Origin of the sequence: Micromonospora sp. CPCC 205539 (assembly GCF_036906815.1) — a bacterium.
Taxonomy (GTDB): Bacteria; Actinomycetota; Actinomycetes; order Mycobacteriales; family Micromonosporaceae; genus Micromonospora.
In genome coordinates this window covers 458,423-514,331 of the sequence record NZ_JBAKHW010000001.1, presented here as the reverse complement: position 1 = coordinate 514,331, position 55,909 = coordinate 458,423, and the positions used below count along the sequence as shown (strand labels likewise).

Genomic DNA, 55,909 nt, shown 5'->3' with positions numbered 1-55,909 from the left:
GACGACCAAGCAGCGCGAGCCGTACCGGGGAAACACCACCCGCACGACGGACCCCAACGGCGGCGTCCTCGACGTGGCCTACGACGCGCTGGGCCGGAACTGGCGGATGTGGAACATTGGTTGGCCGTACGCCGACCACGAGGCCAGCCCGTCGGTCGAGTACACGTACACGTTCGCGCCGAACCGGGACGCCTACCCGTACACCACTACCAGGACCCTGCACGCCGGCGGCGGGTACCGCGTTACCTACAACGTCCTCGACTCCCTCCTGCGCGAGCGGCAGACCCAGATCGCCGGCGTGGGCGGCGGAACCGTGGTGACCGACACGATCTACGACAAGCTGGGCCGCGCCGCCACCACCTACGGGGCACACGCCGAGCCCGGCAGCCCGTCCGGGACTCTCTGGTGGGAGCCGGAATGGTCGGTGCCGGCGGTGAGCAAGACCGTCTTCGACGGTGCCAGCCGGCCGACCGCGCAGATCTTCTTCGGTACGGACGGCGTCACCAACCTCGTCGAGAAGTGGCGGACGACCACCAGCTACGAGGGTGACCTGACCAAGGTCACGCCTCCGGCGGGTGGCACCCCGACGACGACGGTCACCGACATCAAGGGCCGCAACGTCGAACTGCGTCAGCACACCACCGCCAACGGGGTCAACGGGGCCTACCAGTCCACCTGGTACACCTACAACCCGAAGGACAAGCTGGCGGCGGTCACCGACCACCTCGGCGACAAGTGGTCGTACGTCTTCGACGTCAAGGGCCGGGTCACCCGCATCACGGACCCGGACAAGGGCACCTCGCAGAGCCAGTACAACGAATACGACGAGCTCGAGAAGACCACGGACGCGCGCGGCGAGGTGATCTGGTACAGCTACGACTCGCTGGGCCGCAAGACCAATCTCCGTGATGACTCGGCGACCGGCGCACTGCGGGCGGAGTGGAAGTACGACAAGCTCTACACCGGCTCCACCACCGGAGCGAAGGGCCAACTGACGGAGGCCTACCGCTACGACTACCCGAACGCGGTCACCAACACCTACAAGTGGCGGGTCAGCGGTTTCAACACCCGGTACCAGCCCACCGGTGTGAACTACGTGATCCCGGACGGGGAGGGCACCGGCCTGGCGGGCACCTGGTCCTACGGATACGGCTACTCGCCGTACGACGGCAGTCCCACGTCGGTCACCTACCCGGCGGGTGGCGGCTTCACCACCGAGAAGGTCACCACCGACTACGACTCGGTCACCGGTCTGCCGACATCGCTGAACACCAACGCCATCAACGTGGCGAGCTACGTGATCGGCCAGCAGTACACCGCGTACGGCGAGCCGACCATCACCACCCGCAAGACGGCCGGCGGGGTGTACGTGGAGGACGCCACGTACTACGACCTCACCACCCGTCGGGTGACCCGCACGTCGGTCAAGCCGGAGACGGCGACGGGGACGGTGTCGGACCGGAACTACAGCTACGACGACACCGGCAACATCACCTCCATCGCCGACGTGCCCCAGGTCGGCTCCGCCGACACCCAGTGCTTCCGGTACGACGCGCTGCGCCGCCTGACCAGCGCGTGGACGCCGAAGGCGGGCGTGACCTGCGGCACCAGCCCCTCGGTCGCCAACCTGGGTGGGCCGGCGGCGTACTGGCTGGACTGGACCATCGACGAGATCGGCAACCGCCGGCAGGAGGTGAACCACACCAGCGGCGGCGACACCACCCGCACCTACGGCGTTCCGACGGCCGGAGCCGGCGCGGTGCGTCCGCACGCCGTCGACCAGGTGACCGGCACGGTCACCCAGAAGTACGGCTACGACGCTGCCGGGAACATGGCGTGCCGCCCGGCGACGGCGGGTGCCAACGACTGCACGACCGGCACCGGATCGCAGAACCTCACCTGGGACGCCGAGGGGCGGCTCGCGACGGTCACCGCGGGCGCCAGCCTGCTGGAGTCGGTCATCTACGACGCCGACGGGGCTCGCCTGCTCCGCCGGGACGCGACCGGCACCACGTTGTACCTGCCCGGGCAGGACATCCGACGCGACAACAACTCGGTCGTCAGCGGGACGCGGTACTACACCTTCGCCGGCAAGACCGTCGCGTCCCGGAACCCGAACGGACTCACCTGGCTCTACACCGACCACCAGGGGACCCAGCACACCGCCGTCAACAACGCCTCACAGGCGACGGTCCTCCGCCGCCAGCTGCCCTACGGCGGCGCCCGGGGCAACGTGCCGGCGTGGCCCACCACCCGCGGGTTCGTCGGCGGGGACACCGATCCCGTGGGTCTGACCCACCTCGGTGCCCGGGAGTACGACCCGGCTCTCGGGCGGTTCATCTCGGTCGACCCTATTCAGGATCTCACCGACCCGCAGCAGTGGAACAGCTACACGTACGCGAACAGCAACCCCACCACGTTGTCGGACCCCAGCGGGCAGAAGTGGGAGGAGGAGACCACAGCTGCCTACAACGAGAGGCTGCTCAAGCACTACACCGAGCAGAGGGACAAGCCCAAGGTCCCGACCGTCAAGAACACAAAGCTTCGAGGCCTCTTGGATCAGGCCTACAACCGGGAGGTCTCGCAGAGCTGGAAGGGGGACGGCAAGACCGCGACGGCGGTACGGATCGAGATCTCCTCAGGTCAGGTCGTGGGGTCCAAGGGTTGGCACTACAAGAAAGCCGCGGCAGCCTTCAAGGGACTCACGGACCTTCTTGAGGACGACCGCAATGCGCGGCGTAAGGGTCAGCCACCTCTGCTGACCGATCGCGAGCGGCAGATTGCGCTGGACGAAGCCAGGGAGTTGTTCTCGTCGCTCCAGACCAAGGACACGAGTGGCAGGTTCATGGCCAACGTGACGTCCACGGCGCAGGGTCGGGAGATGCTCAACGAGGCGAAGCAGAACATCGAAGAGGGGTCTAAGGCGTACTCCGTGAGAGAGATCACGGGGACGAAGTTCGACGTCCGGAAGCGCGACGGAAAGGTCATCAGGATCGCCCCTACGAGTGGCCCGAAACTGGCCGGCGTCGCGGGCATGCTGAGCGTCGCGGGTGATCTGGTCATGATGTACGAGTTCAGCAAGGCGTTCGCGTCGGACGACCCCGCCGCGATGAACGATTTCCTCTGCGGCCTGGGCTCCCCGGCGTGCAGTCCCTATCTGGGCACCACGGACAATGGTGACTCGTATTTCCGCGGCGAGGACGGTGGTGTTTTCGTGGTGCCGGGGGCCTGACCTGCACCACTGAACACCGCCTCCGGCCGTCACCGGTAGAGTCCGCTTCTACCGGTGACGGCCGGAGGTTTTCCCCCTGTCGGATACAGCCTTGCCTGGAGATGGTGGATGTCGACTCAGCCCTGGGCTTTCGGCCCGGTGGGAGACCTCGCGTGGCAACACTTCCCGGAGGCCCGGGAGCAGATCATGGAACTGGTCTGCGACGAGCTGCAACGCGCGATCGACGCTGACCGAATGCCGCATCCCGTGGACCAATTCGATTACGCGACGCACGCCGTTGGTCCACTGATTCGGGACCTCGGCCGGGTCGACCTCGACCGTGACCTGGTCCGGCGCTTCTGCCTGTTCTGCCGTGACCTCCTGGCCTACCCCGGCCCGGACGGGTCCAAGGCCTCCTACGCGCTCGGCATGTACGTGCTCGACGGATTGGACGGCCCACCCGTCGTCCGGGTCATCCGGCAGGTCGACCCGGGTCTGATCGACCTGGTGCAGGCCCGCTTCCCCGGCACGTGGGCCGAGGAGTAGGGGAGTGAGCCAGCCCCGGGCGTGAGGCCAGTTCGCTGGTAGGTGCAGCACGCAGCGGCTTCGGTAGCGGGCTTCGACGGTTATCGCCGGCGGGGTCACGCAATGGCGGGCGGTAGGGCTGGCGGTCGCCGACAATGCTCAGCGTGGCACCCGCCTTCGTCCTACACCACCACCGCAAACCACGCCCGCACTTCGACCTTCGGCTCGAGGAGGGCGGTGTGCTGCGTTCCTGGGCGGTGCCGCGCGGTCTGCCGGACAGGCCCAGCGACAATCGGCTCGCGATCGCCGTGCCCGACCATCACCTCGACCATCTCACCTACGAGGATGCCGACAAGTCGATCGCCGACATCGGCACGTGGGAGGAGCACGACCGCACCGACAGCCGGATGCTGTTCACGTTGCATGGCCGCACCGGTCGTCGGCGATACGCGCTCATTCGTACCGGAGAGGGGTGGCTGCTCCACTTGACGAAGGAGCAGCCTCCGGCCGAGCGCGGATAATCGTCGCCCGATGTCCGTCCGTCCCAATACCTAGAGCACCTCCAGGCCGATGGCCTGATCTGCGGCAGTCTGGTCAGGTGGAGCTGCTGCGTAACAACTCGTCGACGAACTGCGCCTGGTCAATTACCCTGTCGTGATGGTCGGTTGCGTGGGCCTCTTCGAGGAGCCGGGCGAGCCGGCGATTCTCCGGCTGGTCGGCGCGCAGGCGATCGACGCGAGCGTGGCCGTCTCGATCAACCCCGTACCAAGACGCGACCCTCGGCTACCCCACGTTCGGCAAGCCCATGCTCCTCAGCGATCGAACACTGATGATGGAGAAGACCGTGAACAACGACGTCACCCAGTACATCAACAAGACGCAGCCATGGCAGATCGACGTATGTGAAAAGCTTCGTGCGATGGTCGAGCAGGCCGTTCCAGGTGTCGAGGAACGACTTCAGTACGGCAAGCCGCACTACCTCAAGAACGGCCACTACGCGGCCGTCATCGCCGTAGCCAAGTCCAAGGTCTCGTTCATGGTCTTCAACGCGACGGACATCCCTGAGGTCAAGGGATTCCTCCGCGCGATGGGCAACGGCGAACGCAAGACCGTCGACATCACCGAAGGGCAAGACGTCGACTACGGCGTACTCGCCAGCATCCTGGGGAAGACCACGGCTGCCTTGTAGTGCTGACCCCGTCAGGGCGATCCGTCGATCACCTGCTCGCCGGCCCGGTACACGACGAGCGGGCGGCGCAGTACCGTGATGTCGCTCGTCGGGTCGCCGGCCACGAGCAGCAGGTCGGCGTCGAATCCGGGGCGGATACGGCCCTTGCGGCGCCCCAGTCCACACACCTCGGCGCCGACCGAGGTGGCCGCGGCGAGCGCGGCGGTGGCGGGAATGCCGCACGCGACGTACTCGACGAGCGTCTCCGGCAGGATCCCGTGCGGCTTCGCGGGGCCGAGGCCCGCGTCCGACCCGGCCACCAGGCGGACCCCGGCCCGGTGCAGGGTGGCGACGCCCTCGCGCAGCGTGGCCTCGCTGAGCCCGGCCCGCGCCGCCATCGCCACGACCTCCGGCGGCGTGACCACGGCCGGGTCGGTGCCGAGCGTCGCGCAGACCGCCACCGTGGACGTGGCCAGGCGCTCCGCGATCGCGTCGGGCACCTGGGCGCCGGTCGCGGTCACGCACGTGCAGTGCTCGATGCCGTCGACACCGACACGCAGCGCCTGCTCGACCGCGCTGAGCGCGTGCGCGTGCGCGGTCACCGGCAGGCCCAGTTCGTGCGCCCGGCTCACTGCGGCGGTCAACTCCTGGTCGGTGAACTGCGGCCGGGTGGTGTCGGTGCCGGGGGTGAACACGCCGCCGCTGGCCATGATCTTCACCAGGTCGGCTCCGGCCGCCGCCCGCCGGCCCACCGCCTCGCGGATCCCGTCGACGCCGCTCGCCTCGCCGCCCATCGACCAGCAGTGCCCGCCGACGCTGGTGATCGGCGCGCCGGACCCCACGACCGTTGGTAGGTCGTCGCGCACCTCCCGGTCCCGCCATCGGAGCACGGCGTCGCGCCGGTCGCCCAGATCCCGGACGGTCGTGACACCTGCCGCCAGGTGCGCGCGCAGTGACGCCTCGACGACCGCGTCGAGGTCCGTCTCGGGACGCTCGGCCAGCCGGCCGAGCGCGTCGGACCCGGCATCGGCGCACAGGTGCACGTGCGCGTCGACCAAGCCGGGCAGCAGGGTGCCGTCCGGCTCCTCGCGCACCGGCCAGCCGTCCGGCGCCTCGGCCCGACCCCGGTGCACGTCGGCGATGCGCCCGTCGTCCACCAGGATCAGCACCCCGCCATCCACGAGCCGCTCGCCGTCGAACATCCGCGCCGCCCGAACAGCATGCTTCGTCATCGACCCCCCCGTTGCATTCAACCGCTTCGGCCAGACCCTCAGCTGACGGCGCTCCGCGAACACGGGGCTCTGGTCAGCGTGAAGTACGACGCGGAGGCCACCAACAGTCCGACGCCCCAGAGTGTGTAGCCCCCCATTTCCAGCAGCAACGGCAGGAACGGACCACCGAAGTCACCACGGACCCACGCGGTCATACCGGCGATGCCGAAGTACGCGGTCAGGCTCGCGCCGATGAACAGCCCGACGCCGAGTACCAGCCACCGGGGCACCGGTCGCCCGCGCATCGGGCCCAGCCACGCCGGCCAGAGCCGGCCCCACCGGTGCGCCAGAGCCAGCGGCAGCATCGTGCCGGCCAGGCTCATCAGCGCGAGGAAGACCACCATCGCGGTCCAGGAGAATCCGTCCGCCCTGCTCGCCGCCGACGGCCACTCACCCGCGACCGTGTCGTCCAACCACACGCTCATCCGTGCCAGGAACCCACCGACGGCGAGGTAGGCGCCGGCATAGGCCCAGCCGGGAGACCCCTCCTCCCGACGCTCCGGCGACCTGCCGTGGACCCGCCCACAGGACTCGCAGGGGTGCGCGGCCCGGCGTCGTTCGCTCGCGGCGATGACCAGGCAGAGGACGCCACCGACGGCACCACCGCCGGTGGCCAGCAGACTGACCACGCTGTCGGTGCCACCGCCCTCGAACAGAATCGACACGATGATCACCGGAAAGAGAAACGAGTACACGCACAGGCCGACGCCCGCGGCGGCGTTGAGACCGGCGAGCACGTAGTGGCCAGCGTCGCTGAGCCCTCGGCGTGTGCTCAGGACGACGGCCGCGCAGCTGAACATGGCGGCCGCGGCAATGACCACGGGAATCCAGCCGCCGGGAAAATAGGATTCTCTGCCCATCAGGAAATCCGGCACGCCGTCGATGGCCCACCACAGATGGACCAGCCCGTAGGCGGTCTGCCACGCCACTGCGAAGAGCCCGAACCCGATCGCCGGTTCGCCGGCGACACCTGTGGGCCGGCCAAGGAGATCGACGTTCATGACGGCATCACCATGGCCGAAGTCTCCCGGCCCCGCCTTTGACAATGCTGAGAGAACCTGAGAGACCGCTCAGTCACCGGACCCATCGGCCCGATTCGCCTGCCCTGCCCCGCCCCGCCGCCGACCAGACGACGCCCGTGGTCCCGATCAGCGAGCCCGGCGCCGACGGGCCGTTCGTGTTAGGCAGCCGTAGTGGTGGCGCGAGCGGGCCCGTTCCGGGATATCCTTGACGCATATGGCTACCTATCGCAGCGCCTCAGTGCTCCTCTCGTCCGACGGCACCAGGACCCCCGGCACCGCCGCGCTCTTCGCCGAGCCCGCTCGCAGGGGCGGGACCCAGCCGTGGGCGGGTGACTTCCGCCCCGCCAACAGCGCCGGCAATGGCCCGAAGAACGCGGTCGGGAAGACCTTTACGTTGGAGCTGCCCGACGGCAGCACCGGCAAGGTCGTGGTCCAGAGCCTCAAGAGCGGGAAGGGAGGCGTCGTTCTGGCGCTGATGGGCGAGGACGCACCCCCCTTCTGACCAGGAAGGGCTTCCCTCGGTCGGCGGCCCCTGTCAAGCGGGGCCTGCCGGTCGGCGGCCACCCCCCGAGCAGGGCCACCGGTCAGCGGCGGCCGGCGGCCAGGGCGATGAGGTACTGTCCGCCGCCTGCGTCGACGCTTGCGGTCACCGGCAGTCCGGGCACCAGCCGGGAGAACCGGTCGACCAGCCAGTCCGCCGCCTCCTGCGCGTCCCTCTTGCTCGCACAGCGAGCGACCAGCTCGCGGCCACCCTTGCGTTCGAGTCGCTCGGCGACGGTGATCAGCGGCGCGGGCTCCACGACGTGCAGACGGTCCGGCCAGGCGATGACCACCTTGACCGCGCCCTTGCGGGTGTTGCAGGCGCGGTGCGCGAGTCGCTCGGCGACCTTGGCCTTCTTGTCGGTGGTGCGGCTGTCGACGCTGGGCCCACGTGGGTCGTTCACCGACCTGTCGGCGTCGACCGGCTCGTCGCACACCCAGCATCGCCAACCGTCACGGCTCGCGACGTCATCGAGGAGACTCATCCGAGCAAAATAGCCTGTCAGCCCCCGGGCAACGACAGCCCCGGCCGCGGCGAGCGCCGCCAGCCCGACAAAGGGTGCGAGGGTCGACCTACTTGATCCACGGGGTACGGGTGGTCGAGGATCGACGTCATGGAGGACGCGGAATTCTCGCAGGAGTGGGTCCCGTTGCTGGCCCACCTGGACCGGCACGTGTCTTCCGGGCGTCTCTCGCCGGACACGGCGGCGTTGTCCGATCTGATGAGCATCTATCAGGTGCCGGGCGTCAGCATCGCCGTCGGAGACGTGAGCGGGCGGATGTGGACGGCGGGGTACGGCGTCACTGGTGGCGAGACGTCGACGCCGGTGACCGCGGGCACCGCGTTCGCGGCCTGTTCGATCAGTAAGCATGTCGCCGCGTTCGGCGCGCTGCTGCTGGTCCAGGACGGCGTCCTGGATCTCGACACCGACATCGGCGACTATCTCACCTCGTGGCACCTGCTGGACCTCGAGGGGCAGCGACCGAGAGTGACGGTACGCCAGTTGCTGGCGCACACGGCGGGGTTGTCCGACACCTGGTACCGCGGCTACGCCGCAGATCGCGCCCCGTCGCTGTTGCAGGTCCTGGAAGGCAGCGGCTCGACGACTACTCCACCGGTGCGGTCGACCCTGTTGCCGGGTAGCCGTTTCCGGTACTCGGGCAGCCACTACTCGGTGCTCCAGCAGCTGATGGTGGACGCGACCGGAACCCCGTTCGAGGATCTCCTGCACACTCTGGTGCTGGCGCCATTGGCCATGGCCGACAGCAGCTTCGACCAACAGTTTCCGCACCGGCGACCGCACCTGGTGGCTCGTGGACAGCACGGTGTCGGTACCGGGATTTCCGGCGGTTGGCGCGTGCAACCGGAGATGGCCGCGGCCGGGCTCTGGAGCACGCCGACCGACCTGCTCCGGCTCGACCTGGAGATCGCTCGGGCGGCCTCGGGACACTCGAAGCTGCTCGGCCGCGACCTGGCCACCGAAATGTGGAAACCGCAGATTCCCGGCGGCAGCTACGGGCTCGGCACTGAGGTCGACGACCGCGCCGGGCTTCGGCGTTTCGGGCACACCGGGTCGAACGTCGGCTATACCTGCTTCTCCTACGTGTGGCCCGACAGCGGCACCGCGGTCGCTGCGATGACCAACTCCGAGGACGGATGGGAGCTGCTGACCAGCATCCGTGCCGCCGCGGACCGTCGGTACGCCACCAGTGTCACAGCCGCGCCACCTGGTGACGTGACGGGCCGCTACGTCCTACGCGACGACTACCCGATCGACATCACTGTCACCAACGGCCAGCTGACCTTCTCCGCCGCTGCCCAGCAACCGGTTGTACTACGGGCAGCCCCAGACGGTCGCTACCTGCACCCAGGACTCGATCTGGAGGTCCGGTTCCTCCAGACCGACGACCAGCCCTACGTTCTGGAACTGCGGCAGGAAGGAGTCGCGCAAACCGCGATTCCGGTGAACAGGGAGAGCGCCACGTCCCGCAGGGCCGCAGATCAGGGCCGACGACACAGCTAGGGCCTGTGTCGGAGTCGGTCACAGCCACCCGTTGATGGCGGCTTCGTAGCGGACGGCCAGCTTGTCGAAGTGCGGGTCGAAGGCGGTTGGCCGGCCACCTTTGGATCCCTTGGCTCGCCGGTGGGCGTCCTGGTCGGCCTTGCTCGGGATGGTCGCAGTGATGCCGCGCCGACGTAGGTAGGCCCGGTTCGCTTTTGACGTGTATGCCTTTTCGGTTTCGGCTGCTAGGCCGCTGGACCTAGACGCTCTCCGCTGGGTCTGAGCGCGTGCGCTCGCCCCACCGGACGACTGCCGGGGCGGCCAGGCCAACCGCGACGAAGATGCCGCCCATCAGCAGCCAGCCGGGGGCGCCCCAGGCGATGCAGAGCAGGGAAAGCATGGAAGGAGCGGCGATATTGGCCAGGCCTGTGCCGAGCCCGAAAACGCCCGTGTATTGCCCCTGCGCGTGTGGAGGCGCGAGTCGGAACTGCAGCTCGAGCGAGCCAGCCGCGTGCCAGAGCTCGCCGACGGTGTGCGCGGCGACTCCCAGCGTCATCACCGTGACGGCGAGCCATCCGGGGATCGTCGATGTGGCGGCGATCAGTGCCATCCCGATCAGGAACGCCAACCCGGAGCGGCGCATGGCTCGCCCTGCCGCTGGGCTGGTGTCGATGCCCCGGCTGGCTCTGACCTGGAGCGCCGCGACGAGGGCGGTGTTGACCAGCACGGCCGCCCCGACGAACCAGCGCGGGGCGTGGGTGTGCGAGATGATCCACACCGGCAGTGCGAAGACCAGTACCTGGCCGTGAATTCCCATGATGGCGTCGAGCATGGTGACTGCCATGTAGGGCTTGTCCTTCAGGGCGATCCAACGCCCGACCGTGGTGGGCACTGGGATGGGCGGCAGTGAGGGCAGACGGGTGATGATGGCGGCGCATGCCACGAAGCTGGTGGCGTTGCCGACGATCAGGGCCAGGTAGGCGGCGCGGGTGTCCAGTTGCACGGCGGCGCCGGCGGCGAGGGCACCGCAGCATCCGGCGAGGTTGGCAACCGACCGAAGATAGGCACGGTACGAGGCCGGGTTGGTGCCGGCGAAGCCGCGCACCAGCGGGCCGCGACACGCCCCGCCGGCTGATTGAGCGAGCTGGGTCAGGCATACCAGGACGACGAACAGCCAGAATGTGTGGACGAAGGCCAGGGCGGCCATGGTGGCGGCTCGGATGATCAGAGTCAGCAGATAGACCTCGCGCGGGCCGCGCCGATCGGCGAGGTGCCCCGCCGGGATCCCGGCGAGCATCCCGACGAGAGCTGCGATACCCAGGCCCAGGGCGACCTGCGCAAGGGGAAGCCCGACGGAGCGGGTGAAGAAGAGCACGGCACTGGCCATGAAGATGCCACTTCCGAGCATGTTGACGAAGGTCGCGATGGCCAGGACGCGGCGAGGGCCCTGATCGGGGATGAATCCTCGCGCAACGAGCCATGAGCTGCTCGGCGGTGGGACGGGAACGAACGACGTAGTCGTTGTCTGCAAAGTGCGGGAGCCTCTCGTCGACGGTCGTGGACTCGTTGCAGGGCTGCCCTGCCGGGTGCCGCTAATCGAGGCTGGCCAACTCCTCGGGAGACAGGCGCAGCGTCCCGGCGGCCACGTTCTCCACCAGATGATCGGGGTTCCCGGTGCCGGGGATGGCCAGCAGGTGCGGCCCGCGGCTGAGGGTCCACGCGATCCGCACCTGCGCCGGCGTCACGCCGTGCGCGCGGGCGATGGCATGCACCGCTTCGTTGGTGGCCACGCCGCCGGCCTCACGTTTGTCGCCGGCGATCGCGAAGAACGGCACGAAGGCGACACCCTGCTCGCCGCAGGTGCGCACTAACTGGTCGTGCGTGCGTCGGGTGTCGACGCCGTACGTGTTCTGCACGCAGACCACCGGGGCGATCGCCTGTGCCTGCGCGAGGTGGTGCGGGCGAATGTTGGACAGGCCGAGATGCCGGATGAGCCCGGCGTCGCGCAGGTCGGCCAGCGCGCCGAAGTGCTCCGCGACCGATTCCAGGCCGTGTTGGCGCAGGTTCACGACGTCCAGATGGTCGCGGCCGAGCTGGCGCAAGTTCTCCTCGACCTGCCCCCGCAGCTGGTCCGGCCGGGCCAGCGGCAGCCACTCCCCCGAGGGGTCGCGGCCCGGCCCGACCTTCGTGGTGATGACCAGGTCGTCGGCGTACGGCGACAGCGCCGTGTTGATCAGTTCGTTCGCCGACCGGAGCGGCGAGAAGTAGAACGCCGCCGTGTCGATGTGGTTGACGCCGAGCTCGACCGCCCGGCGCAGCACGCCGACGACCATGGCGCGGTCGCTCGCCACGCTGCCATTGTGCGTCAGGCGCATCGCGCCGAATCCGATCCGGTTGACGGTCAGGTCGCCGAGCGTCCAGGTGCCTGCGGACCCCGCACTGATCATGTTGATGGGCATTCGGCGAATCTAGCCATGCCTGCTGACCTGCGCAGTCGGTTGTCCGCCCGATACCGCGCGGGCAAGATCACTGCTAACTTATCTATCGTGGGAAGCGCTCCGCCGGACATCGCAGCCCGCAGTTCATTCCGGTCCTGACCACATCCGTGATCCGCCTATGCGGCAGCTGGCCGTCGGAGGACGAGGCCCGATCGGTCCTGGTCAGCTTCGACTCGGCGTCCGCTACGAAGCCACGTTCACCTCGCTGATATCAACGAGTGGCGGTGACCGACTCTGATACAGGCCCTAGTGCTTTTTTCACCGAGGGCTCTCCTTGATCTTCGGGATCGGCGTGCCGTCGTCGCACTGCACCTTGATCTCGCTCTCGTTGCTCGCGGACAGCAGCACCACCCGGATCTCCTTGGCGGGCCCCGAGTTGTAAATCTTGACGCGGTAGCCGGGCGCGGGAACGAGGCTGACGGCGCGAGCTTGATCGCCGGTGCAGAGCACAGTCACCGCGCCGCCGAGCGCCTGGAAGGGTGTACCAGGCTTCGCGGAGGTCGGCGCCGGTGCGGCACTCGGCGGGTCCGCCGGCTGCCCGGCGCCGGGTGGGGTGGTACGGCCGGGGCTGGCCGAGGAACCGGCTTCGGCGGTAGGTCCGGCCGGCCCAGCCGGAGCGGCTGACGTGCGGCGTGGTGGCGAGACTGGTGCGGGTTCCCCCGAGGGCTGCCGGGAAGCAGATGGCTCAACGGCAAACGCGTCGAAGGTGGCGCCGGGTGGGGTGGCACCGGAACGAGGGGCGATCCCGCCTGATCTGCCGTCGAGGGGCAGGACCTGGGGGAGCATGAGTGCACTGATCCCTGCCACCGCCGTCAGGACTAACGGAATCAACACGGCAGGTGGGATGCGGCGACGCCGACCGGTGGAGGGAGCGGCGCTGGCCGGGACTGACGCAGGTACGACGGGCTGCGGCACCGCCGGTTCCGCCCGCCGCTCTGCGTCATCGGAGAGACCGTGCAAGGCCGTCGCCACCTCCGCGGCGTCCGGCCGATCGGCGGGATCCCTGGCGAGGCAACGGTCGAGGAGGCGGTGCACCTCGGGTGACACTCCGTCGATAGCAGGCAGCGGTGCCGGATCGACGTACACGTGCGCGATCATCATCTGTGTGGGGGTCTCTGCCGACCAAGGCAGCTCGTTTGTCAGCGTCCGGTACAGCAACAGCCCGAGCGCGTAGACGTCGGAGGCCGGCAGGACGGTGCCACCGGTGAGCCTCTCGGGCGCGAGGTAGGCCGCGGTACCCAAGAGTTGTCCGTCGGCCTCCAGCTCCGGGCGACCGACCGTGGTGGCAATGCCGAAGTCGACCACCTTCACGCCGGCGGGTGTCAGCATCACGTTGGATGGCTTGATGTCCCGGTGCACAAGATTACGGTCGTGCGCTGCGGCGAGCGCCTCGGCGACCTGCGCGCACGTCCGCATCGCGGCGGCCGGCGGCAGCGGACCGGCGGCAAGTCGCCGGGACAGGGTCTGGCCGGGCAGCAACTCCATCACCACGTATGACACGGGGCGGCCGCCAGGATCGGTGTGCTCGCCGTAGTCGTACACGCTCGTCACGTGGGGGTGCCAGAGGCCCGCCGCCGCCCTGGCCTCTGCCTGGATGCGTCGACGGGGCCCCGGCGCGGCGTCGGCCAGGACCTTGATCGCCACCGCACGTTCGAGGACTCGGTCCCACGCCTGCCACACGATCGACATGCCACCAGCGCCGAGCCGGGTCTCGATCTGATACCTGTCGCCCAACAGATCACCGACCATCACTGGGACAGCTTGCCAGAGCGGAGCCGCAGCGGCATGGCGAGCGAGTCCGCGCCGGTCAGGGCATCACGCCGTCCGCAGCCGTCGGGGGCGTGAGGCCGCACGCTCACGCCGCAGACAGCTCGCCGGGCGGCGAGGCAGGGCCGAATCGTCGAGCCGTTCCGGCCCTGCCCGCCCGTTGCGACCCGCCGCGACCGTCAGGCCCTGATCCGCTCGGCGACCCGTGTGGCGAGGGCCTTGAGCTGCTCTGCGGAGAGCGGCGGCTCCGGCTGCGCGGCGACGGCCTGCTCGTCGACCCCTACCATGTTGCTGACGCTCGCGTTGAACGCCCGGTTGCCGGGCAGTTGGATCGAGACGATGTGCTGCACACTTCCGTTCCGCTTCCCGGTCAGCGTCTCGGTCTTCATCCGGAGGCCACCGGGCGTGGCCCCCTCCACGCAGACCCGGTGGTAACGGGCGTCCCCGTACCCCGCCGGCAGCTCGCACGGCCAGTGGTATCCGGCGGGCTCGAAGGGGTCACCGGGCCGGCCGCTGGGCCCGGGCTCGACGACGTCCGGGGAGATCGACACCGCCAGTGGACCCTTCCGGCCCTGGTACGACACGCCGGATCCGCCGCTGACCATGTCGTCGCGGCCGTGGTGAGTGAACACCGGCGGCCGCCCATCGGGCTTGCGGGCTTCGCCGACAAAGTCGGGGATCCAGAACCACGTCGACCCGGGCGCCACCGCACGCAACGCCGCGTTGAACTCCGCGCTGAGGCGCCTCGCGCTGGCCTCCGCGCTCTCGTCGGTGTCGAAGACCAGGCGGAAACCGGGGTCCGCGGCCGTTGAGGTGGGCGCGGTCAGCGGCGGGGCGGGCGTCGGGCCGGGCCCCTGATCGTGTACGGCGACACCGACGCCGACCGTCAGCGCCAGGACGACGGCCAGCGGGCCGCCGATCAGCCGGACGCCGCCCGCGCGTCGTTCCCGCCGGACGATGCCTTCCACATCCACCCGGGGCGGGGGTGGTGTCCCGATCAACTCGTCGAACAACTGGTGACCCATTATCTGCTGCCTCTTCCTCAAGCCTGGCCGGTGACGACGGTCCGCAGGTTCGCCAGCCCGCGTGCCGACTGACTCTTGACGGTGCCGGTGGAGATGCCGAGGATCTGCGCGGTCTCCTCCACCGAACAGTCCAGGTAATAGCGGAGCACGAGCACCGCCCGCTGCTTCGGGCCGAGCGAACGCAGCAACGCGGCGAGTCCCTCGCGGTCGGTGACCGTCTCCGGGGCCGCCGCAACCACGTCCGGCAGCGTCGCGCTCACCTGTTCCCGCCGATTCCAGGGCCGGCGCCGCTCGTCGAGCCAGGCGCGGGTCAGGACCCGCTGGGCGTACGCGTCGCGGTTGTCCGCCTGACCGGCCGTGCGCCAGTTCCGGTAGAGCTTCGTCACCGCGGCCGACACGACGTCGTCGGCGGTGTGCCAGTCCTGACTGAGCAGGAACGCACTGCGTCGCCAGCGATCCATCCGGCACGCCACGAAGTCGCGGAAGTCGTCCTCGTCGGCCCGCCTCACCTGGGTTCTTCCCCACCGATGACCATCACGGGTCTGTTCTCTGCGCTGACTGTCACGGCCGTACGACGCAGCGGCCGCGCCCCGGGGTTGCACCGCCCGAGGACGGGGTCAGACGAGCCGGCCGTCGTGGGCGAGCAGAGCGATCTGGGTACGGTTGTCGAGGTCCAACTTGGTCAGGATGTGCGATACGTGAGCCTTCACCGTGGTGACGCTCATCAGCAGTTCGGTGGCTATCTCGGCGTTGGCGCGTCCCTGTGCGATGGCCAGCACGACGTCGCGTTCCCGTGGCGTGAGCAGGGCCAGCCGGTCACGCGCCTGCTCGAAGGACTCGGCCCCGGACGCCACCCGCTGCATGAGGCGACGCGTGACGCCCGGTGACAGAATCGGGATGCCGGCCGCGACGGCGCGTACCGCCACGCTGATCCGCTCCGGCGGAGTGTCTTTGAGCAGGAAGCCGCTGGCGCCGGCCCGTAGGGCCCGCACCACGTGTTCGTCGGTGTCGAACGTGGTGAGCACGATGATCTCGGGTGGCCGGTGGCGACGACGCAGACGCTCGGTGGCGGTGATGCCGTTGACGCCGGGCATCCGGATGTCCATCAGCACCACATCGGGCATGTGCCGGTCCACCGCGGTGATCGCCGCACCGCCGTCGGCGGCCTCGCCCACGACGACGATCCCGTCGGCGCCGTCGAGCATCATCGTCAGCATTCCCCGTACGAGGGGATCGTCGTCGACGATGACGACCCGGACGGGGCTCACCTCGGCCACGGCAGCCACGCGTTCAGGTGGAACCGGCCCGAAGCGTCGATGTGGTGGGCGACGCGACCACCGGTGAGGGCGGCCCGTTCGGCGAGACCGATCAGGCCGGCACCGCTGTCCCCGGTGGCACCGCTGTCGGGCGTGGTCGGGTTGCTCACCGCGATGGTCAGGCCGGAGCCGGGCGCGCCGCCGAGAGCGAGCCGGACCGGCTGCCCGGCGGCGTGCTTGCGGGCGTTGGTCAGCGCCTCCTGCGCGATCCGGTAGGCGGTGCGGCCGACCGTCGGGGACACCTCGACCGGCGGGCCGAGTGGGTCGTCGACCTCGATCTGCTGCCCGGCGGCTCGAGCCTCCTCGACCAGGCGGGGCAGGTCGGCGAGGGTCTGCCCGGGCGGTGCGTCGGCCGGCGACTCGGCGTCGTCGCTGCGCAGCAACGTGATCACCTCGCGCAGCTCGTCGAGGGCGTGGTGTGCGCTGGCCCGGATCACCCCGGCGGCGGCGCTGAGCCGCTCGGGCGGCGCGTCCGGTCGGTACTCCAACGCGCCGGCTGCCGCCGCCAGCAGCGACAGCCGGTGGGCCAGCACGTCGTGCATCTCGCGCGCGATCCGGCTGCGCTCGGCGGCCCGCGCCTCGACGACCCGCCGTTCCTGCTCCTGCTCAGCCCGCCGGGCCCGGTCCCGCAACGCCGCCAGCAGGGCGTGCCGGGCCTGCGCCCAGGTGCCCCAGCCGAGCAGGGCCGCGTACGCGGCCGCCATCAGCACCAGCCGCCACCCGTACGGCAGGCTGGGCACCGGTCGCCAGAGCGCCTGCACCGCCTCGCCCGCCACGCCGACCACCGCCACCACTGCCGCCTGTCGAAACGGCCGGTTGCGGGCGGTGAACAGCACCGCGAAGCTCGCCACCGGTGTGGCCACCGGCGACAGCGCGACCAGCAGGCCGGCCAGCACGCCGCCGACCTCCGGGCGGCGGACGACCACCGGGACGAGGGCCAGGGCGGCCACTGCCAGCGCGACATCGGCGCGGACCAGGACGGCGGGGCCAGACCGGGTGGCGGACCACAGTGCGGCCGCGACGAGGATGCCGATCGCCACGGTCGTCACGCCCACCGGGGCGGTACGCCATGCCCGCGGCGGGTCGACTGCGCACGTCGCCGGATCCACCAGCGCAGGCTACTGGCCTCTTACCGGGCCGGACCACCTCCTTTGGTAGTACGCGGCGCCGCCGAGGGATGTACCCGCTTCGGCGTCCGGACCGACGTGCCCGGCCCGGCCCGCTCCACAGACTCAGGGCATGACGAACAACCTTCTCCTGCGTCGGGCCGCGGTGGCGGCCGGTGCGATCCTGGTGGCCGCCGCCGAGTTCACGATCCTGCGCTCGGGGGCCGGCGTCGACCTGGCGGCGACCTCCGGAAACTCGACCCGGCAGATCACCGTGACCGCGGTCGTCGTGGCCGCCGCGGTCGCGGCACTGGCCGGTTGGGGACTGCTCGCGGTGCTGGAACGCTGGACCGAGCGGGCCCGTGTCTGGTGGACCTCGATCGCGGTCACGGTCCTGCTGCTGTCGCTCCTGGGCGGGCCGCCGAGCGGTGTCGGCGGGGGAGCGAAGGCCGCACTCGCCCTGCTGCACCTGAGCGTCGGCGTCGTCCTCATCCTCGGCCTGCCCCGACCGCGTCCGGCAGGGCTGAACCGATGATCACGTCGACCGTACGCAAGCAGGACGGGGTCTTCGTCCTCGACTCCGCTGCGGGGCCTCGCGCCTCGCTGCGTACCGGCTGGACCCGGCGGTGCGGGGAGATCCGCACCGCCGCGGGCATCTGGACGGTCCGGCCGACCGACCGCCGGCGCATCGGGTTCACCGCCCACGCCGAGCACGGCGTGGCGGTACGGCTCGACCCGCGCCGGTCGCACGTGCCGGGGCCCGGCGGGGTGGCGCGTTGGGCGCCCGGTCGCTGTGGCGGTGAGCTGGTCCGCGACGGGCAGCGGCTCGCGGTGCGTCTCCCCGGCCGCTCCGGCGGGCCGATCCGCGTCGACGTCACGGGCGTTTGGGCCGAGGTGGAGCTGGTGACGCTCACCGCCTGCTTCGCGCTGCTGAGTCGACGGCGGCAGCGCACCTTGATCATGATGGCGGTCGTCAGTGGAGGTGCCCCGGGTTGACGGCGGGCGCGGCGGTGCCGCCGCGCCCGCCGCGGTGACCGGCTCAGGAGCCGAGGACCTCCAGCTCCCACAGCGAGTAGCCGTACGCGGGCAGCGCCCGTTGGGTGCCCTGAACGCGCAGGTAGCGGCCGGTCGCCGAGACGGCGATGTCATCCACGCCGCCGTCACCCGTGGTCGTGGTGTGGATCGGCGTCCAGGTGACGTTGTCCGGCGAGACCTGGATCTGGTACGCCCGCGCGTACGCCGCCTCCCAGGTCAGCCGGACCCGGTCGAGGGTGTGGGACGCGCCGAGGTCGACCGAGATCCACTGCGGGTCGGCGTACGCGCTGCCCCAGCGGGTGGCCGTGTTGCCGTCCACGGCGTTGGCCGCCAGGTGCGCGCTGCCGGGCTCCACGCTGGACGCGGTGACCGGCCGACCCCGGGAGAGCAGGGTGCCACCGGTGGCGGTGCCGTAGACGTTGAGGTCCCACAGCGAGTAGCCCCACTGGGTGGCGCGCTGGGTGCCGTACACCCGCAGGTAGCGGCCGGTGCCGGTGACCGTGAGGTCGTCGACGCCACCGTCTCCGGTGGTCGTCGTGTGGACCGGTGACCAGGTCACGTTGTCCGGCGACACCTGGACCTGGTACGCCCGCGCGTGGGCCGTCTCCCAGGCCAGCCGCACCCGGTTGATGGCGTACGTGGCCCCCAGGTCGACGGTGATCCACTGCGGGTCGGCGTAGGCGCTGCCCCAGCGGGTGGCCGTGTTGCCGTCCACGGCGTTGGTCGCCACGTGCGCGCTGCCCGGCTCGACGCTGGAGGCCGTCACCGGCCGGCCCCGGGCCAGGTCGGTGGCGGGCGGCTCACTCGGGCCGTCCGTCTTGATCCGCACGTTGCGGTAGTTGATGTCCATCCCGGCGCCGTCGTTCTGCAACCCGATGTAGCCGTTGGCGATGGCCCGGCTGCTGACGTAGTCGTTGATCTTGACGCCGTTGAGCCAGATCTCGACCCGCTGGCCGTGCACGCCGATCTCGTAGGTGTTCCAGGAGCCGGGTGGGTTGAGCGCCGCCGCACGGGCGGCCTGGTTCGGCGCCTGGAAGCTGTAGACGCTGCCGGTGGTGCGCGTCGCGTCGCCGTCGGTGGCGTCGATCTGGATCTCGTGACCGGCGTTGACCGGCCCCCAGGGGTCGCCCTGTGGATCGGGGAAGCCGATGAAGACCCCGCCGTTGTCGTCGCCCGGCATCATCCAGTCGACCTTGAGCGAGTAGTTGCCGAAGGTGCGCACGGGGTACCAGAGCAACCCCATGCCGCCGTTGGAGGTGAGGGTGCCGTCGGTCAGGGTGAAGCCGCCCGGCCCCGCCTGCCGCCACTGCCCGAGGCTGGCCTGGGTGCCGTCGAACAGCGGGGTGTAGCCGGGCTCCGGCCGGCAGTCGGCCGCCACCGCCCCGGCCGCCACCTGGATGCCGCCGAGCAGCATGCGGGTGAAGTTCGGGTCGCTGTAGCTCTCCTCGGTGTGGCCGAGGCCGGTGTACCAGGAACGTCCGCCGCCGTAGCTGTGGCACCAGGTGATCGGGTGGTCACCGTTCATGGACCCACCGGAGTACGACGACTCGTCGAGGTTGGCCAGCACCTTGACCGCGGAGCGGGGGTTGGCCCGGTAGTTGTACCACTCGTCGGTGCGGGTCCAGGTCGACGGCAGGTGCGCGGTGGAGGCGTTGGCCCGGTCCTCGACCCGGACGGTCGCCTGCTGGGTGGCCGGGTGCGAGGCGAAGTACGCCCCGACCAGGCCGCCGTACCAGGGCCAGTCGTACTCGGTGTCGGAGGCGGCGTGCACCCCGACGAAGCCACCGCCAGCGGCCATGTACGCCTCGAACGCGCCCTGCTGGCCGGTGTTGAGCACGTCGCCGGTGGTGCTGAGGAAGACCACCGCCTGGTACTGGGCGAGGTTGGCCGTGGTGAAGGTGGCCGCGTCCTCGGTGGCGGTGACGGTGAAGCCGTTCGCCGCACCGAGTTGTTGGATCGCGGCGATGCCGTTCGGGATGGAGGAGTGCCGGAAGCCGGCGGTCTTGGAGAAGACCAGGACCTTGCCCAACGGTGCGGCCTCGGCCGGGGTCGGGGCCACCGTCGTCGCGCCGGCGGCGACGGTGATCCCGGCGACCACGGCGGCGGCGACCGCGGCGATGGCGCGTCTGCGCATGAAAGCTCCTTGGGGTTGGATGGGCGGACGGGTCCGGGGGCTGCGGCGTCAGAGGGCGATCAGGTCGAATTTCTCCCAGGGGCCGATCGCGTCCCGGTTCGCGATCAGTGCCTCGGCGCCGCCGTTCTCCGCGACCACGTACTTGTTGTTGACCGTCGCCCGCAGGCTGACCGAGCCGTCCGCGTTGCGCACCAGGGCGAAGGTCTCCCAGGACCCGGCGGACGGCCGGTTGGCGATCAGCGGGTTGGCGCCGGCGTTCTCGGCGCAGGTGAACTGGTTGTTCACCCGGGCCCGCAGGGCGACGTTGCCGCCGCCGAGATCGATCTGGTCGAACTGTTCGGAGCCGCCGACGCTGGTGGCGGACGCGACCAGGTTGCCCGCCCCGGCGTTGGTGGCGCTGACGTAGCGGCCGTTCGCCTGGGCCCGCAGCGCGACCGCGCCGGTCGGCGGTGGGCTGCCGCCGGTGAGGATCCGCAACGCGTCGACCATGCCCACCGAGGTGGTCTTGTTGACGATGCGGATCGTGTGGGAGCCGTTGGTCAGCCCGGTCTTGCGGTACACGACCTGCTGGGCCTGACGGGCGCCGCTGACGTTCAGGTTGACGTTGGTCTGGAACACGTTGTCCAGGTAGACGTCGACGTTGCCCATGTCGCTGAACCGTTCGGACAGGTACTCCACCCCGGTGCCGGTGAAGGTGTAGCTGGCCGCCGAGCCGACGGTGGTGCTGTGGTGGGTGTCGTCGTTGTAGTCGCCGTACCCCCGGGCGGTGGTGTGGTGCCAGTTGGCGTCGTAGGTCAGCATCGTGTCGTTGACCAGCCCGCCGCCGCCGGCACCACCGAGGCCCAGGGTCGAGGCGGTGCCGGACAGGCTCTTCTCGCCCTGGTTGGCGGTGCCGGTCAGGGTGGTGGTCGCGTACGTCGTCAGCGGCTTGGCGGTGCGCTCCACCACGTACACCGTGTTCGCCGCGGTGGCGAAGCTGATCTCGGCGGCCGTGGTGGTGGTCAGCACGGCGTTGTCCGAGGTACGGCGGACCCGAACCTCCTGGCCGCCCCACGGGTTCACCACCCGGGCCGTCTTGCCGTACTGGCTGCGCAGTCCGACGTACTTGACCTCGCCGGCCTCCCGCTCCGAGCTGACCAGGAACCCGTCCTTGGCGAGCAGCGTGAACTTCCCGACGAAGCTGGTGTCGGTCGGCACGGCCGGAAAGACACGGATCTTGTCGTTGTACGACTGAAGCAGCGACTCGTTCATCGCCGTCAGGTGCACGCCGAGGTACTCGAAGACACCGTTGGTGTTGTTGGTCATCCCGTTCGGGTAGTTCTGGTACCTCTGCAGCATCGTCCGCATGCCCTGGAACGCCTGGTTGCCGAGGCCGAGCCGGGCGGCGTGCACGTGGTCGTTGGACCAGACGTTGCCGTACGGGTGGGGCCGCACGTTCCAGGTGGTGATCGCGGTCTGCTGGTCGGGGTAGCCGATGCCGGTCTGGTCGTAGGGCCAAGCCAGCTCCAGCGCCACGTTCTCGTTGTTGCGGGTCTGCGAGATCGGCGGGTCGTGCGGCAGGTACGCCCCGTTCTGCACCTGGTACGGGGCCAGGTTGTTGACGACGGTCTGCCAGTTGGCCCGCAACCCGGCGTCGAGGCCGAGCTGCTGGCTCACCTGGATCGCGAGCGGGAAGAGCAGCCGCACCGCCGCCAGGTCGGTGATGGCGTTACGGACGTCCCAGTACGTCTCGTGGGCGTTCGAGTTGGCCATGTACCACCGGCCGGTGGCGCTGTCGTAGTCCAGCATGTCCTCGTAGAACTTCACCGCCTCCCGCATGTAGGGGTAGGCGGTGTTGCGCAGGTACGTCTCGTCGTTGCTGTACCGGTACTGCAGGTACATGTTGTAGGCGGCCTCGGTGCCGGTCGAGTAGAGGTCGTTGACGTAGTCGCTGTTGATCGTGCCCCGGGCGTTGCCGTCCCAGCCCATCGTCTCCGGCACCCAGAGCCCGTCGCTGCCGTAGCGGGTGGTGGTGTACGACTTCAACGCGGAGAGGTTGCGGCTGTAGAGCCGGTTGAAGCCCGCCAGCAGGTCGACGTGGTTGCTGGCCAGGAACGAGTTGTAGACGTCCCGCTGGTTCCAGTACCAGTACCCGTTGCTCCACTTCGAGTTGTCCTGAGTGGCGCGGAAGACCCCGTTGATGAAGTGCAGCGGATAGTTGCCGTAGCCGCCCGCCGAGATCATGTAGGTCGCCAGGTAGTAGACGTTCTCGAGGTAGTCGGCGTCGCCGCCCGCGTTCGAGTACTGGACGAACGACTTGGCCCAGAAGTCGTGCCACCAGTTGCGGTAGTTGGTCAACGTGGTCGAGTAGCCGGTGGCCTTGGCCGCCGCCAACTGGTTCTTCGCCTGGGTCACCGAGTTCAGGCCCGGTGCGTTGATCCGGCTGGCCGCGGTGAACCACACGGTGTAGCTCGACGTGGGGGTGATCGTCAGCCGGACCCGGGTGCCATTGACCACCTGGGAGGAGTACGACGCCCCTTCGACAGTGGCCGCGAGGGTGTACCCGAAGTTGTTCGCGTCGGTCTGCCCACGGCTCAACCCGACGCCGCTGGCGTCGGCGAAGGTCGAGACGGTACGCCAGGTGTTGAGGTCCGGGACGTCCGCGATGTTCTGGACGGTGTTCATGTCCCAGAGGCTCAGGTCGAGCCCGACGCTGCTCACCCCGGGTCGGGTGTCCTCGACGTGGATGCCCATCACCTCGGAGTTGGGCGCGCCCAGCACCGTGACGGTGCGATTGTTGTCGTACTTCGTGGTCAGCGTCCCGTCGTGCAGCGAGAGGCGTTGCTGGAAGGTGGTGTAGCCGGTGTCGAGCTGCGGATTGCTGTACAGGTTGACCAGCCCGGCGGCGTAGGTCGACTGCTGCGCCAGGTCGACACCGGAGACCTGGGCGGTCAGGCCGTTGTCGTTCCAGACCATGGCGCCGGTGCGCCCGTTGCCGACCGTGAGCCCGTGCAGCGGGTTGGTGTTGGGGCGGTTGTAGACGATGTCGTGCTTGGCCAGGTAGCCGGCCCGGTCGACGTTCAGCGTCCCGGTGCTGGTGCCGAACGCGGCGTCCGTGGGTGCCGCGGCTGCTGGTCCGGCCGGTCCGACGGCGACGACACCACCGGCGAGTAGGACAGCGAGCGCGATTCGTAGCGGCGTCGTCATCTTCATCGACACGATCTCCTCTGGATCGTCCGTGCGGATGCAGGTCTCGCACCCCGGGAAGCGCCCCGGTCTGCCCGCGTCCGCCGAAACGAGGGCGATGTCGAGACGACGTGGCACGATGCCACCATGCCGGGTTGACGGCAGTCAGGTGAACATCGACCCACATCGTTGACATGCAGTTAACATCGGACGTCTTCGAGGGTCAATCCCTGGGCAGGGGAAATTCCAGGATCGCCCCATTAACGGGCAGCGCGAGACATCCGACCTATTCGCCGCGCCGGGACACCACACTCGCTGACATGAGTCCGCCGGATCGGGGCATGTCGACAACATGTCGACCACCACGCAGCTGACCTTGAACAACGGTGTCGAGATGCCCGCTCTCGGCTTCGGTGTCTTCCAGACCCCGCCCGAGGAGACCCGCACGGCCGTCGAAGCGGCCCTCGCGGTCGGTTACCAGCACATCGACACCGCCGCGGTCTACGGAAACGAACGGCAGGTCGGCGAGGCCGTCCGCACGTCCGGCGTCGACCGGGCCGACATCTTCCTGGAAACCAAGATCTGGATCAGCGACTACGGCTACGACCAGACCCTGCACGGCTTCGACAAGGGCGCCGGCAAGCTCGGCGTCGAGCAGATCGACCTGCTGATCCTGCACCAGGCCCTGCCGTCGGAGTTCGACAAGACCCTCGAGTCCTACCGCGCCCTGGAGGCGCTGCTCGCCGACGGCAAGGTCCGCGCCATCGGCGTCAGCAACTTCATGGTCGAACACCTCACCGCGCTGCTCGACAAGGCGACGGTCGTGCCTGCGGTGAACCAGATCGAGGTGCACCCCTACTTCGCCCAGCGCGAGGTGCAGGCCTTCGGCGCCGAACACGGCATCCTCACGCAGGCGTGGTCACCCATCGGCGGCGTCACCTTCTACCGCGACGGTGAGCACAGCAGCACCCTGCAGGACCCGGTGATCGGTGGGATCGCCAAGGCGCACGGCAGGACGCCTGCGCAGGTGATGTTGCGCTGGCACCTCCAGCAGGGCCGCTCGGCGATCCCGAAGTCGACGCGCCCGCAGCGCATCGCCGAGAACATCGACGTGTTCGACTTCGACCTGACCGACGAGCAACTCACCGCCATCGACGGCCTGGACACCGGCCGGCGCGGCGGCCCGGAGCCCGCCGACATCACCCTCGAGACCTTCGGCAGGCCGATCCCCGAAGCCTGATCGGCCCACCCCGCCGCCTCGGCGGCACCGAGGCGGCCCGCTCCAGCGGCGGCGCGGTCGCTGCGGTCGATGCCCTGCAGCCAGCACGAAAAGTGCTGGCGATGCACGCGTGCCGGTGTGTGGGGCCCGGCCGCTCGCGGTCGGAACCCCACACGGACCTGCTAGCTCGCCGTCAACCGGTAGGCGCGGATGATCGTCTGGGTCACCGTTGTGCCGCCGGCGTCGACGGCAGTTGCCCGCAGCGACGCGAAACCCGCGCCTGCGGGGTGCCGGACAGTGGCGGTCCAGCCGGCCGGTGTCGCTCGGAGTGACACCTTCGCCCAGGTGCCGCCGTCGTCGTAGGAGACCTCGACGGTCAGCCCGGTGACCCGTGGTGTGGGCGCGCCGGGTTGGCCCTCGACAGACACCGGCAGTGCGAAGGCGCGACCCGCGGGCGCGGCGTCGTTCGCGTCCAGGGCCGGAGTGAACCGCACCGCCGACAGGGGCAGCCGGACCGGAGCGGTGCCGTCGGCTTGACGTGAGCGGAACGTCCACGCCGCGTCGAACCGGGTGGTCAGGTCACCGTCGCCGCGGGTGTCGGCGACCTCCAGACGGTAGTCGGCGGTCTCCGCCGGCACGGTGAAGGATCCGCTCCCGGACCGAGGGGACTCGCCGACGAGAGCTCCGTCGCGATAGAGGGCCGTGCGGGAGCTGTCGGTCGGCACGAGCGACCCGCTGTGCCCGGCCCGGTCGCCGTACAGGGGGAGGTTGACGTCGATCGTGTCGCCGGTGCGGCTCGCCCACTGCCACGCGGTCTCGCCCTCCTGCCCGAAGGCGGGACCGGTCGGGCCGGCGTTCCACTGGTCTCGGTGGACCCGGCCGGGGCGGTAGGCGGTCGGCTGCCGGTACAGCCGTCGCTGCGCGACGAAATGCCCTTCGTCGTCGCGGGTGCCCGCCAGCAGCTCGGCCGTCCAGCGCACGCCGACCTGGTGGTACTCCACGCGCGTCCCGGGCAGCGTGGTCGGGACGACCAGCGCGGAGACGCTGGCCGGCGCTGGGGTGATGGACGGCGACACCGTACGCTGCGCGGATTGTTTCGGCGCCGACGCGGCGAACTGCTGATGCACGGCCACGAAGTCACCGGCGCGGTAGTCGCGGGCATACCCCGCCGGCAGCCTCCCGGGGAACGTCTCCGCAACGCCATACAGGTAGGGACTGTCGGTGAAGTCGTTCCCGCCGTCGGGCTTCGCCCACTGCGCCAACACGCTGCCGACCATCGCCTGCGGGGCAGCCGCGGCGCCGATCTGCCCGATGCGTACGCCCGACACGTCGTCTCCGACCAGGAACATGCCCGCCGGCCAGGACTGGTACGACGGGTAGAAGCTGTAGCCGGCTTCGACGAAACCCATCCGGGCGGACGGCTCCGGCACGGTCAGGGCGACCGGCCCGGCCGCCCTGGCGTCCAGGGTGACGGTGAGGTCCCCGGTCAGGTCGACCACGGGCTGCACCAGCAGGGCGGTGTCCGGCCCGAAGCCGAGGTACGCGCCCAGGTTGTACCGGCCTTCGGGCAGCCGCACCGTGGAGGTGCCGTCGGCGTCCACCGAGGGCCAGTCCGCCACGTCGTGGTCCCAACCTGAGACGGCGACGATCGCGTCCTGGGTCGGCGAACCGGTCCGATCGAGGTAGCGGATGGTCAGTTCGTGGGTCTCCTCCTCCGCGCCGTTCGTAGCGGCCGGGATCTCGGCGGGGACCTGTAGCACGCCCCGATACCGGGCGCGGACGAGGCTGGCGACGTCGAACTGCCGCCGGTCGGCACGGGCCTGCGCCATCGTGTCGCGGGGCAACACGTACAGGCTGTCGCCGGTACGCACGATCGCGAACCGCATGCCGGCGCGGCCGGGGCCGGGCCGTACCGACACGTTGTTCCCGTGCGGGTCGGCGAGCGTGACCTGGTCGCCGGTCCGCAGCGTCACCGTGTACGGCCCCGGGGGCGTCGTCGCTGTCGCGGGCGTCGGCGTCGTGGTGGCCGCGCCGTGGCCGGCCACCGTTAGAGCCAGCGCGGCCCCGATGGCGAGCACCGCGGTCACGGCTGTGATCGATCTGGTCAAGGTCGAACTCCTTCTGCGCGTCAGGAACGGGGCGGTGCGACGTCCGAGAATCGGGCGTCCACCAGAACGGACGCCTCGGACTTCTGCTCGCGCGCGAGCAGTGATCCCGACTCCGGGTCGATGACGAGCCGGGTCTCGACGGAGGTGCCGTCGGCGTTGCGGTAGGCGTAGCTGATCCCGGCGCCGGCCCGGCCCTTCGCGTCCCGGACGGGCCCCGCCGTGGTGAGGCCCGGCAGGGTGGCCAGCATCCGGTAGGTCGCGGCCCGCACCGCGGGGGCGACCGGCAGCTCGCTCAGCAACGCCCAGGACTGCGAGAAGAGCATCTCCACCCGCCATCCCGCGACCTGGTCCGGCGTCCAGCTGCCGTTGCGGCCCGCCGCGTCGTCCAGCTCGATCAGGTACGCCTTCAGCTTCTCGGGATCGGTGGGTAGGGCCCTGATCTGGGCGTACGTGACGGGCGTCCCGCCGATCTCGAACAGGCCGCCCGACCTGACCGAGACCTTGCGCGGGCTGGATGTGGCCAGCAGCTCTCGGCCCCCGCGCTGCTCACCGTCGGGCCCCTTCAGGAGCCACCTCGTCGGCGACCCCGCGGCCCGCCAGGCGGCCCTGTCGGCGTCGGTGGCCGGAGCAGCGCCGAGCGACCGGGCCACGGTGGTGACCGCCCGGTCGGATCCCAGCGCGTACCAGGTCTCCACTGTGGAACGCCCGAGGACGTGGTAGTTGCCGACGTCGTAGACGTGGTGGAGCTCGACCTCGGTCACCCAGTAGTCCGCTGATGCCGGGGCGACGGTGGTGGTCGTCTTCTCGGCCGCGGCCAGCAGGATGCCCTGGGCCGTGACGGGTCGGATCGGGTCGACGGACTGGTCAACGGGCGGCGACCCGGCCGGGGGATTCGCCAGCGACACGACGACGGCGACACCAACGGCGACGGCGGCGACCGTCGGGAGCCCGGCGAGGACGAGGCGACGGCGGGTGCGCCGAGCGGGACGGCCCGGCGCCGGCCGGTCGGGGAAGGGCGGCACGGGCCGGTCGGGCGCGTCGTCGAGCACCGCGGGACGCGCCTCAGCGATCAGTTGCAACGCGCGATGATGGCGGTTCATCTGCGGATCTCCTCTGCGGAACGGGATGGGACAACGACGGCCGACTGGTCGGCGAGAGCCTGCTCGAAGCGCCTGCGGGCGCGGTGCAGCCGTACCAGGAAGGTGGGCGCGGCGCAGCCGACCACCTGCGCGGCCTCCCGGGTCGAGAGGCCGTGCCAGCCGATCAGCGTGAGAACTTCGCGGTCCGCGTCGCCGAGCGCGTCGAGGGCCGCGAGGGTCGCCGCCCGCTCCGTAACCGCCTCCGCGACATCGCCCTCGATCTCGGCCGAGGCCTGCGACAGCAGACGTAGCTGGCGGGCCGCGTCCCGATGCCGCTCGTGCACGACGTTGCGCGCCACGCCGAGCAGCCACGGGAGGGGGTCGGCGGGGATGGCGTCGAGCCGCCGCCAGGCCACGAGGAACGTGTCACTGACGATGTCGTCCGCGAGGTCACGCCCGGCCCGGCTGACCGCGTAGGCGTACACCTGGCGGTGGTGCTGGCGGAAGAGCGCCGCGAACCGGTCACGCGTTGAAGGGGGTGTCACTCGCGCTGCTCCTTGCGAAGGGTGAGCCGTCGGCCAGTAGTGACGGCCGAAGCGCGATCCTTACCGCGATCGCCAGAAAAATGCGTCAATCATCGTCGTCAGCGGCCCAGCAGGGGAGGGATAAGGTTCTGCGCGTGACGCGTCCCGTACTGCTCGACTGCGACCCTGGCATCGACGACATGGTCGCCATCCTGATCGCGGTGGCCAGCCCGGAGGTGGAGCTGGTCGGGGTCACCACCGTCGGCGGCAACGTGGGGATCGACACGACCACCCGCAACGCGCTGGACGTGCTGGCGCTGGCCGGCCGGGCCGACATCCCGGTGGCCCGCGGCGCGGACCGACCCTATCTGCGCTCGCTGGCTGACCGCGCCGAGTCGGTGCACGGCGACAATGGGCTGGGTGGCGTCACGCTGCCGACCTCCGGCGCCGACCCGGTCGACGCCACCGCGCTGGAGCTGATCGTCGAGACGGTCCGCGCGGCCACCGAGCCGGTGACGCTGGTGGCGACCGGGCCGCTGACCAACGTGGCCCACCTGTTCGCGGTGCACCCCGCTGTGGCGTCACGGTTGGCCCGGCTGGTGGTGATGGGTGGCTCGATCGGGGCCGGCAACCGGACACCGGCCGCCGAGTTCAACATCTGGGCCGACCCGGAGGCTGCCTATCGGGTGCTGACCGAGCCGGGGCTGCCCCGGCCGGTGCCGACCACGCTGGTCGGGTTGGACGTCACGTACCGCACCGCCTACGGTCCAGACGACCTGCGCCGGCTGCGCTCGGCGGGGGCCGTGGCCAGTCTCTGCGCGGACGCGCTGGATGGCTACCTCTCGGCGTATCGGCGGGACCACGGGATGGACGTGGTGCCGCTGCACGACCCGCTGGCGATGGCGGAGGCGATCCGGCCCGGCCTGGTCACCGCCGACCCGGCGCACGTCGAGGTGGACACCACGACTGGACCGAGCCGCGGTAACACTCTCGTGGACCTGCGCGGCCTGCTGCGCCAGCCGACCGCCGAGATGGCGGTGGACGTCGACGTGCCCTCCGCGTTGGAGTTCATCACGAGTCGACTGGAGTCGCTGGGGCCCCGCGCCGCGGCGGACGCGGGGCTCTAGAACCTCAGATCAAGACCGCGGCGAGAGCGCGGAACGCGTCGGCGGGGAACGTCGTGGCGTCGCCCCCGTTGAGGACCTGGATCGCCACCTCGTCGGCGCCGGCCTGGTAGTGCTCCTCCAGCCCGGCCGCGACCTGCTCGGCCGTGCCCCAGGGGATCAGCGCGTCGATGAGGCGGTCGCTGCCGCCTCCGACGAAGTCCTCGTCGGTCCAGCCGAATCGCCGCAGGTTGTTGGTGTAATTCGGCAGTGCGAGGTACCCGCTCGCGTACTGCCGAGCGGTGGCGCGCGCGGTGGCGGCGTCTGCGTCGAGAACCACCGCGACCTCGGGCGCGAGCAGCCGGTCGGGCCCGAGTGCCGCCCGGGCCTCGGCGGTGTGCTCGGCAGGGACGAAGTACGGGTGAGCCCCGACGGAACGGTCGCGGGAGAGCTGGAGCATCCGTGGGCCGAGGGCGGCCAGGATTCGCCGCTCCGGAGGAAGCCCGGCCGCGTCGAGACCATCGAGGTACTCCACCATCCTCGAGTACGGCTTGCGGTAGTCGGTGCCGCTGCCTTCCACCAGCACAGCGTGGCTGGCACCGAGACCGAGCAGGAACCGGCCGGGGTGGGCCTGCTCCGCGTCCCGCGCGAACGCGGCCACCTCGGGGGGTGACGAGTGCCAGATGCTCACAATTCCCGACGCGACCCCGATGCGTCCGGTCCCGTCCAGGATCTCCCGGAAGCGTGGGGCGACGTTCTCCCCGAAGCCGCCCGAGAACCAGAGCCGTGCGTACCCGAGCTCCTCCAACTCGGCCGCGGCATCGATGGCCGCGCTCTGACTTCCGCTAACGAGGAAGAACGGTTGCCACACGCTGACGAGTCGTTGTGCCATGCCGAAACACTACGACCCGTCAGCTCGCTTTCGCGGGTACGCGGGTCACTGGGCAGTTCGGCGTCGTTGGGTGAGCCACCGCATGACGTCCAGTGCGTGGGAGGCCGGCGCCGGGATCGGGTGGAACACGTGCTCCACCACCTCGTCGGTGACGATGAGTGTGAGCCGCTCGTAGAGCGTCATGTCGCCGGCCGTGAACGTGGGCAGCCTGAGTGCGGCGGCCAGGGTCAGCCGTGGGTCGGGTATCAGCGGGTACGGCAGGCGCAGCCGGTGCACCAGCTCACGCTGATAGCCGGTCGACTGCGCGGACAGCCCGTAGACGCGTGCTGCTCCGGCGGTGCGGATCTCCGTGTGGTGGTCGCGGAGCCAGGTGGCCTGCTCGGTGCTGCTCCGCGCGCCGTGGATCTCCAGCAGGCTCTGGGGCAGGTCGACACCCGGTCGTCCGGTGAGCGGATAGACGAATATGACGCTGCGTCCCGGGCCGAGCGCTCCGAGGTCGACCGGTCGCCCGACGGTGGCGTAGAAGCGCAGCGGCGGCAGAGGGCTGCCGACCAGGTTGCTGGGGTTCGCGCCGACGGCCGGGGCCCTGGTCGTCACCTGAGTCGCGGCCGCGTCGAGGCGCGCGTCGAGGGCCTCGCGCTGGGTGGTCAACTTGCCGATGCGGTCCTGCACGGCGGCGACGGTGCTCCGATAGGTCGCGAGCGCGGCCGCGCACACATCGGCGTCGTCGGAGCCGTCGGCGATCGACTCGACGAACGGCCGGGTCTCCTCGACGCTCAGGCCCAGCGCCATCAGCTCGCGGATCTGCGCGACCAGGCGGAGCGCGATCGGATCGTAGTCGCGGTAGCCGTTGCTCAGGCGCCGTGGCACGACCAGCCCCGCCGACTCGTAATACCGCAGGGCGCGCACGGTCGTCCCGGTGCGGCGCGCCAGCTCACCCACCCGCATCCGGCCACCATAAACCCGCACCTCAGGGTACGGGTCAAGGTGTTCATCGTCGCGGTGGCAAGGCCGCCGTTTCCTGCCAGTCTGGCCCTGCACACACCACGAGAGCAGGGAGTACGCGATGACGGTTATCAGCCAGGTGATCGGTCGGCAGGTCCTCGACAGCCGCGGTAACCCCACCGTCGAGGTCGACGTGGTCCTGGAGGACGGCTCGACCGGCCGGGCCACCGTGCCGTCCGGCGCGTCGACCGGGGCGCACGAGGCGGTCGAACTGCGCGACAGCGACCCGGCCCGCTTTCACGGCAAGGGCGTCAGCAACGCGGTCGCCGCGGTCACCGGCGAGATCGCCGAGGCGGTGCTCGGCCTCGACGCGGAGGACCAGGCGCTGGTGGACGAGACGATGATCGAGCTGGACGGCACGAAGAACAAGGGCCGCCTCGGCGCGAACGCGATCCTGGGTGTCTCCCTCGCCACGGTGAAGGCCGCGGCGCTCGCCCACCGCCAGCCGCTCTACCGCTACGTGGGCGGAGTCGGAGCCCGCCTGCTGCCCGTGCCGATGATGAACATCGTCAACGGCGGCGCGCACGCCGACAACCCGCTCGACTTCCAGGAGTTCATGATCGCCCCGGTCGGCGCGCCGAACTTCTTCGAGGCCGTACGCATGGGCTCCGAGGTGTTCCACACCCTGCGCCGCTCCCTGGCCGCGGCCGGACACAGCACCAACGTCGGTGACGAGGGCGGCTTCGCACCGAACTTCGCGACCGCCGACGAGGCGCTGCAGTTCGTGCTGAGCGCGATCGAGGAGACCGGCTACGAGCCCGGCAGGGACATCACGATCTGCCTGGACCCGGCCAGCTCCGAGTTCTTCCGCGACGGCGTCTACGACTACGCCGGCGAGGGCCGGACCCGGGCAGTGGACGAGCACATTGACTACCTCCTCGACCTGGCTTCCCGGTACCCGATCAGCTCGATCGAGGACCCGATGGCCGAGGACGACTTCGCCGGCTGGAAGCGGCTCACGGCCGAGGCCGGCGATCGGATCCAGTTGGTCGGAGACGACGTGTTCTGCACCGACGTCAACCGGCTGCGCGACGGTGTCGACGGTGGTTACGCCAACGCGATCCTGGTCAAGGTCAACCAGATCGGCACTCTCACCGAAACCCTCGAGACGGTGGACGCCGCGCACAAGGCGGGCTACCGGGTGGTGATGTCGCATCGCTCCGGCGAGACCGAGGACACCACGATCGCGGACCTGGCGGTGGGCGTCGGCTGCGGTCAGATCAAGACGGGTTCGTTGTCGCGCTCGGACCGGACGGCGAAGTACAACCAGCTCATCCGTATCGAGGAGGAGCTCGGTGGTCGCGCGCTCTATCCCGGCCGCCTGTGAGGCGTGGTGGTTTTTGGCGGCGGGTAGCGGGCAGCCCACCACTGACCCTATTCTACTAGCTAACTAGTAGAATGAGGTGGCGAGGTGATCGAGTTTCACCTGGACTCGCGGTCCGGGGTTGCGCCGTACATGCAGCTCATCCGACAGGTACGGCACGCGCTCCGACTCGGCGTCCTGAACGCAGGTGACAAGCTGCCCACCGTCAAGGAGGTGGTGGCCCAGGTCGCGATCAACCCGAACACGGTGTCCAAGGCCTACCGCGAACTGGAGTACGAGGGCCTGGTCGCGGCCCGGCCGGGGATGGGCACCTTCGTCACCCGCACACTGGGCGGCGACTCGCTGAGCAAGCACGAACCGCTGCGGCAGGACCTGGCGCGCTGGCTGACCGAGGCTCGCGAGGCTGGCCTGGACGACGAGAGCATCGAGGCGCTCTTCCTCAGCAGTTTTCGTGCGTTTTCGGAGGCCCGAGCATGACTAGTGCGCTGCTCGCGGACGGCTTGACCAAGCGGTACGGACGGCGTACCGCGTTGAAGGACTGCACCCTGGACATCCCGGCCGGCCACGTCGTGGGCCTGGTCGGGCCGAACGGCGCCGGAAAGTCCACCCTGCTCCAGTTGGCCTGCGGGCTGCTTGAGGCGACCGCGGGGCGGATCGAAGTGCTCGGCGCGCGGCCCGTCAGCGGGTCGTCGCAGGTCGGATTCGTCGCGCAGGACACTCCGGTGTACGCGGGTCTCACCATCGCGGACCACCTGCGGATGGGCGCGCACCTCAACCCGTCCTGGGATGCCACGCTTGCCGACCGGCGGATCGCACAGGTTGGCCTGGACCCGGCACAGAAGGCAGGCAAGCTCTCCGGCGGCCAGCGCGCCCAGTTGGCCCTGACCGTCGCAGCAGCGAAGCGGCCCAATCTGCTGTTGTTGGACGAGCCGGTGGCGGCACTCGACCCGCTCGCGCGGCGCAACTTCCTGCAGGGGTTGATGGAGCTGACCGCCGAGCAGGGCATGAGCATCGTGATGTCCTCGCACCTGGTCGCGGACCTGGAACGGGTCTGCGACTACCTGATCGTGCTGGTTGCCTCTCGGGTCCAGGTGGCCGGTGACGTGGACGATCTGCTCGCCACCCACCACCGCCTGGTCGGGCAGCGGCGCGACACCGCCGACCTGGGCGCCGGGCGAGCCTTGGTGGAGCAGAGCCACACCGACGTGCAGTCGACCCTGGTGGTACGCAGCACCGCGCCGATCGACGACCCGTCCTGGCAGGTCGACCAGCTGGACCTGGAAGACATCGTGCTGGCGTATATGAGCGGAGCCGCCGACAACGGGTCGGACCAGGTGCGGGAGGGACAACGATGATCTGGATGACCTGGCGGCAATTTCGGACTCCGGCGCTGGCCACCGGCGCCCTGCTGCTGGTGCTCCTGGGCGGTCTGGCGCTGACCTGGGCGGAGGTGACGGACTTGGCTGCGCGGACCGGATACACCGGCTGCCAGGGCGATTCTTGCCGCGCCGCCGGCGAAGCATTCCTCCAGGCGCTGCAATCGGGATGGGCCAGCGAGATCCACCTCGCCGCCATCGCGGCGCTGTACCTGTTGCCCGCCCTGGTGGGCATCTTCTGGGGCGCGCCGCTGGTGGCTCGAGAGTTGGAGTCCGGCACGTACCGGATGGTCTTCAGCCAGTCCGTCAGCCGGGGCCGCTGGCTGCTGGTCAAGCTGGCGGTCGGCGGCGGGGCCGCGGCGCTCAGCGCCGGGGTGCTCAGCCTGATGCTGAGCATGTGGGCGCAGCCGATCGACGGGGCCTCGGCAGACCGGATGAACCCGCTGGTGTTCGCGGCCCGGGGAATCGTGCCGGTTGGCTACGCGGCCCTGGCGTTCGTGGTGGGTGTCACCACCGGGCTCCTGCTGCGGCGGACCCTCGCCGCGATGGCGGTGACCCTACTGGTGATCGTCAGCCTCCAGATCGCCGCGCCGTTCGTGGTGCGCCCCTGGCTGGCCCAGCCAGCCACCACGGTCAGTCCGCTACAGGTGGACGGGGCCTACGGGATCTCGATGAGCGCCGACACCGGGCGGATGACGCTGCACGTCGAGCCCGAGCGCAGGGGTGACTGGGTCGTGTCGAGCGCCACGATCACCTCGACCGGAGCCGAGTTCAGGGGGCCGGCGGACATGACCCAGTGCGGTCCCAACGCACCGCGTGACCGCGAGACGTGCCCGAGGTGGCTGGAAGAGCAGAACCTCAGTCTGAAGGTGACCTACGTGCCCGGCTCGAAGTTCTGGAACCTGCAATGGCGGGAGGTCGGCGTCCTGTTCGCGTTGACCGCCGTGCTGTCCCTGTTCTCCCTCTGGTGGATCAGGCGTCGGTTGGTCTGACGACAGAAAACGTCGCGGCGACGACAGCCCACGGTCGTGGGTCGTCGTCGCCGCGTCGCCGCAATTGTTGGCGAGCCACAACCGCTACGGGATCGGACGCCCCAGGCGGGCGCAGGTGTTGGTGCCGCCAGCGAGGCTGGGGAACTTCAGGGTCGCCCGTGACTGCGGCCCGAACTGGCCGTCCGAGCTGATGCCCGCCTTGCTCTGGGCGAACTTCAACGCGTTGAAGGTCAGCTCGCCGAACGACGCGTCCGGCTCAAGCAGCCTCCTACCCGCGGGCTTCAGATAGCAGTCGTTCAGGGCCCACTGAAGGGCCAACGTGCCTGGCCCATCGTCGCCCCAGAGCAGCGAGCACGGCAGCGCGCCGTACTGGCCGATGGGCGCGGCAACCCGGTAGCCCGCCTGGTTCATGGGGTACTCATAGGACTCGCACTCGGGTTGGCTGCGAGCGTAGGCCGGATTGGCGGCCACCAACGTGCCTGCGATCGCGGCCGCGAACAAGGTGCACAGTGCTACCAGACGTTTCATGGAACTCCCGTTCATCGCGATGGTGTGCAGCCCTTGCCCTCTTAGCTGCCGTGGCTCGTGTCGGTCCACGAGCTGTCGCCAGGCATCCTGAACCAGGCGACTCCGTCCGAGATCCTGTCCCGGATGAGGAAGGTTCGGCCGGCCTTACGTCCGAGGTACGTGTAGTACAGGTAGGTGCCGTCCGACCTGTCAAAGCGGTAGCCCCACAGGGAGTTCATGCTTGCCGCTTCCCAGGTCTCCGGACCAACCCAGCCGTCAGCGTCGATGTCGACCGCGTGTGCGGCGTTGTAGAGCTGCTGCCAGTGGATCGTGGCGTTGTGCGTGTTGGGCCCGAAAGCCCCGTCAATGTCGCTGTAGCCTTCATCCGCCCAGAGGTGCCGCTGCCAGAAGCGCACGAGATTGCCGCTGTTGACGCACGGGGCGGCTTCCTTGCAGAGCATGTGAAGACCGGGGTAAGTGGTGTGCGCCGACGCGGGACTCGCTGTGACCAGTGCGGCTCCCAGCACCACGGCCAGCGCGAGGACTACTTGCGATGCGATTATCCTGCTGCGCAGCCTGACCGTACTCTCGGTTTGATTCATGTAGATCCTGTTCTCGCAAGGTGAGCGGACGCATGATGCTGCGCGTGTGTCGCTGGCGCCCATGTTCCTGTCGCGCAGCTCCTCGATATCCGTCAAGTCCATCGAGGTTGATCGCCGGGTTCACCGTGGACCAGGAATGCGTTGACCGGTAGCGCGGCGCGCACCGGACAAACAACGTCGGACAAAGGCCTGGCGGCTGCGCTGGTCAGACGCGTACCCGCGCCCTCACTGTCAGCCGCCGACTTCGCTGCCGCGTGCCTGATGCGCAGGGCTGATACCCCAACGACCGCTCGCGAACGTGGCGAGTCGTGATCGTTGATCCTTGTGGCGGCGATCTGCGCAGGAGCAGTCGGCGACCTCGCAGGCACGCGGGCGGCGCCGCCATCATGTGAAGAGTGCCCGGCACATTACGACTTGACTAACGGCATGTTATCGCTCACAGTCGATGCTTAAGGACGACGGCACCTGTGGCTTTCCGGGCAAGCCCGCATCGTCGACCTCGAATCAGACGTGCGCCAGGGCATGCAGACGTCATGTTGACGCTAACACTCTCGACGCCTGCGATCGGCCACGCCTCGCGGTGCGCCCATCTCCGGGCAGACCGTTCAGCTCTTGGTCATTGGAGGAGCGTCATGCCTGTCAGAGATAGACGTTCATCAATTATATTGCCGCCGTCTGGACGGCGCCGTTGGTTGCTGCGGACCGTCGCCGCTGGCGTGGCAGCGGTGGTGGTCGGAGCTGCCGCCGCAGTGGCGACGTCGGCACCCGCCGCCGCAGCGACCGTCGATACGAGCGCGTGGTACGTGTTGATCAACCGCAACAGCGGCAAGGCCCTGGACGTGTACAACCTGGCCACGAACGACGGCGCGCGGATCACGCAGTGGGCGCGGAACAACGGCAACCAGCAGCAGTGGCAGTTCGTCGACTCCGGCAGCGGGTACTACCGTCTGCGGTCGCGGCTGTCCGGCAAGGTGTTGGACGTCTACAACTTCTCGACCGCCAACGGCGCCAGCATCGTGCAGTGGACCGATGGCAACGGGACCAATCAGCAGTTCAGGTTGGCCGACTCCGACAGCGGCTACGTCCGGTTGATCAACCGGAACAGCAACAAGGTGGTGGAGGTGCAGGGCGCCTCGACCGCCGACGGCGGAAACATCGTGCAGTACGACGACTGGAACGGCAACAACCAGCAGTGGCAACTCGTCCGCGTCGACGGTGGAGGCAACCCCACGCCGCCGCCAGGCACGTGTGCTCTGCCGTCGACGTACCGCTGGGCATCGACGGGGTCGCTGGCGAACCCGAAGTCGGGGTGGGTCTCGCTCAAGGACTTCACCACCGTCCCCTACAACGGTCGGCACCTCGTGTACGCCACGACGCACGACACGGGCTCGACGTGGGGCTCGATGAATTTCGGGCTCTTCACGAACTGGTCGGACATGGCCTCGGCCAGCCAGAACGCGATGGCCTCGGCCACCGTCGCACCCACGCTCTTCTACTTCGCTCCGCGAAACATCTGGGTGCTGGCCTACCAGTGGGGCGGGACCGCTTTCTCGTATCGGACGTCGAGCGACCCCACGAATCCGAATGGCTGGTCATCGCCGCAGGCGCTCTTCACCGGCAGCATCTCCGGCTCCGGTACCGGACCCATCGACCAGACGCTCATCGGGGACAGCACCACCATGTACCTGTTCTTCGCCGGGGACAACGGCAAGATCTACCGGGCCAGCATGCCCATCGGGAACTTCCCGGGCAACTTCGGCTCGACATCAACCGTGATCATGAGCGACACGACGAACAATCTCTTCGAAGCGGTTCAGGTCTACAAGCTCCAGGGCCAGACCCAGTACCTCATGATCGTCGAGGCGATCGGCTCGCAGGGCCGCTACTTCCGCTCGTTCACGGCCACCAGTCTGAACGGCTCGTGGACACCGCAGGCCGCCACCGAGAGCAATCCTTTCGCCGGCAAGGCCAACAGCGGTGCCACCTGGACCAACGACATCAGCCACGGCGAACTGATCCGTAGCAGCGCCGACCAGACCATGACGGTCGATCCCTGCAACCTGCAACTGCTCTACCAGGGGCGATCCCCCAATTCGGGCGGCGACTACGGTCTCCTGCCGTACCGGCCGGGTCTGCTGACGCTGCAGCGCTGATGGTGTGACGTCGGCTTGGATGTCTGTGTGACGTCACGGACGGTGGTGTGAGCGTTGGCGCGGGGTGCGACCCGGATCGGGTCGAGCTGAAGGGGCGGGCACGGTGCGAGGCCGAGCCCGTCCCCGTCGCCACTGCCCTGTGAGCGGTAACAGTGCCCACCTTCGGTGGGCCTGCGCTGACGCACCGATGCGGCTCGTCTGCTGGTCGCCGATGATCGGATAGGCCGGGTCAATCTCGGATGGACCGGCCCGCTTCATGCCAGACATAGAGCATCTTCTACGCCTTGACGAACGGCATGTTATCGCTCACCCTCGATGTCGAGGATGACCGCGCTGCGGCTCACCGGGCGAGCCCCGCTGGTCGATCCTTGCGATCACGACGTCCCTCAGGGCATGCGGACGTCACCTCAGGACCTCAGCAGCTGCCGGCGGCAGTGTGCGGGCCTGCACGCGCCAGGTCGATCCGGGCAGTAACGACCCGCCCCGGACGCCTCGTCTGGCGGCAACTGGCGCGTCACCACCACCACCACCGCAACAGTGAGAAGGAATGACATGAGAGTGAGAAAGACACTGCTGTCGACGGCGACCCTTGCCGTCGCATTGACCGCAGGTATGACCGTGGCTATGGCCTCGACGGCCAGTGCCGGGACGACCCTGAAGGCGTCCGCCGCCGAAAAGGGTCGCTACTTCGGAGCTGCCGTCGCGACGGGCAAGCTCTCTGACGGCCAGTACGTCGGCATCCTCAACCGGGAATTCAACAGCGTCGTCCCCGAGAACGAGATGAAGTGGGACGCTACCGAGCCGCAGCAGGGGCGGTTCACCTACACCGGCGGCGATCGTCTCGTCAGTCACGCTCGGGCCAACGGCATGAGCGTGCGCGGCCACGCCCTGCTCTGGCACGCGCAGCAACCAGGTTGGGCGCAGGGTCTGTCCGGCAGCGCGTTGCGAAACGCCGCGATCAACCACGTCACCCAGGTGGCCACCCACTTCCGAGGGCAGATCCAGTCGTGGGACGTGGTGAACGAGGCGTTCGCCGACGGGGGCAGCGGCGGCCGGCGTGACTCGAACCTGCAGCGCACCGGCAATGACTGGATCGAGGCCGCGTTCCGCGCCGCCAGGGCGGCCGATCCCGGCGCGAAGTTGTGCTACAACGACTACAACACCGACGGCATCAACGCGAAGTCGACCGGCATCTACAACATGGTGCGGGACTTCAAGGCCCGCGGCGTGCCGATCGACTGCGTCGGTTTCCAATCCCACCTGGGCACCTCGCTCGCGGGGGATTACCAGGCCAACCTGCAGCGCTTCGCGGACCTCGGCGTCGACGTACAGATCACCGAACTCGACGTCATGACCGGGTCCAACCAAGCCAGCATCTTCGGTGCGGTCACCCGTGTCTGCCTGGCCGTCACGCGCTGTAACGGGATCACGGTGTGGGGAGTCCGGGACAGCGACTCCTGGCGCGGCAGCGACGACGCCCTGCTGTTCGACCGCTCGGGCAACAAGAAGGCGGCGTACACCGCCGTTCTCGACGCCCTGAACGCGGGCACCAGCCCGCCCTCCACACCTCCGCCGGGTTCGGTGGACACCAGCGCCTGGTACGTGCTGGTGAATCGGAACAGCGGCAAGGCACTGGACGTGTACAACCTCGCGACCAATGACGGTGCGCGGATCACCCAGTGGGCCAGGGGCGACGGAGCGTGGCAGCAGTGGCAGTTCGTGGACTCGGGTGGCGGCTACTACCGGCTGAAGTCCCGGCACTCCGGCAAGGTGCTGGACGTCTACAACTTCTCGACCTCTGAATCTGCGCCAATCGTCCAGTGGAGCGATGGCAACGGCACGAACCAGCAGTTCCGCCTCGCCGAGTCGTCCGGGGGTTACGTGCGCGTCATCAACCGCAACAGTGGCAAGGCCGTCGAGGTGCAGGGCGGCTCGACCGCCGACGGGGCGAACATCGTGCAGTACACCGACTGGGGTGGCAACAACCAGCAGTGGCAGTTGATCCGTATCGGGTAGCCCCGCATTTCTTCCGATCAACGGAATGGCGGGGGAAGTCCTGCCGAGGGCTGGGCCTGGAGCGCGGCGCGTGGCGGAACGACGACACAACCGTTCAACTCGGAATCCCGATAGCACTGCGAAGGAGGATCATGGTTGCCATCGGTAGGCCCGCCCGGGCCGTGTCCCGGCAACAGGGGTGGCTGTCTCTGGTCGCGGCCGCTCTGGTGGCAGTACTGGTGGGGGGCGCGCTCCTTGCGTCCCCTCCGGCACCGGCGTTGGCCGCAACGGTGGACACGAACGCCTGGTACGTGTTGGTGAACCGCAACAGTGGTAAGGCGTTGGACCTGTACAACATGGCCACGGGAGATGGCGCGCGGATCTCGCAGTGGTCGCGCAACGACGGCAACTGGCAGCAGTGGCAGTTCGTCGACTCCGGTGCTGGTTTCTACCGCTTGAAGTCGCGGCACTCGGGCAAGGTGCTCGATGTGTCCAACGCGTCGACGGCCAACGGCACCGCAATAGTGCAGTGGTCTGACCACAACGGGAGCAACCAGCAGTTCCGGCTCGCGGATTCGTCCGGTGGGTACGTACGGCTGATCAATCGAAACTCGAACAAGGCGGTGGAGGTGCAGAACGCCTCCACCGCTGACGGCGGCAACGTCGTCCAGTACGACGACTTCAGCGGCAGCCACCAGCAGTGGCAGTTGATCCGGGTCGGCGACGCCGGCAACCCCGGCGGCCAGTTCACCAACCCGGTCGTCTGGCAGGACTTCGCCGACGTGGACATCATCCGTGTCGGCGACGTCTACTACATGTCGGCCTCCACCATGCACTACTCGCCAGGCGCCCCGGTGCTGCGCTCCTGGGACCTGGTGAACTGGGAGTTCGCCGGTCACTCGGTGCCTCGGCTGGACTTCGGCGCAAAGTACGACCTGACCAACGGAAGCCATGGGTACGTGGACGGCATCTGGGCCTCGACCCTGAACTATCGGCCGAGCAACCGGACCTTCTACTGGGCCGGCTGCATCGACTTCGCCCAGACGCACATCTACACCGCCTCCGCCGTCGACGGCACGTGGAGCCGGCACACCACCATCCCCAACTGCTACTACGACGCTGGAATGCTGATCGACGACAACGACACCATGTACGTCGCGTACGGCAACGGCACGATCAGCGTTGCGCAGCTCTCTGCTGACGGACGTAGCCAGGTCCGAGCACAACAGGTGTACCAGACGCCGTCGAGCATCGGCACCCTGGAAGGGGCCCGGTTCTACAAGCGCAACGGTGCCTACTACATCTGGCTGACCCGCCCGGCCAACGGTCAGTACGTCCTCAAGTCGACCAACGGCCCGTTCGGCCCGTACGAGCAGCGGCAGGTGCTGCTCAACCTGCCGGGCCCGATCACCGGCGGAGGGGTGCCCCACCAGGGCGGTCTGGTGCAGACCCAGACCGGCTCCTGGTACTACATGGCGTTCACCGACGCGTACCCCGGTGGGCGAATGCCCACGCTCGCGCCGATCAGCTGGACCAGCGATGGCTGGCCACAGGTGCAGGCCGTCAACGGGAGCTGGGGTGCCAACTACCCCAACCCGCTTCCGCTGCACCCGGTCAAGTCACTGATCGGCACCGACACCTTCGCCGGCACCACCCTCGGCCCGCAGTACGAGTGGAACCACAATCCGGACGACAGCCGGTGGTCGGTGAACAACGGGCTGCGTCTGCAGACCGCGACGGTGACCAACGACCTCTACCGGGCCCGCAACACGGTCACCCACCGGATCCAGGGCCCGGCCTCGACGGGCACCATCGAGTTGGACTACTCGACGATGCGCGACGGCGACCGCGCCGGGCTCGCGATGTTGCGCGACACCTCGGCATGGATCGGCGTCAGACGGGACAACGGCACCACGCGTGTCGTCATGACCAACGGCCTGACGATGGGCACCAACAACTGGAACACCGTCGGCACCGGCACCGAGATAGCGAGCGCCGCGGTGTCCGGTGGGCGGATCTGGTTGCGGGCCAACGCCGACATCCGACCCGGTTCGGGCCGACAAGCGAGCTTCTCGTACAGCACCGACGGCGTCAGCTTCATCCCGCTCGGCAACGCCCTGACCCTCAACAACGCGTGGCAATTCTTCATGGGATACCGCTTCGGCATCTTCAACTACGCCACCCAGGCACTGGGCGGCGCGGTGACGATGCGCCAGTTCACCCTGGCAACGCCATGAGGTCGGTCGCGGCGCGGCGACGCACGGGCGCGAGGATCCGGTAACGGCGATCCGCCCCGGGGTAGGAGCAGCCGCTCCTACCCCGGGCACCCGGACAGGGGTTTCGCGGCCGGCACCCGCCCAGCACGCCGGCTAACGGCTGGCCCGGTTCCGCTGTGCTGCCAACCACGTGGATCACGGCTTACGGCGTAGCTCGCGCAACACACCGTGCCGGCGCACGGCCCACACGAGGCGCCGGACGCTCGGGTGCCGCACGAACAGCACCGCCGCCCGGCGGATCAGGCCCAACCGGTTGTCACTCACCTGGTTCTCAATCGCCTGCCAGATCAGACCGCGCGCCTTGGCGCTGTCCAGCACCGCCCGTACCTCGCGCCGCACCACAGGGTCCTCGGCCGCCGAAGTGATGGCGGCGACCTGACCCGGCCGGTCCCCAAGCGGCTCTAACGCGGCCGCGACGAGAGGCCGGCGCACCTCGTCCTGATCGAGCAGAAGCAACACCGCTTCCCGAATCTCGATCGTGTCCAGGCCGGACCGCAGCAGGCTCAACAGGCTGCGCTCCACCTCGCGGTCATGATCGGCCACGGACAGGGTGGCCAGCAGCACCGACACCTCCTCGAGATCAATGAGGTGTCGCAGCCCGCTGCGGAACTCCGGTAGCCCCCACGCAACCTGCAGAGCCTTGAGGAGATTGCGGTTCATGAGCCAACCGCTACCCGGAGGCGATAGTCAGCGAAACCCCGGAGACCTCTCCATCCGCAGTGACGTCGCCGCGCTCGACGTGGTGATGGCACTCGGTGGAATCTCACTGATCACCGGCGAGCCGGACCAGCGGGCGCAGGCCGCCCGCCAGTTGGACCTCCTCAGGTACGCCCTGCGACCCCTGCCCTCCGATCCGGCTGCTGGCCTTCGGTAACCCACGATCGTCGGTGCGACGATCAGCTCCCGGCTCGCCCCGCGAGCGTGCGTCGACCAGGAGCCCAGGTCACGACGTCACAGACCGTTGGCCTGACGGAGATCGGCCGCCATCTGCGATGAGTTGTGGTCGGGCTCGACACCGCCGACAAGGATCAGCTCGCCGACGAGGTGCCTCGTCCGCAAGGGCTTGATCTCCTGGTAGAGGCTGGAGCCGTACCAGGAACGGGCCTTGGTCAGGTCCGGAAACTCGATCATCACCACATCGCCCGGCCAGTCGCCCTCCAGCACGTCGACGGCTCCGCCGTGGACGGCGAAGCGCCCACCGAAGGGGTCGAGAGTGGCCTGGATGCGCTCCATGTACTGCAGCACCTCATCGTGAAGGGGCGCTCGGCGCAGATGAGCGATCGCGTACCCGGTCATGGAACTCCGTTCGTTGCCGGTGAAGGTGCGGGGTATTCCTTGTCACGAGGGGGGCAAGCGTCCGACGCGCGGCGTCGCCCGCGGTCCCCGGGTCATCACGCCTGTGGAACTCGGTCCAGGAAGCCCAGAACCTGGGTCAGGCGTCCGTCGTCGTCGGTTGTGGCCACGTCGAAGCCCACGATCGGAGCCTCGACGTCGTCTGGCCCGAGTTCCCAGGTGAAGCGGACCTGGTTGTGGTGGCCGTCGACCGGTCCGGCCAACCGGAACGTCATGCCGGGAAACTGGCCCTGCACCGCGGCGACCGTGGCGTCGATCGCATCCCGTCCCTCGGCGACAGCCAGCGGGTCAACGTAGCGGCCCTCGCGAGCCCACAGGTCGTCGATGCCCCGGCGCCGCCTGGCCGGATCGGTCTCGTTCCAGACCGCGATGTACCGCTCGGCCAGCTCATCGAACGTCGTAGCCATGGCTTCGTCTCCTTGAGTCGGGGACGGGGTGGTGCTGCCGTCACCCCGGTGGAGAAGATCCTTCCCGGCGCCGTGGCGGACTGTCGATTACCTCGCAGGTAATGGTCCCTGCGCCGGCCCGATCATTAGGGTCGGCGGCGTGCAGACCATGACCAGACCAGCGCGGCCAGTCGGGGAACTGCTCCGCGACTGGCGCCGAAGTCGCCGGATGAGTCAGCTCGACCTGTCGATCGAGGCGGGAGTCTCAACGCGGCATCTGAGCTTCGTGGAGACCGGGCGATCTCGGCCGAGCCCCGAGTTGATCCTGCGGCTGGCGGAGCAGCTCGACATACCGCTGGACGAGCGCAACACGATGCTGCTCGCCGGCGGCCACGCGCCCGCCTACCCCAGCCACGAGCTGAGCGACCCGGAACTGGCTCCGGTCCGTGCCGCCGTACGCCAGATCCTGGACGGACACAGCCCGTACCCCGCAGCGCTCGTCGACCAGCACTGGCACCTCGTCGACGCGAATCCAGCCGTCGCCCTGTTCACCGCCGGTGCCGGGCCCCATCTCCTGACCCCGCCGATCAACGTGCTGCGGCTCAGCCTGCACCCCGACGGCATGGCCCCGCGAATCCTCAACCTGCCGGAGTGGCGCGCCCACCTGCTCAACCGGCTGCGGCAACAGGCCGCGACGACCAACGACCCTGTCCTGTACGAACTGCACGAGGAGCTCCGCGGCTACCCGGGCAGCAACGGCCATCCGACCCCGATCAGCGACGCGGTCTCGAGCGTCGTCATCCCACTGCACTACCGCCACGACGACCAGGTGCTGTCGTTCGTCAGCACCACCACCCTCTTCGGCACCCCACTGGACGTCACCGTTGCAGGGCTGGCCATCGAGGCGTTCTTCCCTGGCGAGGCGGCGACCACCGAAGCGCTCCGCGCCTTCGGCACGGCGTGAACCAGCGTGGGCAGACGCACCGACATCACTCGCGCCGCAAGGGCGCCTCACGTCATGTCGCCCGCCCGCCTGGCAGGTACGGCCCGCCCCCCATTGCAGGGGGACGGGCCGCAGACGTGCGCAAGGAGGACGGGACGGCGGCGAGTCGACTATCAGATGGTGAAGCCGCCGTCGACGTTGAGCGTCGCGCCGGTGATGTAACGGCCGTTCGAGCTGGCGAGGAATGCCACTGCGGCGGCTATGTCGGCTGGCGCGGCGTAGTGGCCGAGGGCGGTCAACCCCTTGACCGTGTCGGCGTTGGGGCCGTCGGCTGGGTTCAGGTCGGTGTCCGTTGGTCCGGGATTCACCAGGTTCACGGTGATGGCCCTGTCGCCGAGTTCGCGGCCGAGCGCCTTGGTCAGACCGATCAGCGCTGTCTTGCTCATCGCGTAGAGGGAGAAGCCGGGGAAGACCGCGCGCTCGGCCACGTTACTGCCGATGTTGATGATCCGCCCACCTGCCGACATGTGGGGCACCGCTGCCTGTGCGGCCACGAACGGCGCCCGGACGTTGACCGCGACGGTCTGTTCGAAGTCTTCCAAGCTCAGTTGGTCGAGCGGTCCGAGCAGAAACGCCCCGGCGTTGTTGACCAGGATGTCCAAGCGACCCAGTTCACCGGCGACCCGGTCAACTGCGGAGATGACCGCCGCCGGGTCCGCGCTGTCCGCCTGCAGGGCGATCGCCCGCCGTCCTGCGGCCTTGATCTGGTCCACCACGTCGTTGGCGTGTTGTTGATTCTGCTGGAACGTCAGCGCCACGTCGGCGCCTTCCTCGGCCAGGCGCAGCGCCACGGCGGCGCCGATGCCACGACCGCCGCCCGTAACGAGAGCTACCTTGCCGTCAAGTGCGTTGTTCATGACGCAAAGCCTGGTCGATCAGAGCATGGTCGTCTGGCGGTGATCGGACGCGGCGTTCGTCGCCCCGGTGCCGGCCCACGTCGCGAAGCGTGCGACCGGTCGAGGTCCACCGGCACGGTGCCGTCGCGTCGTCAGCGTCAGCGTCAGGGGATGAGCAGGTCGAGCAGTTCGAATCGCTCGTACGGCTGGTTGTAGTCACCGAAGTGCCCGTCGTCGCGCACGATCTGGGTGCCGCCGAGCCGCTCGAACATGGCGCGGCCCTGTCGGTCGTCGCAGCCGTACGGATCCTCGCGTGAGTTGATGAAGGAGATGTCCCGCACGTGTGACCGGATCGCCGACCAGTCGTAGGCGGGTTGGAGGACCGGTTCCTCCGCAGTGTTGGGACGGGTGCAGTACCCAGCGACCAGGATCGCCTGGGCCACGGTGACGTCGAGATGCTCCAGGAGCGCGAGGAGGAGGGCCGCACCGCCGGAATGGCCGACGAGGACGGTGTCCTGATCGAAGGTGTGCCCGTTCAGCACCTTCGGCAGAAACGTGGCGATCGGCTCGACGTTGATGCCCGGGTAGTGCGGCACCTCGACGGCGTACCCCCGGGCCGCGAGCCGCCCCGCCAGCCAGGGATACCAGCACACGTCGGGGTTGCCGCCGGTCCCGTGCAGGATGATCGCGCTGCGGCCCACCATGTCCCCCTCGGATCGACTACATGATCAAACCACGTGATCCGCGCACGTGGAGCCCTGTGTGTCAACGCCCGGCAGGTGCGGGCCGGGGTCGGCTGCAAGGAATTCGGCGATCGAGTCGGCCAGCGCGTCTGGATTTTCGATCATGGGTACATGCCCGGTGTCGAGGCGGTCGGTCCAATCGGGGCCGAGTCGCTGAGCAGACCGCCGCTGCACGGCCATCGGCAGTTCGCGGTCCCGATCGGTGAAGACGTAGCCGCGCCGGCCGTTCCAGGAATGGCGGGCGATCGTGTCGTGGTAGAGGCCACGTGACTCGGTGGCGAAGTCCGCGATGATGCGGTCGGTGGTCTGGGCGTCGAGACCGTGAGCGAGACCGCGCCGGATCGCCGCGTTCGGTGGACGAGTCCCGGCGAGCCGCATCACCGTGCCCAGCACCCACCGGTTCGGTGCCGGCATCGCAGAGAGGAACGATCCTCGGGGCTTCGGGATCACAGCGGTCACGGCCAGCAGCGCGCTGACGCGTTCGGGTGCGAGCCGGGCGACTTCAGTGCCGATCACACCGCCGGCCGAATGCGCGACGACCGCGAATCTGCCGCTCGGCGCGGAGCCGATGGCAGCCTCGGCATAGTCACGCAAGCCGGCCCCGGCGAGCCGAGTCGGTCGAGCGGCGACGCTGACGTGGTGCGACCGGTCGAGGAGCTGCTGGACATCGTCCCAGATCCACGCCGGTAGGCCGGCGCCGCTGATGAACAGGATCGCGTGATGGGTGCTCATGACTGCATCCTCGCCAACAGTCGTGTCACTGGTGTGTCACCATTTTCGGATGAACCGCACGGACCGGCTCTACGCGCTGAGGGAAGAACTACGGCGTGCCGGCAGCGCCGGGCGCACCGCCGAACGTCTCGCCGAGGTCTTCGGGGTCAGCGCACGGACGATCAAGCGTGACGTCTCGACCCTGCAGCACGGGGGTTTCCCGGTCTGGGCGCGTCCTGGGCCCGGCGGGGGCTATGTCGTCGACAAGGCCGCCACACTGCCGCCGGTCAACTTCACGGCCGCCGAGGTCGCGGGGCTCGCCGCGGCCGTGGCAGCCCACCGGGGACAGCCCTTCGATGGTTACGCCCGTGCGGCGCTGGTCAAGGCCTTGAGCGTCATGGACACGCCGGCCCGAGAACGCGCCACCGTAACGAACGACCGCGTATGGATCGACCACACCGAGCCGGCGAGCGACGCCCGAAGTCGCCGCGCCGTCGAGCGTGCGCTGCACGAGCAACGGGTCCTCGTCGTGAACTACCGCGACCGACACAACAGGCAGACCGAGCGGCGCATCGACCCGGTGGCACTCGCCCGCACCGCGGGACAGTGGTATCTCGTGGGGTACTGCCGCAGCCGCGAAGCGATCCGCTGGTTTCGCCTCGACCGCATGATGGCCGCCCGTCTGACCACCGAACCATCCGCCTCGATCGCAGTCGACGACATCGGCACTCCGCCGGCAACCGCACAGGCCATCGCCGCCTTTTAGCGCCCGTGACGTGAAGTCACCGGCCCACCACGACCGCCGTAAGGGTGCGGCGCTGCCGCTGGCTATGCGAACCGGTCAGCGAGTCTGGTCAGCTTGGTGACGTACGCCGGCCAGTCATAGTCGTCCGGGATGTTGGTGTTGTCCCGCCGCAAGCCGATCGCGGTGTCGTGCTGTTCGCGCATCACATCGGCGTGACCGGCGTGACGAGCGAGGTCGCCGGTCACGTGGATGATGATCCTTTGCAGCGTCACGTCCTGACGACCAGGCTGCCACCACGGCACTCGCCCCGGCGCGTCGAGCGGTAACTGGTCGATCGTCTGATCCGCGAACGCCCCGACACGGCGGTACAGGTCGATCAGCCCGTCTTTCGTCTCGTCCTCCCGCGCGTACCAGTCTGCCTGCGGATCGTCGTCGTACGCCTGCATCGGGACCAGTTCCTCGGGCGTCGGGAACTCGCGCCCGAAGGTGGGCCCGAAGTAGCCGGCTTCGACGTTGAGGCAGTGCTTGAGAACTCCCAGGAGGTTGTTGCCGGTTGCGGTGCGGGGGAGCCTGGCCTCGCGTTCGGTCAGTCCGTCGAGCTTCCAGATGAGGTCGTCGCGGTTCGCCTGCAGGTAGTGGTGCAGTGCTGCCTTCGGGTCACTGAGATCAGCCATGCCCGCCAGACTGCCCCACGGGTCGGACATTCGTGCGAGCTGCCGCGTGCACGATCAGCCCCGCCGGGTGAGCCACTTCCTCGTCTCCGCTGCCTGAGCGCTCAGTGGGGGAACGCGCGGGGGACACGTGCGCTGAGGAGTTCGTCGCGGAACGCTTGGATGCGTGTGATGACCTGTCGTCTGCCGATGGTGTTCTCGATGCGGTCGAGGTACAGGCATCGGGCGGCGAGTTTGTCGAGGTCGACGGTGAAGTAGATCGCCATCAGCGGGTTGACGAACAGTTCGCCGCCGCCAGTGCGTCGGGTGAATCGGACGTCCCCGAACGCACCGCTGGTGGCGGCGGCGATCTGTCCTTGAACGATGCTCGGGCGCTCCGGGGTGGCGGTCTGCGCGTCGGCGACGGCATCGCGGTAAAGCTCGGCCTCCCGGCTGGAACCGGGGATGGACAGAGCGCCGAGGTAGCCGCCATCGCGGTCGAGCGCGGCGAGGTTCTCCAGCACCTGGACGTGATTGACGCCGTCGTAGGCGTCGATGCCAAAGCCGAGACTGGTCACCAGTTTGACCGGCACGTCCAGCGCGGCCACGGCGGCCACGCTGGTCATGTCCTCCACCGGAGTGCCGAGATCGCTCTCGTCGCCACGCAGCAGGACATCGGTGCCGCCGTCCACCAGCACCACCGCATCGATGTCGAGTTGTTCCACCAGGTGCCGGTACGCCGTCCGTAGCGGCTGGACACCGAGCGGCGGAAAGGCGTACACCGTCGACGGCAGTTCCTGCGCCGCCAGCCATCGGGCGAGCGTTCGTTCGGGGAAGTACCAGTCGGGGCTGGTGGTGTCCGGCCGTACCGCCGCGACGTGCTCCGCTACCCAGGCGTCCTGATTGATCAACTCGAGTTCCGAGAAGGAGAGGCTGGCCAGGTGCACCTGCGCTCCGGCGCGCCAGAGGGCGAACGCCAAGGGTAGGCCCGCGTACACATCGAACCCCCCGCCCGCTCCGGCGATGAGGATGCTCCGCGCCGGTGCCAGCGCGGCAAACAGTGGTGGAACGGTCAACGAGAACGCGCCAGGATCGGCAGACAGCGCGGCAGGGGTCATCACCGCTCAATGATCACTGACGGGGACAGTCGGGTCAGCCGGGCTGGTCGGTGGTCTCCTTGTCCTCGCCGTACTCGCCGCGGATGGGTAGGTAATAGGCGGGTAGGAAGAGGGCGATGATGGTGACGCCCGCGATCGGCGCGAAAGCGCCGACGAGGATGCCGCCGCCGATCCAGAGCAGCGCGAGCGCGAAGCGGCGGCCGATGGCCTGGACGCCGGCGGGGCCAAGGCTGGGGTCCAGCAGTTTGGCGTGGCGGAGATGGGCCCAAATGACGTTGAACAGGGCTGCCGCGAGCCACAGTGTGGTGCCGTAGACGATGACCGCCGTCCGCAGGCCCTGTTCCGCGCGTAACGCGCCGGCGAGCAGGGATGTGGAGAACGGCAGGAACGCGATGACCATCAGGAGCAACGTGTTGAGGAAGAGGGCCGCACGGCCGACATGCCGGACGCGGTCGAACATGACGTGGTGATTGACCCACACCTGCCCGATGAGCAGGAAGCTCAGCGTGTACGCCAGGTACGACGGCCACAACGCCCCGAGCCCTCGCACGAGATGCCCGAAGTCCTTCGGCGGTTGGATCTCCAGCACGAGGAGCGTGACGGCGATGGCGAAGACACCGTCGCTGAAGGACGCGAGTCGGCCCGGACGACGCGCGAGCCGCGGGATGTCTCTTTCGGAGGGCATGCCCCAATTTAGGTCACAGGCCGGATTTCGCTGCTCTTGCTCGCCGTGCCGGGCGCGACCGGGGGGAGGGAGGGTGATTCTGCCCCCCCCCCCCCCCCCCCCCCCGGCGCCGCCGGGGCCCGAGTCGCCCTCGCCGCGGGGGAACTCGTCTCCAGGGCGGGTAACAGGGTCTACGGTCGGCGACGAGCAGTCCGCCGCCACAGCAGCCCGGCGGCCACCACCGAGAGCGCGGCCAGCGTGCCGCCGCCGACGAGGAGACCGACGCCCGGGCCGCCGCCGGGCTCCACCGCCGCAGTGGTCGACGAGCTGGCATCCTGGCCGGTTGCGCCGTCGCCGGATGGCGCGGCGCTGGCCGAAGGGTCGGCCACCGTGAACGGGTACGACCCTTGCACCGGATCACCGTCGGCGGCGACCACCCGGTAGCCGACCCTGTACGTGCCGTTGGGCAGGGTGCCCGTCACCTGGACCGTGCTCTTCACTCCGGCGACCACCGGGTCGCCGGTCGAGATCCTCCGCTTGGCCGAGTCGGTGAGGACGATGGTGGTGAACGCGGGATCGAGCCGCTGCATGAACTCGAGCATGACCTCGGTGGGTGCGCTGGGAAGTATCGCGTCCGGGGTGGGAGACGCCGACCGGAGCGAGTTGTGCGCCCACGCCGGGGTGGCCGGGATGAGCAGGACGACCAGGGCGGCGAGTGCCGCGGCACCGAGCCGGACGGCGCGGGGACGAGACGACGGGACGGTCATGGAGTGTTTCATCCGAGGACCTGCTCGCCGATCCAGCCGTCGGACGGGCAGCCGGGTGGGATGGCGAAGACAGCGGACCCGATCGGGGTGGTCCATTCGTTGAGTAGGTCGCGCTCGGCCAGCCGGCGTTGGATGGGCAGGAACTGTCGAGCGATGTCAGCCTGGTACGAGGTGAAGATCAATCCGCTGTCAGCATGGCCCTCCGCTGTCGGAGCGCCGTCGTAGTTGTACGGCCGGCGCAGGATCCTCTGTCGGTCGTCGGTGACGTGCGCGCGGGTGAGGTGGGAGAAGTCGGGGATGACGGTGAGCCCGTCCGCGTCGGTGGCGGCGAAGTCGGGTTCGTCGTGTTCGGCGGTGCCGGTGAGTGGAGCGCCGGTGTCGAGGCGACGGCCGCTGGCGAGTTCCCGATCGGGGCGACCGAGCAGGTCCCAGGTCTCCAGGTTCATGCTGATCCGCCGTACGACCAGAGTCGTGCTGTCGCGTAGCCATGCCGGGCCGTCCGGCACCCAGACGGCGGCGTCCATCGGTGTTCCGGGCAGGGGATTGGCGGTCCCGTCGAGCTGGCCGAACAGATTGCGTTGGGTGCGGCCGTCCGGCTCGACGCCGGGGCTGCGGCGGAAGCCCTGTTGGACCCAGCGGACGGTGGCGAAGGGCCGGCTGTCCTTGATCAGGACCCGCTGGGCGTGCGCGACGGTGATGGGATCGTCGGCGCAGATCTGCAGTAGCAGGTCGCCGCCGCACCAGGCCGGCTGGAGCCGGTCGATGCGGAACGACGGCAGGTCGGCCACCGATGCCGGCCGCCGGTCGTCAACCCCGGCGGCACGGTACAGGCCGGGGCCGAATCCGAAGGTCACGGTCAGTCGTGCGGGCAGCAGCCCGAGTTCGGCCTCGGTGTCGGCCAGAGCGGGCTGTCCCTGGGTGAGGCGGGCTGCGTCGTCGGTGAGCAGCCGCAGCATCCGACCCGCCGCGGCCCGGTCGACGTCGGGGCGCAGGGCGAGCGCCACGAACGACGCGTGGGCCTGCGGATCGGTCGCGACACCGGCCTGCCGGGGCCCATGGAACGGCTCCACCGTGGTGCCGACGGCGGCGACGGGCACGGCCCCGGTCAGGCTGTCGGCGCGATCCTCGGCCTGCTGGTCGCCGATCACGGTGACTCCGGCGACACCGGCGAGCGCACCTCCGGCGGCGAGGGCCCCGCCGGTGAGCAGGCCCCGTCTGCTCACCGGGCGGGGTGCGGGTACCTGACTCATGAAGCCGGGCTCATGCTCATCCCCGGCGTCGGGTTCGCCCCGTGGCCGGGCGCGTAGCTCTCCTGGGCGCCGGTGAACGGCTTGGCGACCGCGGAGAACGTCTGGGTCCTGCCGTCGGCGAAGGTGAGCGTGAAGGACAACTCGTCGCCGGCCTGTACCGGCCGCTTGACGTCCATCAGCATCAGGTGGTCGCCGCCGGGCTCCAGGACGTGGGTGCTCTTCGCCTTGATCACGATGCCGCCCGGCTTCGCCTGCATGACCATCTTCCCGTCCTTCATGGTCATCTCGTGCAGTTCCATGGGGGAGGCCTCGGTGGAGGCGCCGGTGATCGTGACGTCGGTGTCGGCGTCGTTGACCAAAGTGCCGAACGCCGCGGTCATGCCCTTGTCAGCGGCCTTGACCCACGGGTCGCGGATGCCGACCACGCCCGCGGTGGTGCTGGCCGATGCGGACACCGAAGGGCTGGAGGCGGCGGCCGTAGAGGCGTCAGACGACCCGCAGCCGGCGACACCAGCCGCCAGAAGTGCGGCGGTAGCGACCAGAGCGGCTGAACGGTGACGCGAGCCGAAACGGGTGGTGCTGGGCATGAACGGTCCCTTCGATAACGGGTCTGGCGTGAGATTGGTCGGTGCCACCCGCGGAAAAGTTCCGGTACGGCTGACGGAGCCCGGGTGCGGCGTGTCGTCGGCGGGCGGCCGCCGAGTGACCAGACCTCGGAACGCACTCGTCTGCATCGATGATCGGACGGGGCCGGAATCGGACGTCCGCGCAGCGGTGGGGGCGGCGGCGTCGATCACCGCCCCGGCGAGTGGGGCGCCGAGCGCCCCGGACGGCAGCGTTCTCGGTCGGGGATCACCGCAGCAGAGTGATCCAGTAACGTCGCACTGGGCCGTGCCCGGTGTCGCGGATGCTCTCGAGAACGCCGCCGTTGCGCTCGATCGTGCGTGCCGAGGCGCGGTTGTCCGCGAGGCACGGGATGAGGACACGGTCCAGGCCCAGGGCAGCCCGAGCCTCCTTGAGCATTTCGCCCAGCGCCCAACTGGCCAGGCCGCGACGGCGCGCGGACGGGCGTACGCCGTAGCCGATGTGCCCGATCCTGTCGTCGAATGCGTGCCGCAGGGTGATCCCGCCGAGAACCTGACCGTCTTCGACGATCCACCGAGGAGAGCCGTGCTTCTCGTCCGGGCACGGTGTCCCCGTCGGATGGGCCAGCCGGACCCGCTGGTGCACCCAAGCGGCGAAGCCATCGGGTGAGTCCACGTCGTCGTCGGCCCTCAAGCCGAAGCCGTCCTCGTGCAGGCCGGGGCCCCAGTCGTCGCGGCACTCCAGAAAGGCAGCGTGCAGATCGGTGGTAGGCAGTATCAGTTCGGGCATGTGGCCGACGGTATTACTGGCCTGGCGGCTCAGCCAGCCTGCACGCATCCAGATCAGTTGTGCGCCACAGTTGGTCCGTCCGAAGGGTCTGTCGGCGTCGGCAAGTGTGGCCGCGTCGGTCCGAACACCGTGCGAGCTGCCGGGTCAGAGGCCCTCGCCGATCAGCATCGGCACGAGGTGCGTCTTACGCAGGAACACCTCGCCGGTCCAGCCGACACCAGCGTCGAAGCTGATGCCGTGCCGCTTTGCCAGCCGGGCCTGCCAGGCCGGGTCGGAGACCGCGAGCACGCTCGCCGAGGCGGCGAGGTCCGCGAGGTTCACGACCAGGACGTCCAACCCTCTCGTACTACGTACGCGGTGATAGGCCGGCCAGAAGTCACTCCGCCGCGCAATCGTGGACGCGCCGGGGGCCTCGAGCTGGCTCAGGCCCAGTTGCAGACCCCGGTGGTCGAAGGTCTTGATGTCGGCCGCGATTATCGCCTCGGTAGGGCCCTCCACGAACCGGGCCCGTGCGGCGCGTAGCAGGGCGGCGAGCTCGTCGCCGCAGCCGGTGAGCACGTCGAGACGATTGATCGCGGCCCGGTCCCGGCCGGTGGTCGAGGGCGCCACGAATTCGAGGGTGTTGCTCAGGATGCCGCCCTGGAGCAGCACCGCGACCGGCACCTGGAGCGCGGCCCCGCTGGCGACGTACCGTTCGGCTATCAGCGTGCACGCCGCCCCGACGGCCTGGTTGTCGATGTGGGCGTTCGGGAAGGCTGCCGGATCGCCACCGGGATGGTGGTCGATCACCGCCCGCACCTGGACGGGCCGGACCCAGGCGGGCAATTGTCGCGGATGATGGGTGTCGACCAGCGCTATCCCGTCGTAGGTCTCCGGTGGCGTGGTGGGGGGCAGCGCCACGCCGGCGAAGGAGAACAACTCTTTGGTCTCGCCGTTGATGGCCCCGTCCAACACCACGGAGAGCGTGCCGGGAAACCCGAGGGACCCGGCGAGGCCGACCAGGGCCACGCAGCCGGCGACCCCGTCGGTGTCGGGATTGGCGTACGACGTCGCAACGCCCACCACGTGCGAACCCCTCTCCGTCGCGCGCTGCCGCTCGCCGTCACGACCCCGGCACCCGGTCGACGTCGAGGAAGGCCCGGTTCCGGGCGGGCAATCCGCCGGAGAGCGCGTCCACGTGGAGCACACCGACGCCCGACGACGTCAGATCACGCCATCTCTCCGGGCCGACGACGACGGCGGGCACACCGAGCTCCCGCAGCACGACGCCGACGTGACCGAGCACCGAGCCGTTGCCGAAGACGAAGCCGGTTCCCCGACCGCACCTGTATATCAACGGCAGCAGGTCGGTCGAAGCCCATTCAGCCA

Annotated in this window: 54 protein-coding genes and 1 pseudogene (2 of these 55 cut by a window edge); 20 read left to right on the top strand and 35 right to left on the bottom strand. The window is 69.3% G+C overall.

Annotation, left to right across the window (positions count from 1 at the left end; genetic code table 11):
- The 4 genes from V6V47_RS02175 to V6V47_RS02160 form a co-directional block, all read left to right on the top strand.
- On the top strand, positions 1-3,232 hold the 3' portion of the coding sequence (locus V6V47_RS02175) for an RHS repeat-associated core domain-containing protein (protein WP_334626213.1). Its footprint begins 3,170 nt before the window's first position; 3,232 of the gene's 6,402 nt are visible here — the last part of the coding sequence; its start codon lies off the left edge, out of view; it ends in the stop codon at positions 3,230-3,232.
- Between the two features lie 108 nt (positions 3,233-3,340).
- Complete coding sequence (locus V6V47_RS02170; RefSeq protein WP_334626212.1) at positions 3,341-3,757, top strand: hypothetical protein; 417 nt, start codon at positions 3,341-3,343, stop codon at positions 3,755-3,757.
- Positions 3,758-3,891: 134 nt separating this feature from the next.
- Positions 3,892-4,257 carry a DNA polymerase ligase N-terminal domain-containing protein gene (locus V6V47_RS02165; RefSeq protein ID WP_334626211.1) on the top strand — a complete coding sequence of 122 codons (366 nt, stop codon included), beginning with the start codon at positions 3,892-3,894 and terminating at the stop codon, positions 4,255-4,257.
- Positions 4,258-4,580: 323 nt separating this feature from the next.
- Entirely contained in the window at positions 4,581-4,925 is a 345-nt protein-coding gene (locus V6V47_RS02160) for a DUF1801 domain-containing protein (protein ID WP_334626210.1), read from the top strand.
- A gap of 11 nt (positions 4,926-4,936) precedes the next feature.
- Here the strand turns inward: V6V47_RS02160 and V6V47_RS02155 are convergent, their stop codons facing one another.
- Both V6V47_RS02155 and V6V47_RS02150 read right to left on the bottom strand, forming a co-directional pair.
- Positions 4,937-6,136, bottom strand: a complete 1,200-nt coding sequence (locus tag V6V47_RS02155) for an amidohydrolase family protein (RefSeq protein WP_334626209.1) — start codon at positions 6,134-6,136, stop codon at positions 4,937-4,939.
- Positions 6,137-6,174: 38 nt separating this feature from the next.
- Positions 6,175-7,176 (bottom strand): hypothetical protein, encoded by a 1,002-nt coding sequence (locus V6V47_RS02150; RefSeq protein ID WP_334626208.1) that lies wholly within the window; start codon positions 7,174-7,176, stop codon positions 6,175-6,177.
- A gap of 235 nt (positions 7,177-7,411) precedes the next feature.
- On the opposite strand from V6V47_RS02150, the gene V6V47_RS02145 reads away from it, so the two are divergent.
- Entirely contained in the window at positions 7,412-7,699 is a 288-nt protein-coding gene (locus V6V47_RS02145; RefSeq protein WP_334626207.1) for a hypothetical protein, read from the top strand.
- A gap of 82 nt (positions 7,700-7,781) precedes the next feature.
- Here V6V47_RS02145 and V6V47_RS02140 read toward each other — a convergent pair whose 3' ends face one another.
- On the bottom strand, positions 7,782-8,222 hold the full coding sequence (locus V6V47_RS02140; protein WP_334626206.1) for a hypothetical protein: 441 nt from the start codon (positions 8,220-8,222) through the stop codon (positions 7,782-7,784).
- Positions 8,223-8,351: 129 nt separating this feature from the next.
- Here V6V47_RS02140 and V6V47_RS02135 point away from each other — a divergent pair, with 129 nt between their 5' ends.
- Positions 8,352-9,761, top strand: a complete 1,410-nt coding sequence (locus V6V47_RS02135) for a serine hydrolase domain-containing protein (RefSeq protein WP_334626205.1) — start codon at positions 8,352-8,354, stop codon at positions 9,759-9,761.
- Between the two features lie 18 nt (positions 9,762-9,779).
- On the opposite strand, the pseudogene V6V47_RS32665 reads toward V6V47_RS02135, so the two are convergent.
- From V6V47_RS32665 to V6V47_RS02095, 8 genes and pseudogenes are all read right to left on the bottom strand, one after another.
- Positions 9,780-9,974 (bottom strand): annotated as a pseudogene (locus tag V6V47_RS32665) (IS5 family transposase); the annotation flags it as partial.
- A 25-nt stretch (positions 9,975-9,999) separates the two neighbouring features.
- Positions 10,000-11,166 (bottom strand): MFS transporter, encoded by a 1,167-nt coding sequence (locus tag V6V47_RS02125; protein WP_334626242.1) that lies wholly within the window; start codon positions 11,164-11,166, stop codon positions 10,000-10,002.
- 166 nt (positions 11,167-11,332) lie between these two features.
- Positions 11,333-12,199, bottom strand: a complete 867-nt coding sequence (locus V6V47_RS02120; RefSeq protein ID WP_334626204.1) for an aldo/keto reductase — start codon at positions 12,197-12,199, stop codon at positions 11,333-11,335.
- A 297-nt stretch (positions 12,200-12,496) separates the two neighbouring features.
- Entirely contained in the window at positions 12,497-13,987 is a 1,491-nt protein-coding gene (locus V6V47_RS02115) for a serine/threonine-protein kinase (RefSeq protein WP_334626241.1), read from the bottom strand.
- A 197-nt stretch (positions 13,988-14,184) separates the two neighbouring features.
- Complete coding sequence (locus V6V47_RS02110; RefSeq protein WP_334626203.1) at positions 14,185-15,030, bottom strand: hypothetical protein; 846 nt, start codon at positions 15,028-15,030, stop codon at positions 14,185-14,187.
- A 17-nt stretch (positions 15,031-15,047) separates the two neighbouring features.
- Positions 15,048-15,539, bottom strand: a complete 492-nt coding sequence (locus tag V6V47_RS02105) for a SigE family RNA polymerase sigma factor (protein WP_334626202.1) — start codon at positions 15,537-15,539, stop codon at positions 15,048-15,050.
- 108 nt (positions 15,540-15,647) lie between these two features.
- The gene (locus V6V47_RS02100; RefSeq protein WP_334626201.1) at positions 15,648-16,298 is read right to left on the bottom strand and encodes a response regulator transcription factor; all 651 of its coding nucleotides are present in this window, start codon (positions 16,296-16,298) and stop codon (positions 15,648-15,650) included.
- The gene (locus tag V6V47_RS02095; RefSeq protein ID WP_334626200.1) at positions 16,295-17,455 is read right to left on the bottom strand and encodes a sensor histidine kinase; all 1,161 of its coding nucleotides are present in this window, start codon (positions 17,453-17,455) and stop codon (positions 16,295-16,297) included. The genes V6V47_RS02100 and V6V47_RS02095 overlap by 4 nt, the downstream gene beginning before the upstream one ends.
- Before the next feature lie 130 nt (positions 17,456-17,585).
- Between V6V47_RS02095 and V6V47_RS02090 the strand changes: the two genes are divergently transcribed.
- The gene (locus V6V47_RS02090) at positions 17,586-17,987 is read left to right on the top strand and encodes a DUF6069 family protein (protein ID WP_334626199.1); all 402 of its coding nucleotides are present in this window, start codon (positions 17,586-17,588) and stop codon (positions 17,985-17,987) included.
- Complete coding sequence (locus tag V6V47_RS02085) at positions 17,984-18,448, top strand: hypothetical protein (protein WP_334626198.1); 465 nt, start codon at positions 17,984-17,986, stop codon at positions 18,446-18,448. The genes V6V47_RS02090 and V6V47_RS02085 overlap by 4 nt, the downstream gene beginning before the upstream one ends.
- Positions 18,449-18,491: 43 nt before the next feature.
- Here V6V47_RS02085 and V6V47_RS02080 read toward each other — a convergent pair whose 3' ends face one another.
- Entirely contained in the window at positions 18,492-20,621 is a 2,130-nt protein-coding gene (locus V6V47_RS02080; protein WP_334626197.1) for a ThuA domain-containing protein, read from the bottom strand.
- Between the two features lie 48 nt (positions 20,622-20,669).
- Positions 20,670-23,813 carry a glycosyl hydrolase family 95 catalytic domain-containing protein gene (locus V6V47_RS02075; RefSeq protein WP_334626196.1) on the bottom strand — a complete coding sequence of 1,048 codons (3,144 nt, stop codon included), beginning with the start codon at positions 23,811-23,813 and terminating at the stop codon, positions 20,670-20,672.
- A gap of 325 nt (positions 23,814-24,138) precedes the next feature.
- On the opposite strand from V6V47_RS02075, the gene V6V47_RS02070 reads away from it, so the two are divergent.
- A complete protein-coding gene (locus tag V6V47_RS02070; RefSeq protein ID WP_334626195.1) occupies positions 24,139-25,026 on the top strand; it encodes an aldo/keto reductase in 888 nt (295 codons plus the stop codon).
- A gap of 161 nt (positions 25,027-25,187) precedes the next feature.
- On the opposite strand, the gene V6V47_RS02065 is transcribed toward V6V47_RS02070, so the two are convergent.
- From V6V47_RS02065 to V6V47_RS02055, 3 genes are read right to left on the bottom strand one after another with little or no spacing between them, the layout of a single operon-like run.
- On the bottom strand, positions 25,188-27,113 hold the full coding sequence (locus V6V47_RS02065; RefSeq protein WP_334626194.1) for a hypothetical protein: 1,926 nt from the start codon (positions 27,111-27,113) through the stop codon (positions 25,188-25,190).
- A 20-nt stretch (positions 27,114-27,133) separates the two neighbouring features.
- Positions 27,134-28,213 (bottom strand): CU044_5270 family protein, encoded by a 1,080-nt coding sequence (locus V6V47_RS02060; RefSeq protein WP_334626193.1) that lies wholly within the window; start codon positions 28,211-28,213, stop codon positions 27,134-27,136.
- Positions 28,210-28,737 carry an RNA polymerase sigma factor gene (locus V6V47_RS02055; RefSeq protein WP_334626192.1) on the bottom strand — a complete coding sequence of 176 codons (528 nt, stop codon included), beginning with the start codon at positions 28,735-28,737 and terminating at the stop codon, positions 28,210-28,212. The genes V6V47_RS02060 and V6V47_RS02055 overlap by 4 nt, the downstream gene beginning before the upstream one ends.
- A gap of 134 nt (positions 28,738-28,871) precedes the next feature.
- Here V6V47_RS02055 and V6V47_RS02050 point away from each other — a divergent pair, with 134 nt between their 5' ends.
- Positions 28,872-29,843 (top strand): nucleoside hydrolase, encoded by a 972-nt coding sequence (locus tag V6V47_RS02050; protein WP_334626191.1) that lies wholly within the window; start codon positions 28,872-28,874, stop codon positions 29,841-29,843.
- A 4-nt stretch (positions 29,844-29,847) separates the two neighbouring features.
- Here the strand turns inward: V6V47_RS02050 and V6V47_RS02045 are convergent, their stop codons facing one another.
- Positions 29,848-30,711, bottom strand: a complete 864-nt coding sequence (locus V6V47_RS02045) for a TIGR03620 family F420-dependent LLM class oxidoreductase (protein WP_334626190.1) — start codon at positions 30,709-30,711, stop codon at positions 29,848-29,850.
- 45 nt (positions 30,712-30,756) lie between these two features.
- The gene (locus tag V6V47_RS02040; protein ID WP_334626189.1) at positions 30,757-31,659 is read right to left on the bottom strand and encodes a MerR family transcriptional regulator; all 903 of its coding nucleotides are present in this window, start codon (positions 31,657-31,659) and stop codon (positions 30,757-30,759) included.
- Positions 31,660-31,777: 118 nt separating this feature from the next.
- Between V6V47_RS02040 and eno the strand changes: the two genes are divergently transcribed.
- The 4 genes from eno (at position 31,778) to V6V47_RS02020 (ending at position 35,408) form a co-directional block, all read left to right on the top strand.
- Positions 31,778-33,043, top strand: a complete 1,266-nt coding sequence (eno, locus tag V6V47_RS02035; protein ID WP_334626188.1) for a phosphopyruvate hydratase — start codon at positions 31,778-31,780, stop codon at positions 33,041-33,043.
- Positions 33,044-33,127: 84 nt separating this feature from the next.
- A complete protein-coding gene (locus V6V47_RS02030) occupies positions 33,128-33,517 on the top strand; it encodes a GntR family transcriptional regulator (RefSeq protein ID WP_334626187.1) in 390 nt (129 codons plus the stop codon).
- A complete protein-coding gene (locus tag V6V47_RS02025; RefSeq protein WP_334626186.1) occupies positions 33,514-34,395 on the top strand; it encodes an ABC transporter ATP-binding protein in 882 nt (293 codons plus the stop codon). Before V6V47_RS02030 ends, V6V47_RS02025 begins: the two co-directional genes overlap by 4 nt.
- Positions 34,396-34,400: 5 nt before the next feature.
- Positions 34,401-35,408 carry an ABC transporter permease subunit gene (locus V6V47_RS02020; RefSeq protein ID WP_334626185.1) on the top strand — a complete coding sequence of 336 codons (1,008 nt, stop codon included), beginning with the start codon at positions 34,401-34,403 and terminating at the stop codon, positions 35,406-35,408.
- 84 nt (positions 35,409-35,492) lie between these two features.
- Here the strand turns inward: V6V47_RS02020 and V6V47_RS02015 are convergent, their stop codons facing one another.
- Positions 35,493-35,936 carry a peptidoglycan-binding domain-containing protein gene (locus tag V6V47_RS02015; RefSeq protein WP_334626184.1) on the bottom strand — a complete coding sequence of 148 codons (444 nt, stop codon included), beginning with the start codon at positions 35,934-35,936 and terminating at the stop codon, positions 35,493-35,495.
- A 41-nt stretch (positions 35,937-35,977) separates the two neighbouring features.
- Entirely contained in the window at positions 35,978-36,613 is a 636-nt protein-coding gene (locus V6V47_RS02010) for a peptidoglycan-binding domain-containing protein (RefSeq protein WP_334626183.1), read from the bottom strand.
- Positions 36,614-37,149: 536 nt separating this feature from the next.
- On the opposite strand from V6V47_RS02010, the gene V6V47_RS02005 reads away from it, so the two are divergent.
- The 3 genes from V6V47_RS02005 to V6V47_RS01995 all read left to right on the top strand — a co-directional run bounded on the left by V6V47_RS02005 (position 37,150) and on the right by V6V47_RS01995 (position 42,902).
- Positions 37,150-38,670, top strand: coding sequence for a non-reducing end alpha-L-arabinofuranosidase family hydrolase (locus V6V47_RS02005; protein ID WP_334626182.1), 1,521 nt, complete (start codon positions 37,150-37,152; stop codon positions 38,668-38,670).
- Positions 38,671-39,222: 552 nt separating this feature from the next.
- A complete protein-coding gene (locus V6V47_RS02000) occupies positions 39,223-40,686 on the top strand; it encodes an endo-1,4-beta-xylanase (protein WP_334626181.1) in 1,464 nt (487 codons plus the stop codon).
- Positions 40,687-40,817: 131 nt separating this feature from the next.
- Positions 40,818-42,902, top strand: coding sequence for a family 43 glycosylhydrolase (locus V6V47_RS01995; protein WP_334626180.1), 2,085 nt, complete (start codon positions 40,818-40,820; stop codon positions 42,900-42,902).
- Positions 42,903-43,076: 174 nt separating this feature from the next.
- On the opposite strand, the gene V6V47_RS01990 is transcribed toward V6V47_RS01995, so the two are convergent.
- Entirely contained in the window at positions 43,077-43,505 is a 429-nt protein-coding gene (locus tag V6V47_RS01990) for a hypothetical protein (protein WP_334626179.1), read from the bottom strand.
- 94 nt (positions 43,506-43,599) lie between these two features.
- Between V6V47_RS01990 and V6V47_RS01985 the strand changes: the two genes are divergently transcribed.
- The gene (locus tag V6V47_RS01985) at positions 43,600-43,815 is read left to right on the top strand and encodes a hypothetical protein (RefSeq protein WP_334626178.1); all 216 of its coding nucleotides are present in this window, start codon (positions 43,600-43,602) and stop codon (positions 43,813-43,815) included.
- Positions 43,816-43,892: 77 nt separating this feature from the next.
- Here V6V47_RS01985 and V6V47_RS01980 read toward each other — a convergent pair whose 3' ends face one another.
- Both V6V47_RS01980 and V6V47_RS01975 read right to left on the bottom strand, forming a co-directional pair.
- A complete protein-coding gene (locus V6V47_RS01980; RefSeq protein ID WP_334626177.1) occupies positions 43,893-44,237 on the bottom strand; it encodes a DUF1330 domain-containing protein in 345 nt (114 codons plus the stop codon).
- 95 nt (positions 44,238-44,332) lie between these two features.
- Positions 44,333-44,701, bottom strand: a complete 369-nt coding sequence (locus tag V6V47_RS01975; RefSeq protein ID WP_334626176.1) for a nuclear transport factor 2 family protein — start codon at positions 44,699-44,701, stop codon at positions 44,333-44,335.
- A 148-nt stretch (positions 44,702-44,849) separates the two neighbouring features.
- Between V6V47_RS01975 and V6V47_RS01970 the strand changes: the two genes are divergently transcribed.
- Positions 44,850-45,644: a helix-turn-helix domain-containing protein gene (locus V6V47_RS01970; protein ID WP_334626175.1), complete on the top strand. Its 795-nt coding sequence runs from the start codon at positions 44,850-44,852 to the stop codon at positions 45,642-45,644.
- 152 nt (positions 45,645-45,796) lie between these two features.
- Here the strand turns inward: V6V47_RS01970 and V6V47_RS01965 are convergent, their stop codons facing one another.
- The 3 genes from V6V47_RS01965 to V6V47_RS01955 form a co-directional block, all read right to left on the bottom strand.
- Positions 45,797-46,540, bottom strand: coding sequence for an SDR family NAD(P)-dependent oxidoreductase (locus V6V47_RS01965; protein WP_334626174.1), 744 nt, complete (start codon positions 46,538-46,540; stop codon positions 45,797-45,799).
- Positions 46,541-46,683: 143 nt separating this feature from the next.
- Positions 46,684-47,223, bottom strand: a complete 540-nt coding sequence (locus tag V6V47_RS01960; RefSeq protein WP_334626173.1) for an alpha/beta fold hydrolase — start codon at positions 47,221-47,223, stop codon at positions 46,684-46,686.
- Between the two features lie 24 nt (positions 47,224-47,247).
- Positions 47,248-47,994: an alpha/beta fold hydrolase gene (locus V6V47_RS01955; RefSeq protein ID WP_334626172.1), complete on the bottom strand. Its 747-nt coding sequence runs from the start codon at positions 47,992-47,994 to the stop codon at positions 47,248-47,250.
- 49 nt (positions 47,995-48,043) lie between these two features.
- Between V6V47_RS01955 and V6V47_RS01950 the strand changes: the two genes are divergently transcribed.
- Complete coding sequence (locus tag V6V47_RS01950) at positions 48,044-48,739, top strand: helix-turn-helix transcriptional regulator (protein ID WP_334626171.1); 696 nt, start codon at positions 48,044-48,046, stop codon at positions 48,737-48,739.
- 62 nt (positions 48,740-48,801) lie between these two features.
- On the opposite strand, the gene V6V47_RS01945 is transcribed toward V6V47_RS01950, so the two are convergent.
- From V6V47_RS01945 to V6V47_RS01905, 9 genes are all read right to left on the bottom strand, one after another.
- Positions 48,802-49,392, bottom strand: coding sequence for a DinB family protein (locus V6V47_RS01945; RefSeq protein ID WP_334626240.1), 591 nt, complete (start codon positions 49,390-49,392; stop codon positions 48,802-48,804).
- Between the two features lie 101 nt (positions 49,393-49,493).
- A complete protein-coding gene (locus tag V6V47_RS01940) occupies positions 49,494-50,486 on the bottom strand; it encodes a DUF1152 domain-containing protein (RefSeq protein WP_334626239.1) in 993 nt (330 codons plus the stop codon).
- A 34-nt stretch (positions 50,487-50,520) separates the two neighbouring features.
- Positions 50,521-51,171: a TMEM175 family protein gene (locus tag V6V47_RS01935; protein WP_334626170.1), complete on the bottom strand. Its 651-nt coding sequence runs from the start codon at positions 51,169-51,171 to the stop codon at positions 50,521-50,523.
- A gap of 170 nt (positions 51,172-51,341) precedes the next feature.
- On the bottom strand, positions 51,342-51,929 hold the full coding sequence (locus V6V47_RS01930) for a copper resistance CopC family protein (RefSeq protein ID WP_334626169.1): 588 nt from the start codon (positions 51,927-51,929) through the stop codon (positions 51,342-51,344).
- A complete protein-coding gene (locus tag V6V47_RS01925; protein ID WP_334626168.1) occupies positions 51,926-53,167 on the bottom strand; it encodes a Dyp-type peroxidase in 1,242 nt (413 codons plus the stop codon). The genes V6V47_RS01930 and V6V47_RS01925 overlap by 4 nt, the downstream gene beginning before the upstream one ends.
- The gene (locus V6V47_RS01920; protein WP_334626238.1) at positions 53,164-53,754 is read right to left on the bottom strand and encodes a copper chaperone PCu(A)C; all 591 of its coding nucleotides are present in this window, start codon (positions 53,752-53,754) and stop codon (positions 53,164-53,166) included. The genes V6V47_RS01925 and V6V47_RS01920 overlap by 4 nt, the downstream gene beginning before the upstream one ends.
- A 265-nt stretch (positions 53,755-54,019) precedes the next feature.
- Positions 54,020-54,541 carry a GNAT family N-acetyltransferase gene (locus V6V47_RS01915; protein WP_334626167.1) on the bottom strand — a complete coding sequence of 174 codons (522 nt, stop codon included), beginning with the start codon at positions 54,539-54,541 and terminating at the stop codon, positions 54,020-54,022.
- Between the two features lie 144 nt (positions 54,542-54,685).
- The gene (locus tag V6V47_RS01910) at positions 54,686-55,606 is read right to left on the bottom strand and encodes a DHHA2 domain-containing protein (protein ID WP_334626166.1); all 921 of its coding nucleotides are present in this window, start codon (positions 55,604-55,606) and stop codon (positions 54,686-54,688) included.
- Between the two features lie 37 nt (positions 55,607-55,643).
- On the bottom strand, positions 55,644-55,909 hold the final stretch of the coding sequence (locus V6V47_RS01905) for a PEP/pyruvate-binding domain-containing protein (RefSeq protein WP_334626165.1). The gene runs 1,675 nt beyond the window's last position; the window shows 266 of its 1,941 coding nt (coding positions 1,676-1,941); its start codon lies beyond the right edge, outside the window; its stop codon occupies positions 55,644-55,646.

Excerpts from the sequence above, each read along its gene's own strand:
- V6V47_RS02025 (WP_334626186.1), top strand. The coding sequence starts at position 33,514 with ATGACTAGTGCGCTGCTCGCGGACGGCTTGACCAAGCGGTACGGACGG.
- V6V47_RS02060 (WP_334626193.1), bottom strand. The coding sequence starts at position 28,213 with ATGAACCGCCATCATCGCGCGTTGCAACTGATCGCTGAGGCGCGTCCC.
- V6V47_RS02150 (WP_334626208.1), bottom strand. The coding sequence starts at position 7,176 with ATGAACGTCGATCTCCTTGGCCGGCCCACAGGTGTCGCCGGCGAACCG.
- V6V47_RS02165 (WP_334626211.1), top strand. The coding sequence starts at position 3,892 with ATGCTCAGCGTGGCACCCGCCTTCGTCCTACACCACCACCGCAAACCA.
- V6V47_RS02075 (WP_334626196.1), bottom strand. The coding sequence starts at position 23,813 with ATGAAGATGACGACGCCGCTACGAATCGCGCTCGCTGTCCTACTCGCC.
- V6V47_RS02040 (WP_334626189.1), bottom strand. The coding sequence starts at position 31,659 with ATGCGGGTGGGTGAGCTGGCGCGCCGCACCGGGACGACCGTGCGCGCC.
- V6V47_RS02045 (WP_334626190.1), bottom strand. The coding sequence starts at position 30,711 with ATGGCACAACGACTCGTCAGCGTGTGGCAACCGTTCTTCCTCGTTAGC.
- V6V47_RS01980 (WP_334626177.1), bottom strand. The coding sequence starts at position 44,237 with ATGACCGGGTACGCGATCGCTCATCTGCGCCGAGCGCCCCTTCACGAT.
- V6V47_RS02005 (WP_334626182.1), top strand. The coding sequence starts at position 37,150 with ATGCCTGTCAGAGATAGACGTTCATCAATTATATTGCCGCCGTCTGGA.
- V6V47_RS02170 (WP_334626212.1), top strand. The coding sequence starts at position 3,341 with ATGTCGACTCAGCCCTGGGCTTTCGGCCCGGTGGGAGACCTCGCGTGG.
- V6V47_RS01985 (WP_334626178.1), top strand. The coding sequence starts at position 43,600 with ATGAGCCAACCGCTACCCGGAGGCGATAGTCAGCGAAACCCCGGAGAC.
- V6V47_RS01935 (WP_334626170.1), bottom strand. The coding sequence starts at position 51,171 with ATGCCCTCCGAAAGAGACATCCCGCGGCTCGCGCGTCGTCCGGGCCGA.
- V6V47_RS02090 (WP_334626199.1), top strand. The coding sequence starts at position 17,586 with ATGACGAACAACCTTCTCCTGCGTCGGGCCGCGGTGGCGGCCGGTGCG.
- V6V47_RS01945 (WP_334626240.1), bottom strand. The coding sequence starts at position 49,392 with ATGGCTGATCTCAGTGACCCGAAGGCAGCACTGCACCACTACCTGCAG.
- V6V47_RS02140 (WP_334626206.1), bottom strand. The coding sequence starts at position 8,222 with ATGAGTCTCCTCGATGACGTCGCGAGCCGTGACGGTTGGCGATGCTGG.
- V6V47_RS01930 (WP_334626169.1), bottom strand. The coding sequence starts at position 51,929 with ATGAAACACTCCATGACCGTCCCGTCGTCTCGTCCCCGCGCCGTCCGG.
- V6V47_RS02000 (WP_334626181.1), top strand. The coding sequence starts at position 39,223 with ATGAGAGTGAGAAAGACACTGCTGTCGACGGCGACCCTTGCCGTCGCA.
- V6V47_RS02135 (WP_334626205.1), top strand. The coding sequence starts at position 8,352 with ATGGAGGACGCGGAATTCTCGCAGGAGTGGGTCCCGTTGCTGGCCCAC.
- V6V47_RS01940 (WP_334626239.1), bottom strand. The coding sequence starts at position 50,486 with ATGACCCCTGCCGCGCTGTCTGCCGATCCTGGCGCGTTCTCGTTGACC.
- V6V47_RS01920 (WP_334626238.1), bottom strand. The coding sequence starts at position 53,754 with ATGCCCAGCACCACCCGTTTCGGCTCGCGTCACCGTTCAGCCGCTCTG.
- eno (WP_334626188.1), top strand. The coding sequence starts at position 31,778 with ATGACGGTTATCAGCCAGGTGATCGGTCGGCAGGTCCTCGACAGCCGC.
- V6V47_RS02085 (WP_334626198.1), top strand. The coding sequence starts at position 17,984 with ATGATCACGTCGACCGTACGCAAGCAGGACGGGGTCTTCGTCCTCGAC.
- V6V47_RS02015 (WP_334626184.1), bottom strand. The coding sequence starts at position 35,936 with ATGAAACGTCTGGTAGCACTGTGCACCTTGTTCGCGGCCGCGATCGCA.
- V6V47_RS02115 (WP_334626241.1), bottom strand. The coding sequence starts at position 13,987 with ATGGTCGGTGATCTGTTGGGCGACAGGTATCAGATCGAGACCCGGCTC.
- V6V47_RS01960 (WP_334626173.1), bottom strand. The coding sequence starts at position 47,223 with ATGGTGGGCCGCAGCGCGATCATCCTGCACGGGACCGGCGGCAACCCC.
- V6V47_RS02070 (WP_334626195.1), top strand. The coding sequence starts at position 24,139 with ATGTCGACCACCACGCAGCTGACCTTGAACAACGGTGTCGAGATGCCC.
- V6V47_RS02120 (WP_334626204.1), bottom strand. The coding sequence starts at position 12,199 with ATGCCCATCAACATGATCAGTGCGGGGTCCGCAGGCACCTGGACGCTC.
- V6V47_RS01955 (WP_334626172.1), bottom strand. The coding sequence starts at position 47,994 with ATGAGCACCCATCACGCGATCCTGTTCATCAGCGGCGCCGGCCTACCG.
- V6V47_RS01925 (WP_334626168.1), bottom strand. The coding sequence starts at position 53,167 with ATGAGTCAGGTACCCGCACCCCGCCCGGTGAGCAGACGGGGCCTGCTC.
- V6V47_RS02020 (WP_334626185.1), top strand. The coding sequence starts at position 34,401 with ATGACCTGGCGGCAATTTCGGACTCCGGCGCTGGCCACCGGCGCCCTG.
- V6V47_RS01950 (WP_334626171.1), top strand. The coding sequence starts at position 48,044 with ATGAACCGCACGGACCGGCTCTACGCGCTGAGGGAAGAACTACGGCGT.
- V6V47_RS01975 (WP_334626176.1), bottom strand. The coding sequence starts at position 44,701 with ATGGCTACGACGTTCGATGAGCTGGCCGAGCGGTACATCGCGGTCTGG.
- V6V47_RS02080 (WP_334626197.1), bottom strand. The coding sequence starts at position 20,621 with ATGCGCAGACGCGCCATCGCCGCGGTCGCCGCCGCCGTGGTCGCCGGG.
- V6V47_RS01915 (WP_334626167.1), bottom strand. The coding sequence starts at position 54,541 with ATGCCCGAACTGATACTGCCTACCACCGATCTGCACGCTGCCTTTCTG.
- V6V47_RS01995 (WP_334626180.1), top strand. The coding sequence starts at position 40,818 with ATGGTTGCCATCGGTAGGCCCGCCCGGGCCGTGTCCCGGCAACAGGGG.
- V6V47_RS02110 (WP_334626203.1), bottom strand. The coding sequence starts at position 15,030 with ATGGGTCACCAGTTGTTCGACGAGTTGATCGGGACACCACCCCCGCCC.
- V6V47_RS02155 (WP_334626209.1), bottom strand. The coding sequence starts at position 6,136 with ATGACGAAGCATGCTGTTCGGGCGGCGCGGATGTTCGACGGCGAGCGG.
- V6V47_RS01965 (WP_334626174.1), bottom strand. The coding sequence starts at position 46,540 with ATGAACAACGCACTTGACGGCAAGGTAGCTCTCGTTACGGGCGGCGGT.
- V6V47_RS02145 (WP_334626207.1), top strand. The coding sequence starts at position 7,412 with ATGGCTACCTATCGCAGCGCCTCAGTGCTCCTCTCGTCCGACGGCACC.
- V6V47_RS01970 (WP_334626175.1), top strand. The coding sequence starts at position 44,850 with ATGACCAGACCAGCGCGGCCAGTCGGGGAACTGCTCCGCGACTGGCGC.